We start from the raw sequence: 54,383 nt of genomic DNA, 5'->3' as shown, positions 1-54,383 counted from the left end.
CCGCCGGCATCTGGCACAACTGGACCACCGGCGCCAAGATCAAACGATCTCTCATCGCCTACGACCACTGAGAACATCGGACTCACTCATCTAGCGGTAGGTGATGTCCGAGGTGGAGTACAGGCAGTTGGTGCTGTCCGGGCCGGTGCCGACCGCGGTGGTGTTGTTGTACTTCTGGCAGGGAACGACCTTGCGGCTCGAGTCGTTCAGGATGGTGATGCCGCGCAGGGTCGCCACGTCGTTGCGGTTGACGTTGATGCCGACCAGGCGGGCGGTCGAACCGGTGCCGGTCACCTCGATGTTGCTGAGGTTGACCTTGCGCGTGTACTGCGTGGAGCAGTCGCCGCAGGAGCGGTAGAGCGTCTTGAACTCGCTGACGGCGAAGTTGGAGATGTTCACCGTGCCCGGCCCGTTGTGCTGGAAGACCTTGTCCGCCGCCTTCTTGGCGCCGCCGCCGGTCACCGTGTAGGTGGACCCGCCGCGGAAGGTGGCGGCGTCCTCGCCGACGTCCTCCCACCACACGTTCTGGAGCGTGCAGTTGCCCTCGCAGTGGATGCCGTCGGCGCCGGGCGCGCCGATGATCACGTTCTTCAGCGTGGCGCCGGCCGCCAGCTTGAAGATCGGGTCCTGGCCCTCCTCCTGGCCGTCGCCGGCCAGGGCGCCGCTGCCGTAGTACCGCTTCATGCCGCCGTCGACCGTCCCGGAGACGGAGATGGTGGAGCTCACGGCCTGGCTGCTGGTGGGCGTCGGCCAGGTGGCCGCGTGCGCCGCCGGGGCCGTTCCTGTCGTGATCATGCCAAGCGTGACGCCGAGCGAGGCGGCGCCGCCCAGCAGGGCGCGTCGCCTCGTGTTCAGTGAAGTCATGTCCCGATGCCTTCTTCTGAGTGGGGGTCAGATGCGGGCGTGCGGTGGCACTGTCGACCGGCGAAGCGTGCTCCTGCTGGTCAGGTACGTGAACGACGAATGCCATGTGGAACGCCGCACGCGGACAGGGTGACCCTTTGGGGGAGTTGTGCTGCGGCTCGGTCACCCTGCTGAACGGAACGTAGGCGGTAAGCGCTTTCTGGTCAACGCTTTCGTCAAAAGAATCGAGTCGTTCCTGGTGGGAGGCAAGGGCTCTCTTCGCCAACCCTGTGGGAGCGCTTCCATGGTGAGCGTGTCCATGCCACGATGCCCTTCCCGGGCGCCCCCGGGCCGCCCCGGACCCCCGAACGCCACGACTCGTGACCAGAAGGGACAAGGACGTGCCCACCCCCACCCGCACCCCCACCGGACGGCCCGCCACCCTGTGCGCGGCGCTCCTGGCGCTACTCGCGACGCTGTTCGTCAGCGCACCCGCCGCCTCCGCCGCACCCGCCGCCTCCGCCGCCCGCGCCGACGTGGTCCCCGCCGCCACCCTCACCGAGGTGACCGGCTTCGGCGCCAACCCCAGCGGACTCCAGATGTACGTGTACGTCCCGGAGAGCCTCACCGCCGACCCCGCGGTCCTGGTAGCCGTGCACTACTGCACCGGCTCCGGCCCGGCGATGCACTCCGGAACCGAGTACGCCTCGCTCGCCGACCGGTACGGGTTCGTCGTGGTCTACCCCTCGGTCACCCGCGCGAGCAAGTGCTTCGACGTCTCCTCCCCGCAGGCCCTCACCAGGGACGGCGGCAGCGATCCGGTGGGCATCAAGTCCATGGTCGACTGGGCCGTAGCGGCCTACGGGGCCGACACCTCGCGGATCTACGCCACCGGCATCTCCTCCGGCGCCATGATGACCAACGTCCTGCTCGGGGTGTACCCGGACGTCTTCAGCGCGGGCGCCGCCTTCGCGGGCGTGCCCTTCGGCTGCTTCGCCACCAGCGACGGCTCCGAGTGGAACAGTGCCTGCGCGGGCGGCACGATCGACCGCACCCCGCAGGAGTGGGGCGACCTCGTCCGCGCCGCGTACCCCGGCTACTCCGGTCCCCGGCCCCGTATGCAGCTCTGGCACGGCACCGAGGACGACGTCCTGCGGTATCCCAACTTCGCCGAGGAGATCGAGCAGTGGACGAACGTGCTCGGCCTCGGTCAGACCCCGGCCGTCACGGACTCGCCCCGGGCGGGCTGGACCCGCACCCGCTACGGAGGCACGGGCGACCAGGCCCCCGTGGAGGCCGTCAGCCTCCAGGGCATCGGCCACAACCTCTACAGCTACGGCGTGATGGGCCCGCTCGCCATCACCTACTTCGGTCTCGACGCCGACGGACCCGCGCCCCAGCCCCCGGCCGGCCCCTGCAAGGTCGGCGTCACCGTCAACGCCTGGAACACCGGCCTGACCGCCTCGCTGACGATCACCAACACGGGTACCACCACGGTCAACGGATGGCAGCTGGGCTTCACCCTGCCCGCGGGCCAGACCCTCACCAACGGCTGGAACGCCACCTACGGGCCGTCCTCCGGAGCGGTCACGGCGGTCAACGCCTCCTACAACGGCACGATCGCCCCGAACGCGAGCGTCGGCATCGGCTACCAGGCCACCCACACCGGCAACGGAGCGGCGCCCGGAGCCTTCACCCTCAACGGGAGCGCCTGCACCCTCGGATGAGCCGCGCGGCCGTCGGGGGTGCAGGCGCTCCCGACGGCCGTGACGCCTCCGGCTAGACCGCGTCCTCGCGGACCGGGGATGCCTCCGCGGAGACGGGAGCCTCCTTCGCGACGGGTGCCTCCTCGGGGAGGGGAGTGCCCTCGGGGGCCTCGGGGGCCTCGGGGGCTTCAGGGCTGGAAGTCCCCTTCGAGGGAAGGTGGTTGAAGATCAGGTTCAGGACGATGGCGGTGAGGCAGCCGGCGCTGATCCCGCTGTGCATCACGGTCTGGAACCAGTCCGGGAACTCGTCGTAGAGCGTCGGGACGCCGATCGGCAGCACGCCCATGGCGACCGAGACCGCCACCACCGTCAGATTGTTGTTGCCCTTGAAGTCGACCTGCGCGAGGGTCCGCAGGCCGCTCGCCGCCACCGTGCCGAACATCACCAGACCCGCGCCGCCCAGCACCGGCGCCGGTATCGCGGCGACCACCGCGCCCAGCTTGGGCAGCAGCCCCAGCAGGACGAGGATGCCGCCGGCCGCCGCGACCACCCAGCGGCTGCGCACCCGGGTCATGCCCACGAGGCCGACGTTCTGCGCGTACGCCGTGTACGGGAAGGTGTTGAACACGCCGCCGAGCACGGTCGACAGGCCGTCGGCGCGCAGTCCGTCGGACAGGGAGCGCGAGTCGACCTTGCGGTCCGTCATCTCGCCGACCGCGATGAAGTCGCCCGTGGTCTCGGTCATCGTCACCAGGGCCACCACCAGCATGGCGATGATGGCCGACGCCTCGAAGGTGGGCGCGCCGAAGTGGAACGGCGTGCTGATGCCCACCCAGTCCGCGTCCGCGACCCCGTCGAAGTCCGTGAACCCGAACGGCACGGCGACGGCGAGGCCCACGACGATGCCGACCAGGACCGCGATCCGGCTCAGGAAGACCGGGGCGAAGCGCTGCACGCCGACCACCACCGCCAGCACGAACGCGGCGAGCGCGAGGTTCTTGGGCGCGCCGAAGTCCTCCGAACCGGCGCCTCCCGCGACCCAGTTGCCCGCCACCGGCAGCAGGGAGATGCCGATGATGAGGATCACCGTGCCGGTGACGAGCGGCGGGAAGAAGCGCAGCAGCCTGCCGAAGACCGGGGCCAGCAGCACGATGGCGAGGCCCGCGACGATCACCGAGCCGTAGATGGCGGGCAGCCCGCCGCCCTCAGTGCCGATGATCACCATCGGGGAGACGGCGGCGAAGGTGCAGCCCTGCATGATCGGCAGCCGGACGCCGAAGCGCCAGAAGCCGACGCACTGGATGAGGGTCGCGATACCGCACACCAGGAGGTCCGCGGTGATGAGGTAGGCCAGGTCCGCGGGCGACAGTTTCATCGCGCCGCCGACGATCAGGGGGACGGCCACGGCGCCCGCGTACATCGCGAGGACGTGCTGGAGGCCGAAGGCGGCCAGTTGGCGTACGGGTGGGACTTCGTCCACGGGGTGCGTCGTCATGGTGCGAGACCGTAGGCGCCTTGAACAGTTTGTTGATTTCGGCGCTGTTTCCGGTGGGTGTCCCGCCCACGGAGTTCCCCGCGAGGGCGCTTGCGGTCCTAAACGGCCCTCCCGCGCGCGGCGTCGAGCAGGGACTGCCAGTCCGCCAGCTTCACCACGCGCCGGCCCAGCGAGGCGCCGAGTTCCGCCTCCGCGCGCTCGATGGAGCGCCAGCCCTCCCACGGCACCGGTTCGAGGCCCCCGGCCCGCAGCGCGTCCAGCGGGTCGGCGGGCACGGACCGGCCCGCGAGGGCGGGGGCGTCCTCGATCAGGGAGGTCACCGTCTCCTTGGCGCAGGGTCTGTTGGTGCCGATGACCCCGGTCGGGCCCCGCTTGATCCAGCCGGCCACGTACTCGCCGGGGGAGACGGCGCCGTCGCGCAGGACCCGGCCCGCCGAGTGGGGCACCGTCGCGGTCGCCGGGTCGAACGGGAGTCCCTCCAGCGGCACTCCGCGATAGCCGACCGAACGCAGCACCAACTGGGCCCGGATCACCTCGAACCGCCCGGTCCCCGCCACGCCGCCCCGGCCGTCCGGCGCCGTCCGCTCGAAGCGGACGGCCCCCACCCGGCCCTGCTCGGCGAGGAGTTCGACGGGACGCAGGAAGAAGCGCAGCCGGAGATGCCGGGCCGCCCCCGAGGGCGCCGCCCCGGACCAGCCGCGCAGGACCTCCACGTTGCGCCGCTGCGCGCCGGGGAGGCCGGCCGGGTCCGCCCAGGCCGGGTCCGCCGCCGCCTCGGCCGCGTCCACGGTGACGTCGGTGCCGGGCAGGGAGCCCAGTTCGCGGAGTTCCTTGGTGGTGAAGCGGGCCTGCGAGGGGCCGCGCCGGCCGACCATCGCGATGTCGGTGACCCGGCTCGCGGCGAGCGCCGCCAGCGCCCGCTGGGGCATGTCCGTCGGACTCAGTTCCGCCGAGCCCCGGGCCAGCATGCGGGCGACGTCCACGGCGACGTTGCCCACCCCGATCACCACCGCCGACCGGGCCCCGCTGACGAATCCGTCGTCGGCCGCGTCCGGATGGGCGCTGTACCAGGAGACGAACTCGGTCGCCGACCAGCTGCCCGGCAGCTCCTCGCCCGGGATACCGAGGTGCCGGTCGGTCGCCGCGCCCACGCAGTACACGACCGCGTGGTACAGCTCCAGGAGTCGCGCGGCCGGGACCCCGTCGGGGCCGATCTGCACCCCGCCGAGGAACCGGACGCGCTCGTGCTCCAGCACCGCGCGCAGGTTGTTCTGAAGGGACTTGATCTTCTCGTGGTCGGGCGCCACGCCGTACCGGACCAGGCCGTACGGGCAGGGCAGGCGGTCCAGGACGTCCACCCGGACGGCGGGATCCAGCTGGACGAGACTCTGCGCGGTGTAGCACCCGCTCGGCCCCGAGCCGATGACGGCGACATGCAGCACGGCGGAACTCCTCACCCGTGGGATCTCAGGAGAGCGCTGGTGCTTCCAGCATCGCACCCGGCGGGCTGCGCTGACAGAGTGCCGACAGTGAGTGGCCGTGCGTGTTCGTTTGTATGGAATGTGATCATGCGGTTACGTTCCGTGTGTGCTAGAAGCATCCTTTCTTAATCTTTCTGATCGTTGTCCGACGGATGGCCAGGTGTCCGTGTGGCCCGCGTGGGAAGTGCGGGAGGGCGCGGGTGCGACCTCGTGGTTCCAGGTCCGCCTCGCGTTCGCGGACGGTGCCCGGGTCGAGGCGCTCGCCGTGGTGTCCGCCGGCGGGTGCGTCTCCATCGAGGACGTACGGGCGCAGCCGGCGCTGTCCCTGCACGACCTGTCGGTGCTCGCCGACTGGATCGAGGAGCCGCTGTTCGAGGCCTGCGGGCTGCCGGACGAGCCCTGCGAGGGGGCGGACGGCGTCGAACTCGGCCACGAGGCGGCCGGTACGGGGCGCCGGGCACGGCCCGCGTGGCCGCGCGGCGCGGAGGGTCGGTGGCTGCTCGCGCAGGAGTACCGGGCCGCTCAGGAGGAGGGTTTTGACCCCGTGCTGGCGGTGATGTGCGCGACCGGGCACAGCCGCCGCAAGTCGCTCAGGCTGATCGCCCAGGCCCGGGACGCGGGGCTTCTGACCCCTCGGCACGCCCGGCGCTGAGGTCGCGGCCGGGCGCCGGTGGCTCGTCGCCGGTCGCGAAGAACCGTGACAGGTCGGAGCCGCCGCACGGGCCGGGCGGGGCGTCGGGGTCCGGCGGGAGGCCCGTCTCCCGGTCGAGCCCGTAGCGTTTGAACAGCTCGGCGCGCAGCACGCGCAAGGGCATCGGCACCCCGGGGACCACGGCCGCGTAGACCGCGCCCATGAGCAGCGCGCGCAGCATCGGGTAGTCGGCGTCGACGTCGGGGGAGCCGTACCGGACGCAGGTGTCGCGGAGCAGTTCGGCGAGGCGGCGCTGTTCGGGGCACTGGACGAAGCCCTCGGCCTGGAGCAGGCCCGCCATGTGCTGGCGCATCAGCACGGGGTGGTCGCGGGCCAGCCCCAGGATCGCGTCGACCGCCCGCGCCATCCGCTCCCGGCCGTCCTCGGTACGCGGCTCCCGCTCCAGGGCCTCCTCCAGCGTGCGGTGCATCAGCCGGTGCACCGCGGACTGGACGAGCTGGCGCTTTCCCGGGAAGTAGTACGAGACCAGACCGCGCGCCGAACCGGCCCGGTCCGCGATGTCGCCCAGCGTGGTGGCCTCGTAGCCCCGCTCGCCGACCAGTTCGAGCGCCGCCTGAAGAAGCCGCTCCCGAGAACGTCGCCGCAGTTCTTCATTGACCGAGGCGCTGCGCGGGGACATGCTGTACTCCTGCGTTGACTGGCTGCCAGCCAACTATAATCGGCGCAGCCGGTCGGCCGCTGGGCCGTCCGGGTTTCGGGTTGCCGCCTGCCTTGGGCGACACGGGGGATCGCCCAAGGGGGCGTGCGACTTCCCCCGATGGTGGCCCGGGGCGACCGGTCAGGCGCCGATGCCCGAGTCCGCGCGCCGGTCGGCCCACAGGCGCTCCACCAGCTCCGGAACCGGCCGCAGCCCGTCGGGCCGTTCGGACACCGGCAGGTGGTCGACGAAGTGCACCGCGCACCCCAGTGCCGCGGCCCCGCCGTCGGCCCGGCGGTCGTCCCCGACCATCAGGACCTCGCCCGGATCGGCGCCCAGTTCGGCGCAGGCGGCCCGGAACAGCCTGGGGTCCGGCTTCTGCACCCCGTGCTCGAAGGACAGGACGTAGGCGTCCACGTACCGGTCGAGGCCGTGCTCGCGGAAGACCGGGCGCAGGTCCCAGCCGATGTTGCTGACCACGCCGACGCCGATCCCGCGCTCGCGCAGGGTGCGCAGCACGTCGGCCGCGTCCGGGTAGGGCTGCCAGGACTCGGGCGCCATGTGGCGGTCGTAGAGGAGGTCGTGCAGGCCCGTGTCGGGCAGCGGCACGTGCCGGGACAGGCCGGTGTACGCGGCCCGGTGCAACTCCCTGCTCTTGTCCCGTACGCCCCAGACGCTCGCGACGTCCTCCGGCAGCCAGGACGGGTTCGCCCCGCCCGGCAGCGCCCCCATCCGCTCCAGTGCCTGGGCGGTGGCCGCCAACTCCGCTTCGGGCAGGTCCACTTCCCGCTCGGTGAGCGCCCCGCGCAGCCAGGACTCGGTGGACTGGATCCGGAAGAGGGTGCCGGAGAAGTCGAACAGGACGGCCGTCATGTCCGCAGCCTACGGTGAGCGGATCCGCCGCGAGGGGGATTCAGTCCGCCGCGCCTTCCGGACGTCCGGACGCCCACCTGCGGTGCGCGAGCACCGCCAGGGCCACCAGCGCGGCGCCCAGCAGCCAGCCGCCGACCACGTCGGAGGCCCAGTGGACGCCCAGCCACACCCGGGTCAGTCCGACCCCGAGCACGGACACCACCGCCACCGCCACCGCCGTGCGCCACACCGTGCGGCCCACGCCGTGGCGGTGCAGCAGATACAGGAGCAGGCCGCAGACCACCGTGCAGGTCATGGCGTGTCCGGACGGGTAGGCGGAGTAGTGCGCGGAGTCGACCGGGTCGGGCCAGACGGGGCGGGCGCGGTCGACGGCGGCCTTCAGGCCCTGCTGGAGGGCGGTGCCGAGCGCGGTGGCCAGCACGAGCCAGAGCGCCGTCCGGCGCGCCGCGTGCCGCCACAGCAGCCACACGACCGCGGCCGCGCACAGGAGGCGCATCGTCCAGGGGTCCCAGACCCAGTCCGTCAGGATCCGGAATGTCTGCGTCAGCCCGGGTTCGTCGACCGCCCAGCGGTGCGTGGTCTCCGCGATGTCCCCGTCGAGGGCCATCAGGGGGTGCCACCTGGCGGCGACCAGGACGAGCAGCAGCGCGGAGCACAGGGTGAGCCAGGCCGCCCAGCGGGCGGGAGCGGGGACCGGCGGCCGGGGCGGGGAGTCGACGGACTGGGTGCGCATACTGCGATACTCGCCGACCAGGGATGCGCGAGGCCAACCCCGGGGAGCCCGTGCCGCGCTATCCGAGCGCCCGCAGCCCCGGCCCGAAGGCCACCAGCACCGGAATCACGGGCACCAGCGCACCCGCCGCCGTCAGCCGCAGCCGGCGGGCCGGGGTGAGCCGGCGCGGGGGAGTCAGCAGCCGGGTCACCCGCTGGGGCACGTGTGCCTGCGTACTGGGGCAGGGGCCGAACACGCCCCGGTCCTCGTTGAGTTCGACCAGCGCCAGCGCGGTGGTGAGACGGCCGTGGCGGCGCGAGGCCGTGTCGTCGGCGGCGAGTTCGACCAGGCGGTGCATCTCGTCGCGGAACCCGGCGAACACCGGAACCTGCGGCAACGCCGTGGCCAGCGCCGCCGAGGAATGCAGCAGCCAGTCGTGCCGGGCCCGGGCGTGACCCTGCTCGTGGGCGAGTACGGCGTCCAGTTGCCGTCCCTTGAGGCGGCGCAGCGCGGCGGTGGTGACGACGAGCCGCGGCACCGCGCCGGGCAGCCACCAGGCGTCCGGCCGCTCGCTCTCCAGGACCACCAGCCGTCCGTCCGGCCCGGACTCCTCGCCGGGCAACAGCGGTGCGCGGTCGCGGAGTTCCGCCTCCTGCCGGCCGCGCCGGGCCCGGGCCCGCGCGATCTCACGGACCAGCGTCACCGCGCTCCACACCCCGGCGCAGGCCAGCGCCACCGCGGTCACCGCGGCCCAGGGCCCGGACACCCCGAAGGCGTACGCCTCGACCACGGTCGGCGGTGCCGGCGCGAACACATGACCGCGGACCGCCTGCCATGCGGCGGCCGCGCTGAGGGTCATCGACAGGGCGCAGCACAGCAGGACCGCCGCCACCACGCACTGCCACACCCAGAGCGCCACCACCGGCTCACGGTCGGGGAAATCGGCCCGGGCGAGCACGCGGGGAGCCAGCACGGCGGTCAGGGCGCCGAGCAGCAGCAGTGCCGCGGGGACCATCATGGGAGCAGCCTATGAGCGGCGTACCGCCGAGGGGTACGGGCGGCCGCGGCAAAGTGACACAGACCACGGGGCTCACACGGTCAGCAGCATCGCGACCATGGCGATGCCCATCGACAGCCGGCAGGCCCGCGCCAACTCCGGCCGGTCGCCCAGCCGTACGGCCCCGGCGCCCGGCGCGACCGGGACCAGCCGGACGCCGGCCACCAGTACGTACCCGGTGAAGTAGAGCAGGAGCGTGCCGGTCAGGACGGGTACGCCGGCCGAGCCGTGGCCGGGGGAGGCGGCCATCGTGACCGCCATGTAGACCATCGCGCAGGCGCCGACCAGGTGGTGCAGATGGTGGGCGCCCGCCCGCGCCGCCCACAGGGCGTGCAGCGCCGCCGCGCCGAACAGCGCCGCGTACCCGGGCCAGGCCCAGGACGGCGGAGTGAACACCGCGGCCGGTACGGCCATCGCCGCCATGCCGAAGCCCATCACCGCCTCGCCGCCCGCCGCCCGGCGCTGTTCCTCGACGTCGCTGCGCAGGCGCAGCAGACAGTAGGCCCCGGTCGCCGCGCACAGCGCGACCAGCAGCCAGCCGGACGAAGCCGGTAGATGCACACGTCCTCCCCGCTCGACGGCGCCGGGCACGTGCCCCCGGACGGTCGGAGACTGCCCGGGACGGGCGGCGCGCACGCGAGCGCAGGGGGGTACGCGGGGAGCGTTCACCGGAGCGCGCGGGACCGCGGATAAATATTTCACGAGTAAAACACCTGCTAAACTTATTCGCCATGAGCAGTGCGACCCCCTCCCGACGTCTCCCGCTGGCCGGTGCGCTGCGCCTCGGCCGCCCCTCGGAGATCTGGTTCAAGCCCGCCCTGAGCGTGATCGTCGCGGTCGCCCCGCCCAACCTGACCCTCCTCGCCCTCGGCCGCCTCGACCTCGCGATGTACACCATGGCCGGGTCGCTGTGCGCCCTCTACGCCCACAACCGCCCCTACGCCGCACGGGCCCGCACGCTCGCCGGGGTCGTCGCCGGGATGCTCGGCGGACTCGCCGTGGCCCTGGTCGCCGCCTCGCTCACCGGCAGCGCGGTCGTCCTGGTCGCCGTCGGGGCCCTGCTCGCCGCGGCCCAGAAGGCGCTGTGCGACGCCACCCGCATCGGCCCGCCCGGCAACGTGGTCCTCACCTTCATCACCTCCGCCGCCCTCTTCGCACCGCAGACCCTCGCCCAGGTCCCCGGCCACCTGACCCTGGCCGCCGCGGCCGGCGCCTGGGCGTGGACCGTCGGCATGGCCCCCGGACTGCTCCGCCCGCACGGCCCGGAACGCCGGGCGACCGCCGCGGCCCTCAACGCCGCGGCCGCCTACGCGACCGCCCACCGCGCCGAGGGCGGCGGCACCCCCGACCACACGCCCGCCCGAGCCCACGCCGCCGCGGCGATCCACACCGCCTGGCAGACCCTGCTCCGCGCCGGACGGCGCTCGGCCACCCGGCGCGCCCTGGAACGCCTCGTCGTCCGCGCCGAGGTCGCCCTCGCCGCCCCCGCCGACACCGACCCCGAGCGGCTGCGCGGCTGGGCCCGGGACCTGCGCGGCACCGGCGCGATCCCGCGCACCGGGCACGGGGACGCCGACGAACTCCTCGGTGCAGCCGCGGAAGCCGAGGAGGCGGCCCGGGAACGCCGGCCGCTGTGGCCCCGCCTCCGCCTCCTGGCCCCCCTCGCCGTCCGCACCGCCCTCGGCTGCGCCCTCGCCGGATACGCCTCCCTCGCCCTCGGCATCGGCCGCCCCTACTGGGCCCTGGTCACCGCCGCCGCCCTCTACCAGGCCAACCTCACCCTGACCTGGAGCCGCAGCGTCCAGCGCGTCGTCGGAAACCTCGCCGGCGTGCTCTTCTTCGCCGCCCTCGCGCCCCTGGTTCACCTCGGCCCGGCCGCCCTCGTCCTGTGCTGCCTGGCCCTGAACTTCGGAGCCGAGGCCCTGATCGGCCGCAACTACTGGCTCGGCAGCGTCTGCGTGACCCCGATGGCCCTCCTGATCACGGAGTTCACCGGCTTCCAGGAACCCGGCACCCTGATCACCGAACGCGTCGTCGACACCCTGGTCGGCGCCCTCGTCGGCTTCGCCGCGGCCCTCGTCGTCACCGACCGGCGCACCGGTGACCACGTGGAGGAAGCACTGGCGGCCCTCGAACGCGCCCGGGAGCGTGCCGTCCGGCTGCTCGCCGAGCCGTGCCCGGCTCCCACCGCGGTGGACGCCGCCCACCGCTCCCTGGCCGCGGCACTGGTCGAACTGCGCTCCGTCGTCGACGCCGCTTCCGGCGCCTGGGGGCGACTCGACCTGCCCCAGGAGCGGGTGGTGCTCGCCGAGCGCGCCGGACACCGTACGCTCGCGGCGACCACCCGGCACCGGGCCGCACGCCCGGACCACCGCACCACGGAGGGCGTACGACCATGACGGCATCCCCGGCGGGAGCAGGGCCGAGCGGGCGGGACGACACGGTCGCGGCGGTCGTCCGGCAATGGCGGGCCGTCCACCCCGACCTGGACACCGGGCCCATGGAGATCATCGGCCGGGTCAACCGCTGCGCGGCCCTCCTCCAGCAGGCCGAGGACGCCCCGCTGCGCCGGGCCGGACTCAGCCGCCCCGAGTTCGACCTGCTCGGCGCGCTGCGCCGCACCGGGCACGAACTGACCCCCGGCGAGCTGGCCCGCGAGACCTTCTCCTCGGGCGCCGCCGTCACCAAACGTCTCAAACAGCTCACCGAGCGCGGCCTGGTGGAGCGCCGGGGCGACGACCGCGACCGCCGCGTCACCCACGTCCGCCTCACCGACACGGGACGCGCCCTGGTCGACGGCATCCTGCCCGAGCAACTCGCCTACGAGACGACCGTGCTCGCCGATCTCGACACCGCCGGCCAGGGCCAACTGGCAGCCCTGCTGGGGGAGTTGCTGGTGCGGCTGGAGGGACGGCTGGGTGCCCTGCGGGTCTGAGGGGTGCCGGGCGGATCAGTCCGGGTAGTCCTCGGCGCGGTAGACGCCGAACACCGCGCCCTGCGGATCCCGCAGGACCGCGATCCGCGGGCCCGAGGGGACGGAGGTCGGCTCCATCAGGACGGCGCCCTCCGCCTCCGTCGCGGTGGCTGCCGCCGCGTCGACGTCCGCCACGGCGAAGTACGGCAGCCAGTGCGCGGGCACCTCGGGCGGGAACTTGTCGTCCATCGTCACCATGCCGCCGAAGTCGGCGCCGTCCAGGCCCCACTGGGTGTAGTGCTCGGAGGCGTTGACGCTCCAGCCGAAAAGGGCCCGGTAGAAGACCACGGCCCGTTCCGGGGCGCGGGTCATCAGCTCCACCCAGCCCAGGGCGCCGGGCGCGTTGAACAGGCCGGCGCCGGGGAACGCGCGGGCCTGCCACAGCTGGAAGGCCGCCCCGGCCGGGTCGAGGAGCACCGCGAACCGGCCCATGTCGAACACGTCCATCGGGCCGACCAGCACCGTCGCGCCCGTCGCCTCGGCCTGTCCGGCGGTGGCGTCGGCGTCGGCGACCAGGAAGGACACGTTCCAGGCGACCGGCTGCGACTCCTGGTAGAGCGGGCTGAGCGCCGCCACGGCCGCGTCGCCGAGGTGGGCGACCGTGTAGCCGCCCGCCTCCTGACGGGGGTCCGTCTCGGTCCGCCAGCCGAAGAGACGGCCGTAGAACCGCCCGGCGCCCGCCACATCGCTGGTTCCCAGCTCGGTCCAGCAGGGCCCGCCGGTCACCGGCCTGTCGAGCTTCATGGCGTTCCTTCCCGCGGGACGGCCCCCCCAGCACGCTAAGGCCCCCGCCCGGCCGGGGCCATCGGAGCCGCGCCGGGACCCCCGGCACGGCTCCGGCCCGGAGGCCCGGCCTAGATGCCGGGGCGATACCGCAGCGGATGGTCCTCCGGTGTCTCCACGAGGGCGATCCGGGTGCCGTCCGGATCCGCGATCCACATCTCGATCAGCCCCCACGGCTCCCGCACCGGCGGCCGGACGATCTCGACGCCCCTGGCTCGCAGCTCCTCGTGCGCCGCCGCCGCGTCCGCCACCTGGAGCCAGAGCTGGAGGGCGGGGGAGGGCGGTGCCGCCGACCGGCCGGAGACCTCCAGGAAGCCTCCGCCGAGGAAGTACACGGTGCCGCGCTCGGGGCCGGTGCCGAACTCGCGCTGGATCGCCAGGCCCAGCTGATCGCCGTAGAAGGCGCGGGAGCGGTCGGGGTCGACGGGATGGAGCAGGATTCTGCTGCTCAGTACATGCACCATGATCCCGGAGCGTAGCGGCCGGGGGTTACGCTCGTCCCTGCCCGTGCCGTGCGGGAGACGCGAGAAACAGGAGATGCGACCCATGGAGACCGCTGCCGCCGTGACCTTCCGCGACGCCACCGAGGCCGATGTCGACGCGCTGGTCGCGCTGGTCGAATCGGCCTACCGCGGCGACTCCAGCCGGGAGGGCTGGACCACCGAGGCGGACATCCTCCAGGGGCAGCGGACCGATCCGCAGGGCGTGCTGGAGGTCATCGGGGCCGCCGACAGCCGGGTGCTCGCGGTGGAGCGGGGCGGCCGCGTCGTGGCCTGCTGCCACATCGAACACCGGGGCACCCACGCCTACTTCGGGCTGTTCGCGGTCAGTCCCGCCCTCCAGGGCGCGGGCCTCGGCAAGGTCGTGCTCGCCGAGGCCGAGCGCGCCGCCCGAGCCGACTGGGGTGCCACCGAGATGCACATGACGGTGATCGACGCGCGCGCGGACCTCATCGCCTGGTACGAGCGCCGCGGCTACCGCCGTACGGGACGGATGACCCCGTTCCCGTACGGCGACGAGCGCTTCGGCATCCCGCAGCGCGACGACCTCCGGTTCGAGCTGCTGATCAAGGAACTCGGCTGACCGTCAGGCGGTGAAGCGCCCGGTGCGCTTGATGTCGGGGTGGTCGGTGGTCGCCCCGTCCAGTTCCAGGGCGCGTACCAGCCGCAGGTGCTCCTGGGTGTTCACCACCCAGCCGATGATCCTCAGGTCGGCGGCGCGGGCCGCCTCGACCACCTCCAGGGTGATCCGGCGGATGTTCAGACAGACCGTTCCCGCGCCCACCGCGACGGCCCGGTCGACGATGTCGGTGCCGTAGCGGCTGCCGATCAGCGCGGTCCGCACACCGGGCACCAGCCGGGCGATCTCGGCGACCGCCTCGTCGTGGAACGAGGACACCTCCACCCGGGAGACCAGGTCCCGCCGGAGCATCACGTCGGCGAGCGCCCGGGCCGCGGCCACGTCCTTGATCTCCGCCTGCAACGGCGCCGTCACGGCGTCCAGGACCTCCTCGAAGACCGGCACGCGCTCGCCCCTGCCCGCGTCCAGGGCGCGCAGCTCGGCGAGGGTCTTCTCGGCGATCGGGCCGTTGCCGTCGGTCGTGCGGTCCACGTCGGTGTCGTGCATGACGACGAGGTGGCCGTCCTTGCTCAGGTGCAGATCGAGTTCGATGAGGTCGAGGCCGGCCTGCTGGGCGGCGACGAAGGAACGGAGGGTGTTCTCGGGTTCGACACCCATGACTCCGCGGTGACCGATGGTGAGGAAGTTCAAGGTTCGACTCGCTTCCGTCGACGGCGGCTCGGCACGCGCCCGACCCGGAACGGCACGTTCGCGTGACAGTGCCGCAGCCTAACCGCCGGGACCGTGGATGAAACCCGTGCGTACACCGCGGATCGGCCCGGCGGACGGAGGGATCCGGTCAGGACCGGCCCGGGGCGTCCCGCACGGTGTCCGGCCGCTCTCACCCGGCCGTGGGCGCGTCGCGCGGCGCTTGACCGGCCGGGCCGTTGCACCTACCCCGGAAGAGTGCCTCTATCCCGATCGGCAGGAAAAATTTCGGTGACCATAGGGGGTGTGCAGGACGATTTCCCGAGGTACCTCTTGCTGAGGGAAAGCTCCTACGCGTACGGTGGTCTTACGCGAGGTTCTCCCGTGGAGGATGGGACATGACGGAAATTCTTGTGCAGTCGGGTGTGGGGGAGCAGGTTCCTCCTGCGGTCAGGGTGGTGGAGCACCCGGCATGGCCCGTGCTCAAGGATGCCGTGGAGCAGATCCGGCCATGGCAGTCCAAGGACGGGTCGATCGACTTCGAGGCCGAGGGAGCGCCCGCGCGGGCGGACGCCGAGGCCGCCGTACGGCGTGTCACCGAGGCCGTCGAGGAGCTCTCCCCGCTGCTGCCGCACGACGCCGACTACCACAAGGCCCTCGTGCAGGACCTCGGCCGCTGGGCCGAGGGCGGCTTCGAGGTGCCGGACTTCCTGGACTCGCTGCTGGCCTTCCAGCCCGCCGCGCACCGCGCCGACGGCCTCCAGCACCTGGTCGTCTTCCCGATGTACACCCAGAACGGCAACCCCGACCGCAACCTCGAAGCGGTCGTGCTGCGCATGGTCTGGCCGGACTGGCTGGCCGAACTGGAGCGCACCCGCTACGACAACCCGCTGTTCTGCGGCATCAAGTTCGAGGACTTCACGGCCGGGTACGACACCAACTCCGCCGTGCTCTTCCCCGAGACGATCGCCGTGCGCGAGGCGCCGGAACGATTCACCTGGGGTGGCATCTTCTGCGACCGGGAGGCCGCCCGCTTCCGCCGGGTCACCGAGGCGTCCGTCGAGATACTCGGCCTGGAGCTGCCTGAGGACATCGCCGCGATGGTCCACGACCAGAAGCGCTGCGAGGAGGCGTTCGTCCTGTGGGACATGGTCCACGACCGCACCCACAGCCACGGCGACCTGCCCTTCGACCCCTTCATGATCAAGCAGCGCCAGCCGTTCTGGATGTACGGCCTGGAGGAGCTGCGCTGCGACCTCACCGCCTTCAAGGAGGCCGTGAAGCTGGAGGCCGACGGCGTCCCGCAGGCCCGCGACGTGCAGTACGCCGTGCTCTTCGACCGGATGTTCCGCTTCCCGGTCACCGGCGACCGCAACCGCAACTACGACGGCCTCGGCGGGCAGCTGCTCTTCGCCTACCTGCACAAGCACGACGTCGTCCGCTGGACCGACAACAAGCTGTTCATCGACTGGCAGCGCGCCCCTCAGGTCACCAACCAGCTCTGCGCCGACATCGAGAAGCTGTACCGCGACGGCATCGACCGCCCCAAGCTCGTCCACTGGTTCGCCGGGTACGAGCTGGTCTCCGGCTTCCTCTCCCCGCACCCCGGCTCCAAGTGGGCCAAGGGCCCGGACGCCCTGGACCTGACCCAGCCGCCGCGCAAGCTCGTCGATGACGTGCTTCCCGACGAGTTTCCGCTGAGCATGTTCTATGAGGCCCTGTCCAAGAAGCTCAAGAACGTGATCGCCTCGACCAAGGGCATCACGGCGGACAGCGCCGAGCGGGTCGCCGCGTGAGCGACCGTGCCGAGAACCTGGCTCAGGAGGGCAAGATGGGAAACGGGAACGGGACGCTCAACGGTGCGGTGATCGCGGTCGCGGGCGCGGGCGGCCCCGCCGGCCGGGCGGCCCTGCTGCGGCTGGCCGAGGCGGGCGCGACCGTGGTGGGCTCCGACAACGACCCGGAGCGCCTGGCCGCGGCCGTGGACGCGGCCAGCTACGCGCACGGCGGTGCCACCGTCGTCGGTGACACGGTCGACCTGCTGGATCTGGACTCCACCCGTGACTGGGCCACCCGGATCGAGAAGGACTTCGGCCGCGTCGACGGCCTCGTCCACCTCGTCGGCGGCTGGCGCGGCAGCGAGACCTTCACCAAGACCAGCCTCGACGACTGGGACTTCCTGGAACTGCTGCTGATCCGCACCGTCCAGCACACCACCCTCGCCTTCCACGAGGCGCTCCAGCGCAGCGACCGCGGCCGGTACGTCCTGATCAGCGCCGCGGGCGCGAGCAACCCGACCGCGGGCAACGCCGCGTACGCCGCCGGCAAGGCCGCGGCCGAGGCGTGGACGCTCGCCATGGCCGACTACTTCAAGAAGGCCGGGGGCGAGCAGGGGCCGACGTCGGCGGCTGCGATCCTGGTGGTGAAGGCGTTGGTGCACCAGGCGATGCGCGATGAGCGCCCCAACGCGAAGTTCGCGGGCTTCACCGACGTCGACGACCTCGCCGAGGCCATCGTCGGCGTCTGGGACAAGCCCGCCGCGGAAGTGAACGGACAGCGTCTGTGGCTCACCGAGAAGCCGTGAACCCCCCGAAGACCGATGCGCGTCGCCATCACGACCCGGAGCTCCGCGGTTTCGCCAGCGACAACTACGCCGGCGTCCACCCGGAGATCCTCGCCGCACTGGCCCTCGCCAACGGCGGCCACCAGGTCGCCTACGGCGAGGACGACTACACGGAGAACCTCCAGGGGATCGTCCGCAGTCACTTCGGGCCCACGGCGGAGGCGTTCCCGGTCTTCAACGGCACCGGTGCCAATGTCGTCGCGCTCCAGGCGGTCACCGACCGCTGGGGCGCGGTGATCTGCGCCGAGAGCGCGCACATCAACGTCGACGAGGGCGGCGCACCCGAGCGGATGGGCGGCCTGAAGCTGCTCACCGTGCCCACGCCGGACGGCAAGCTCACCCCCGAGCTGATCGACCGGCAGGCATGGGGCTGGGAGGACGAGCACCGGGCGATGCCGCAGGTCGTCTCGATCACCCAGAGCACCGAGCTGGGCACGCTGTACACGCCCGAGGAGATCCGCGCGATCTGCGACCACGCCCACGCGCGCGGTATGAAGGTGCACCTCGACGGCTCCCGGATAGCCAACGCCGCGGCCTCGCTGAACGTCCCCATGCGGACCTTCACCAACGCCGTCGGCGTCGACGTCCTCTCGCTGGGCGGCACCAAGAACGGCGCCCTGTTCGGTGAGGCGGTCGTGGTGATCAACCCGGACGCGGTCAGCCACATGAAGCACCTGCGCAAGCTGTCCATGCAGCTCGCCTCCAAGATGCGCTTCGTGTCGGTGCAGTTGGAGGCGCTGCTCGCCAAGGACCTGTGGCTGCGGAACGCCCGGCACGCCAACGAGATGGCGCAGCGGCTCGCCGAGGGCGTCCGCGCCGTCCACGGCGTCGAGATCCTCTACCCCGTGCAGGCCAACGGTGTCTTCGCCAAGCTCCCGAACGAGGTGAGCGAGCGTCTGCAGAAGCGCTTCCGCTTCTACTTCTGGGACGAGAACGAGGGTGTCGTGCGCTGGATGTGCTCCTTCGACACCACCGAGGACGACGTGGACGCCTTCCTGGCGGCGCTGAAGGAGGAGATGGCGCACTAGCCATTCCTGCATAGGTATGCGGTCACCCGAAAAAACATTGAATCTCGGGTGATCGCTTTCCTATGCTCGGCGGCCATGGAGCTGAAGCAGGAAACCCCCGACCTCTCCGCGTACTTGGCTGCTGACGAGGCTGTCGACCATGAGCACCCGGTGGTGCGCCGGATCGCCGCCCGCCTCGCCGAACAGGCCGAGGACTCGTATGCCTATGCGCGGTTGGCCTTCGAGTTCGTACGTGACGAGATTCCGCACTCGCAGGATTCCGGGGACCCGCGCGTGACCTGGCGAGCCTCGGACGTGCTGGAGCAGCGCACCGGCATCTGTTACGCCAAGTCCCATGCGCTGGCGGCCCTGTTGCGGGCCGAGGACATCCCCACGGCCCTGTGCTACCAGAGGTTCGATGTCGTGCACGGGCTGGTGGCCGTCCGTTTCCGCGGGGCCTGGCACCGGCAGGACCCCCGGGGCAACAAGCCCGGGGTGGACGCCCGGTTCTCCCTCGACGGTGAACGACTGGCCTTCCCGGTCGACCCCGAGTCCAATGAGCTGGACTATCCGGTGCTGTACGCTAAACCGCACCCGGCAGCCCTCGCCGCCCTCCGGAGCGCGACCGACCTGCCGCACCTGTGGCAGATCCTTCCGACCGCACTCTGAGGCAAGGCGGACCATGACCCTCACACTGACCGTGTCCGACGAGGTGCGGGCCCTCGCGCCGGGCTTCTCGTACCTCACCGTCGAAGCCCAGGGGCTCGTCAACGGGCCCAGTACCGAGGGCAGTTCCGCGCTCCTCGACGACGCGGCCCGCCGCCTGGCCGAGCGCCTGGACGGACGCGCCCCGCACGAGGATCCGCACATGGCGGCGTGGCGTGAGGTCTACACGGCCTTCGGGTCCAAGCCCTCGCGCACCCGCAACTCCGCCGAGGCGCTGGCCAGGCGGGCCCTGTCGGGTGCCGGCCTGCCCCGGATCAATGTGCTCGTCGACCTCTACAACGCGATCAGCGTGGCGCATCTGATCCCCGTCGGCGGTGAGGACACCGACCGGATCCAGGGCGGTATGCGGCTGATCAGGGCCACCGGCGAGGAGCCCTTCGTCACGGTCGCCGACGGTGCCGAAGCGGTCGAGCACCCGGACGCCGGCGAGGTCGTGTGGTGCGACGGCGCGGGCGTCACCTGCCGCCGCTGGAACTGGCGTCAGGGCCCGCGCACCCGTCTCACCGAGGAGACGGTCTCGGCGCTCTTCCTGCTGGAGAGCCTCGCACCCGAGCCGCTCGCCGAGGTGGAGCGAGCGGCGGACGAACTCGCCGCCCTGCTGGAGAAGTTCAGCCCCGGGGCGAGGGTGACGGTCGGCCGGTCCTAGGGCGTGTTTTGAAAGTCCCGTCGTCCGCCCGAAGGGCGCGGGGCAGGCGGGACTTTCAAAACACGCCCTAGCCGTCAGCGGGCCTCGGCCTCGCGGACCTGCTCCGGCGTGGGCGCCGTACCGCCGAGGTGCGCGGGCATCCACCAGGTGTCGCTCGCGTCCTTGGGGCGCACCGGGTACGCGCGCTGGGCGGCCTCCAGAAGCTCCTGCACGCGCTCGCGCACCTGACGGGTGAGGGCGCCCGCGTACTTGTCCTTGGACGCCTCGATCGCCTCGCCGACCCGGATGGTCACGGGGATGTGGCTGCGCTTGAAGTTGCGCGGGTGGCCCTTGGTCCACAGGCGCTGGGTGCCCCAGACCGCCATCGGGATCAGCGGGACGCCGGCCTCCTGGGCGAGCCGGGCCGCACCCGACTTGAAGCTCTTCAGGGTGAACGACTGCGAGATCGTGGCCTCCGGGAAGACGCCCACGATCTCGCCGGAGCGCAGCGACTCCAGCGCGTGCTGGTAGGCGGCCTCGCCCTGCTTGCGGTCGACCGGGATGTGCTTCATCCCGCGCATCAGCGGGCCGGAGATCCTGTGCCGGAAGACGGACTCCTTCGCCATGAAGCGCACCAGGCGCTTCTGGGGGAGTGCGGCCAGTCCGTTGAAGACGAAGTCCAGGTAGCTGATGTGATTGCTCACCAGCACGGCACCGCCCGAGCGTGGGATGTTCTCCGACCCCTTGCAGTCGATCTTGAGGTCCCATGCCTTGAACAGGGTGACGGCGAGACCGACGACGGGGCGGTAGACAAGCTCTGCCATGGACGGGGTGGACCCTTCCTTCTCTGCCTGGGAAGGTTGCTCCCGGCGCGAAAGCTACGCAGCCGTAGGTTTACGGCATGTCGCAGATCGTGCCCGAAGAACGAGCGGGGAGCCAGCCCTGGTGCCGGTGAACGGCGAGATCCTCGTCACGTCACCCCTTGATCCACCTCGGGTTTTATCGTTTTCTTACTCCGCGCGAACCGTCACCCGCCGGATCAGCGGGCACATCTCGCACCCGAGACGGGAGCCGAACGCGGCGTTCGGGAAAGCGGGAATCTTCGCGGTCTCGTGAACGCTGGAGCGGGTGGTGACCGGACTGGTCATGTCGCGTGGCGGTGCTCGCGGCAGCGAGCGTCCACGGGGTGCTTCAACGGCGGCGGAGCGGGAGGGCGCGGGTGCGCGGGCGGGACGAGGGCAAGCGGCTGGGGCCGGACGAACTGGGCGGGCCGCTGGGCGAACGGGCCACCCTGGTGCAGTTCTCCAGCGCCTTCTGCGCGCCCTGCCGGGCCACCCGGCGGGTGCTCGGGGAAGTGGCCGCGATGGTCCCCGGTGTCGCGCACGTCGAGATCGACGCCGAGGACCGGCTGGAGCTGGTGCGGGAGCTGGACATCCTCAAGACGCCCACGGTCCTGGTGCTGGACGCTCGGGGGCGCGTGGTGCGGCGGGCCACCGGGCAGCCGCGCAGGGCGGACGTCATCGCGGCCCTCGGCGAGGCGGTGTGAGGGATGCCGTGCCGACGAGGGATGCCGTGCCGACAGTGAGTCATCTCCCACATCCCCGTACGTACTTGACTGTACGAACCATCTATCGTCAGTCTGACGGGATGTCCCCCGCGTACCCCCTCCCCAGGTGACCATGACCGCCACGCCCGACGTCGACGCCCGGATCGCCTCGCCCGAACTGCTGCGCTCCGTCTTCCGCCGGCACGCCGCCGGTGTCGCGGTGATCACAGCCCGCGGGGAGCACGGTCCCGTCGGCTTCACCGCGACCTCCCTCGCCTCGGTCTCCGCGGAACCCCCGATGCTCTCCTTCGGCATCGGCGCCGGTTCCTCCTGTTGGCCCACCGTCGCGCGGTCCGCCCATGTCGGCGTGCACCTGCTCGGCGAGCACCAGCGCGAACTCGCGGCCACCTTCGCCCGCAGCGGCGCCGACCGCTTCGCCGCGCCCACCGCCTGGCGCGAGGGTCCCGAGGGCGTCCCGGTCCTCGACGGCGTGCGCGCCTGGCTGGTCTGCCGGGTCGCGGCGCGGGTCCCGGCCGGTGATCATCGGATCGTCCTGGCGGAGCTGCTGTTCGGGCAATCCACCGGCCCCGGGCGGCCGTTGGTGTACCACCAGGGCGGGTTCACCGGTCTGCGCGACTGACCGGGTATCGGACAGTTCTGCGAAATGGTCCGGTTCCGATTACGCTGCGTTGCGAAGGTCACAGTTCAAAGCGCTTGCTTAGCGGGAACGAACTGGGTGTACTGACGAGTAATATTTCGTTCGGAGCGCAGGTCGCCCCGGACGGGAACGGCCGCTTCAGGCGCCTATGCTGCCTGCAAGCAGGCAGCAGAGAAATGTCGACGCAGTAGGAGAGCCGGCGTGAGCTTGAGGATCGTTGTCACTGTGAAGTACGTGCCCGACGCCACTGGCGACCGGCACTTCGCCGATGACCTGACCGTCGACCGGGACGACGTGGACGGTCTGCTCTCCGAGCTCGACGAGTACGCCGTCGAGCAGGCGCTGCAGATCTCCGAGAACTCGGACGACGACGTCGAGGTCACCGTGCTGACCGTGGGCCCGGAGGACGCCAAGGACGCGCTCCGCAAGGCCCTGTCCATGGGTGCCGACAAGGCGATCCACGTCGAGGACGACGACCTGCACGGCACCGACGCCATCGGCACCTCGCTGGTGCTGGCGAAGGCGATCGAGAAGGCCGGCTACGACCTGGTCATCTCCGGCATGGCCTCCACCGACGGCACCATGGGCGTCGTCCCCGCGCTGCTCGCCGAGCGCCTGGGCGTCCCGCAGGTCACCCTGCTCTCCGAGGTCTCCGTCGAGGACGGCACCGTCAAGGGCCGTCGCGACGGCGACGCCGCCTCCGAGCAGCTGGAGGCATCCCTGCCGGCCGTCGTGTCCGTCACCGACCAGTCGGGCGAGGCGCGTTACCCGTCCTTCAAGGGCATCATGGCGGCCAAGAAGAAGCCGGTTCAGTCCTGGGACCTGGAGGAGCTGGAGATCGAGGCCGAGGAGATCGGCCTGGAGGGCTCCTGGACCGCGGTCGACTCCGCGGCCGAGCGTCCGGCCCGTACCGCCGGCACGATCGTCAAGGACGAGGGCGAGGGCGGCAAGCAGCTCGCTGAGTTCCTCGCGGGCCAGAAGTTCATCTAAGGCCCAACCCCCTTACCGCCCCTCAGACTTCGCATTCCGCAGGAGAGCAATCCCATGGCTGAAGTTCTCGTCTACGTCGACCACGTGGACGGCGCCGTCCGCAAGCCCACCCTGGAGCTGCTGACGCTGGCCCGCCGCGTCGGCGAGCCCGTCGCCGTCGCTCTGGGTGCCGGCGCCGCCGACACCGCCGCCGCCCTCGCCGAGCACGGCGCGGTGAAGGTCCTCACTCACGACGCCTCCGAGTACGCCGACTACCTGGTCGTCCCGAAGGTCGACGCCCTCCAGGCCGCTTACGAGGCCGTCTCCCCGGCCGCCGTGCTGGTCCCGTCCTCCGCCGAGGGCAAGGAGATCGCCGCCCGTCTGGCGCTGCGCATCGGCTCCGGCATCATCACCGACGCCATCGACCTGGAGGCCGGCGACGAGGGCCCGGTCGCCACCCAGTCGGTGTTCGCCGCCGCCTTCACCACCAAGTCCCGTGTCTCCAAGGGCACCCCGGTCATCACGGTCAAGCCGAACTCGGCCGCCGTGGAGGCCGCCCCGGCCGCCGGCGCGGTCGAGGCCCTCGCGGTCACCTTCTCCGCGCAGGCCACCGGCACCAAGGTCACCGCGCGCACGCCGCGCGAGTCGACCGGCCGCCCCGAGCTGACCGAGGCCGCGATCGTGGTCTCCGGCGGCCGTGGTGTGAACGGCTCGGAGAACTTCGCGATCATCGAGGCGCTCGCCGACTCCCTCGGCGCGGCCGTCGGTGCCTCGCGTGCCGCCGTCGACGCCGGCTGGTACCCGCACACCAACCAGGTCGGCCAGACCGGCAAGTCGGTCTCGCCGCAGCTCTACATCGCCAACGGCATCTCGGGCGCGATCCAGCACCGCGCCGGTATGCAGACCTCGAAGACGATCGTCGCCGTCAACAAGGACGCCGAGGCCCCGATCTTCGACCTGGTCGACTACGGCGTGGTCGGCGACCTCTTCGACGTCGTCCCGCAGCTCACCGAGGAGATCAAGACCCGCAAGGGCTGATCACCACCGGGCTCGACGAGGCCCCCGGGACCGCGGCGCCGGTCCCGGGGGCCTCGGCGCGTTCAGCCCAGGCTCAGGGACGCCTGCACGGGCAGGTGGTCGCTCGGGAACCGTCCGTCCACGGCGAAGGTGTTGACGGCCGCCCGGTGCGTCGTCACGCCCGGCGTGACCAGGATCCAGTCGATGCGGTCGCCGTCCGGCACCAGCGGGCGGTAGCCGTGGAAGGTCCCGCACAGGGGCCCGCGTTCCGCGGCGGTGTCCCAGGTGTCGAGCAGACCGGCGCCGAGCAGGGCGTCGTACACGGCGTTCCCGTGGGCGGCGACGTTGAAGTCACCCGTCACCACGACCGGCAGCGCCGGGTCGAAGCCGGCGATCCGCTCGGCCATCAGCGCGGCGGAGCGCTCCCGCGCGGACTGGCCGCGGTGGTCGAAGTGGGTGTTCATCAGGCAGAACTCCCGGTCACCGGCCTGCCGGTCGCGGAAGCGGACCCAGGTGACCATGCGGGGGAAGGCCGCGCCCCAGGTGTTCGACCCGATCGTGTAAGGGGTGTCGGAGAGCCAGAAGTGGTCGTACTCGACCGGGGTGAGGCGGCGGGTGTCGTAGAAGACCGCCATGGATTCGTCGGCGCTGCCGCGCAGGCGGCCGGTGCCGATCCGGTCGTAGTGCCGGCCGAGGTCGTCGCCGATGTCCAGCAGCTGCGGGAAGAGTCCCTCCTGGGTGCCGATGACGTGCGGGCGCTCCCGGCGCAGCAGCGCGCGCGTCACCGGTCTGCGCACGTCCCAGCTGTGGGGTTCCGTGGCGCTCGCGAAGCGCAGGTTGAACGACATGACCTCCAGACGGGTGCGGGGACGTTCCCCCGCCGCGGCGGACTGCGAGGTCAGTGCTGTACTGGACAGGGGCGTGGTCACCGCGGCGGCCAGCGCGGTCTTCAGGCCCAGACGGCGCGTGACTCGGCTGTGGTTCGGCACTCGGGCTCCTTCGCTGGGAACTGCCGGACGAGTCGTGCGGACGTGCCCCCTGAGTGTCATAGCGCGCCATGAGGCGGACGTGAACACGGCGGGATGACCGAGTGGCTCCACATGGACATGGTGTTGACCATCCGGAAGGTCCCCGGATAACTTCGTTCTACGGATTGTTGATTCCGTACAGCGGAAAACTGGAGGGTGTGGGATGGGTCAGGGCCAGCAGGAGCAGGTGGCGACGAGTCTCGCGGGCGCCGTCAGCGAGGAGATCAGCGCCTCCCTCGCCCCGGTCGACGCCGAACTGGAGCGCCGCTACCCCGGCGACCCCGGCACCCGCCAGCCCGTCCACACCGTGTACGTCCCCGGCGACGTCTTCGACGCCCGGACGATCCGCTCCTGGGGCGACCGGGCCCTCGCCGCGCTCGACGAGCACGCCCCCGACGCAGCCTCCTTCGCCGCCGTCCTCGGCCTGGGCGAGGAACTCGCCGAGCCCGTCTACGGCAGGGTGCGGGCCAAGCTGGAGCGGGAGCCCGTGGAAGACCTGCGGGTCGACTTCGAGGACGGCTACGGCCCCCGCCCCGACGCCGAGGAGGACGAGGCGGCCGCCCGCGCGGCCCGGGTGATCGCCGAGGCGTACCGCGACGGCACGGCGGCGCCGTACATGGGCATCCGGATGAAGTGCATGGAGGCCGCCGTCCGCGACCGCGGCATCCGCACCCTGGACATCTTCCTCACCGGCCTGATGGCGGCGGGCGGACTCCCCGACGGCCTGGTGCTCACCCTGCCCAAGGTCACCTATCCCGAGCAGGTGGCCGCCATGGTCCGCCTCCTGGAGGCCTTCGAGAAGGCCCGCGGTCTGGAGCCCGGCCGGCTCGGCTTCGAGATCCAGATCGAGACCAGCCAGTCCATCCTCGCCACCGACGGCACCGCCGCCGTCGCCCGGATGATCCAGGCCGCCGAGGGCCGCGCCACGGGCCTGCACTACGGCACCTTCGACTACAGCGCCTGCCTCGGCGTCTCCGCCGCCTACCAGGCCAGCGACCATCCCGCCGCCGACCACGCCAAGGCGGTCATGCAGGTCGCCGCCGCGGGCACCGGCGTACGCGTCTCCGACGGCTCCACCAACGTCCTCCCGGTCGGTACGACCGAGAAGGTCCACGACGCCTGGCGGCTGCACTACGGCCTGACCCGCCGCGCCCTGGCCCGCGCCTACTACCAGGGCTGGGACATGCACCCCGGCCACATCCCGACCCGGTACGCCGCCGTGTTCGCCTTCTACCGCGAGGGGTTCGAGCAGGCGGCCGCCCGGCTCGCCCGCTACGCCAACCGCGCGGGCGGCGACGTCATGGACGAGCCCGCCACCGCCAAGGCCCTCAGCGGCTACCTGCTCCGCGGCCTGGACTGCGGCGCCCTGGACACCGCGGAGGTCGCCCGCCTCACCGGCCTGACGAGGGCCGACCTGGAGGGCTTCGCCTCCCCGCGGCGCGGCGACCTGACGATCTCCGGGAGCTAGTGCCGCGTCAGGCAACGTTTGCCCGTCAAGGAGCGGCGTCCGGTGCGTGCTCTCGGCGTGCCGGGTGCAAGCCCTCGTACTGGATGTACTTGGGCTTGTGCCCGGTGCGGCGAGAGTGCGTGCCGGACGCCGCGACGGGGCGAACGTTGCCTGACGCGGCACTAGCCGTACCGGACCCCGCGAAGGGCCTCAACCGCTGCCTCTAGGCTGTACGCCACACAGGGCGGGACCACAGGAACGGGGCAGCGGTGTCTTCGGGGGAGTACGGACAGAGGGACGGGGCGGGCCGGCTGCTGGCCGGGCGGTACCGCGTCCTGGCCCAGCTCGGCCGAGGCGGCATGGGCGTGGTCTGGAGGGCCCGTGACGAGGTCCTCGGCCGCGAGGTCGCGGTCAAGGAACTGCGCACCTACATCGACGCCGACGGCCCCGAACTCGACGCCCTGCGGCTCCGCATGCAGCGCGAGGCCCGCGCGGCGGCCCGGGTGCGCCACTCCGCGGTCGTGGCCGTCCACGACGTCACCGAGGTCGACGGGCGCCCCCTGATCGTCATGGAACTGGTCGACGGGCCGTCCCTGGACGACGTGATACGCGAACGGGGCACCGTCGACCCGTACGAGGCGGCCGCGATCGGCGCCGAGGTCATGGACGCGCTGGCCGCCGCCCACCGCGCCGGCGTCCTGCACCGCGACGTCAAGCCCGGCAACATCCTCCTCGACCGGTCGGGCCGGGTCGTGCTGACCGACTTCGGCATAGCCACCATGGAGGACCCGGGCGACGGCTCGGCCACCCACCTCACCCGCAGCGGTGAACTGGTCGGCTCCCTCGACTACTTGGCGCCCGAGCGGGCCCGGGGCGCCGACCCCGGCCCCGCCTCCGACGTGTGGGCGCTCGGCGCCACGCTGTACGCCGCCGTCGAGGGCACGGCACCCTTCCGGCGCACCTCGGCCTTCGCCACCCTCACCGCGATCGTCTCCGACCCGCTGCCCGACCAGCACCGCACCGGGCCGCTCGGCCCCGTCCTCCGGCGCCTGATGGAGAAGGGTCCCGAGGCCCGCCCGGGAGCCGAGGAGGCCCGCGAACTCCTGCGCAGGGTCGCCGAGTCGGGCGGCGGCGACAGACCCACGACCACCGTGCGCGGCCCCGCCGCCACGGCCTCGCCGGACCGCACGGCTACCGAGAGCGCGGCCGCGGCCGTACCGCGCGAGCCCGAGCCGCCGGCCCCGCCGCTGCGCGACCTCGCCCACCCGGCGGACCGTGAGGGCGCCGTCGGCCCCCCGGGCGGGCCGGGCGCCGCGCGTCGCAGGGGCCGCGTGCTGCTCGCCAGTGCCGCCGTGGCGGCCCTGCTGACCTCCGCCGCGGTCACCGCCGTCCTGCTGGACAACGCGGACGGCACGGGGACGTCCGCCGCACCGCCCACCTCGTCCTCCCCGCGCACCACGAAGAACTCGGGCGCGGCCGGCGACGAGCCCACCGGCAAGGACGACGACGGGACCCCGTCGCCGAAGTCGACTCCCACTCCGACTCCCACTCCGACGCCCACGCCGACTTCGGTCCCCGGCACCGACGTCTCCGCCTGCCACCCCATCGGCGGCGGCAAGTACAACTGCGAGGTCTCGCGCACCGCGAAGTCCTACACGGCCGACGGCGCCGAGGTCGGCATCCTGCGGGCCGGCACCAACTACTTCTACTGCCAGGCGAACCTCGGCCGCCGCGAGACCTACCGCGAGTGGACCAACGTCTGGTGGGCCAGGACCGACGACGACAGCGGCAACTCGGACGTCTACGTCAGCGACGTCTACGTCCGGGGCGGCGACAACGACGAGCCCGTACCCGGACTCCCGGTCTGCTGAGGGACGTAGCGCTCCAGGCCGTGCGAGGTCACCAGGCCCTCCCGCGCGAACAGCCGGGTGCCCCGCTCGCACAGCAGCCGGTCGGCGCGGGCCCGCGCGCAGAACTCCTCCGGCGTCGACCCGAACAGCTCCCTCAACAGGGGCGAGCCCAGGAGGAGTTCGGTGAGCAGTTCCCGCTGGCCGGGATGCGTGCGCGGCACCCCCGAGCCGTCGTGCAGCACGCCCCGCCGGTTCACATAGGAGTACGCGCCCGGCAGCGTGGTGCCGTCCGCCAGGTCGATCCGCACCACCTCGGACGGCAGCCAGGCGCGCCGGAAGTTCCCGTCGGGCAGTGGCACGCCCTCGCTGGCGTCGACGACCGCGAGCTGCTCGGCGTCGAGCCAGAGGACGAACAACTCCCGTGCCGCGCCGGGCGCGTGGACCGGCGCGGCCGACACGTAGCCCAGTCGGCTGACATGCGCGGAGACTCCGATCCTCAGCCCCGTGACCCGGGCCCTGACCATCGGGACCGGCGAGTCGATGCCGAACTCGTCCAGCTTGTGGCGCAGTTGGCCCGGACAGGCGTTGGAGCCGATGGCGAGCACGGGGGTGCGGTCCGGGTGGGTCAGGTGGTCCAGGGGCAGCAGCCGGTCGCCGTCCAGCAGCCCGGAGTCCGCGGGCCAGCGGCCGGGGTAGAGCAGCGGATGGTCCCGGGGTGCCTCGGCCAGCCCCAGTGCCGCGAGGGTACGGTCCGCCATCGGCCGCTCAGTCCGCCGGGGGCAGTTCACCCGAGCCGCGGGTGATCAGCCGGGTGGGCAGCTCGATACGCTCGGGACTGACGAGCGAACCGTCGAGCTGCCGGAAGAGACGCTCGGCGGCCGTCCGGCCGAGGGCCGCCGCATCCTGCGCGACGACGGTGACGCCCGGCTGGAGCAGGTCGGCGAGTTCCAGGTCGTCGAAGCCGATCAGCGCCACCCGGCGGGCCTGCTCGGCCAGGACCCGGATCACCGTGACCGTCACCCGGTTGTTGCCCGTGAAGATCGCGGTGACCGGTTGCGGGGCGGAGAGCATCTCCTCGGCGGCCCTGCGGACCCGCTCGGGGCCGGTGACACCCAGGGACATCCAGGAGTCCTCCACGGCTATGCCCGCGTCCTCCATGGCCGCCCGGTAGCCGCGCAGTCGCTCGGCGGCGGTGTGGATGCGGGGCATGTCACCGATGAAGCCGATCCTGCGGTGACCGTGGGCGATCAGATGGGCCACTCCGTCCCGGGCGCCGCCGTAGTTGTCCGACAGGACGACATCGGCGTCGATCTGCCCGGCCGGACGGTCCACGAACACGGTCGCCACGCCCGCCCTGATCTCGGGCTCCAGATAGCGGTGGTCGTCACCGGCGGGGATCACCACCAGCCCGTCCACCCGCCGCGCGCACAGGGCCAGGGCCAGCTCCTGCTCGCGCTCGGGGTCCTCGGCGCTGGAACCGTTGATCAGCAGGGCGCCGTGCGCCCGCGCCACCTCCTCCACGGCGCGGCTGAGCGGGCCGTAGAAGGGGTCGGCGAGATCCTCCAGGACCAGCCCGATGCTCGCCGTACGGCCCTTGCGCAGCACCCGGGCGCTGTCGTTGCGGCGGAAACCGAGCGCGTCGATGGCCTCTTGGACCCGGCGCTCGGTCTCGGGCGTGACCCCCGGCTCGCCGTTGACGACCCGCGAGACCGTCTTCAGTCCGACTCCCGCACGAGCGGCCACGTCCTTCATCGTCGGGCGGTTGCCGTAACGGTTTCCGGGCGTGCGGTCGGATCGGCGGATGGTCTCGGGCACGATGCGGATCCTGTCCTGTCGTCCACGGGGATGCGGTGGCCCATGGTTTGTATGAGGATGTGGCGTCGAGCATAGAGCCTGGACAACGTTGTCAGAGTCGGGAGACACTGTCCACCGCACGTACCGGCCTGTGTCCCCACCGCCAGACCGGCCTGACCCCTTTCCTATGGTTGACCGGGAGAACTGACTCTGATGCACCCCGACCTCGTCGCCGCGCTCGACATCGGTGGAACCAAGATCGCCGGAGCTCTCGTGGACGGCCGCGGCCGGATCCTGGCGCGCGCCCAGCGCCCGACCCCGGCCGGGGAGAGCGGTGACACGGTGATGGGCGCGGTCGAGGCGGTGCTCGGCGAGCTGACGGCGTCCCCGCTGTGGGCGGGGGTGAGCGCCCTCGGGATCGGCAGCGCGGGACCCGTGGACGCCTCCGCGGGCACGGTGAGTCCGGTGAACGTTCCGGGCTGGCGTGGCTTCCCCCTGGTGCGCCGGGTCCGCGAAGCGGTGGGCGGGCTCCCCGTCGAGCTGATCGGCGACGGCGTCGCCATCACCGCGGCCGAGCACTGGCAGGGCGCCGCCCGGGGCCACGACAACGCGCTGTGCATGGTGGTCTCCACGGGCGTCGGTGGCGGACTCGTTCTCAACGGGCGGCTGCACCCCGGTCCCACCGGCAACGCCGGTCACATCGGGCACATCAGCGTCGACCTCGACGGCGACCCCTGCCCGTGCGGCGCGCGCGGGTGCGTGGAGCGCATCGCGAGCGGTCCCAACATCGCCCGGCGCGCCCTGGACAACGGCTGGAGTCCGGGCCCTGACGGCGACACCTCCGCCGCCGCGGTGGCCGAGGCCGCCCGCGCCGGTGATCCGGTCGCCGTGGCCTCCTTCGAGCGGGCCGCGCGGGCCCTGGCCGCCGGGATCGCGGCCACCGCGACGCTGGTCGAGATCGACATCGCGGTCATCGGCGGCGGCGTCGGCAAGGCGGGTGACATCCTGCTCGCGCCGCTGCGCAAGGCCCTCGGTGACTACGCCACCCTCTCCTTCGTCCAGCGACTGACGATCACACCGGCCCAGATGGGCACGGACGCCGGCCTGGTCGGCGCGGCGGCCGCGGCACTGACGCGGAGCGCGGACGCGGCGCGGGTCTGATCGGCAGGCCCGGCACGAGCCCCGCAGGAACGTTCAGGCGCGGGCGGGCGGTGGCGGGCCCGCGCGGTTCCGGCCGATTGGTTCCCCTCCGCCGGGCGGTACCGGGGCGGTTCCCGCGCCGCCTCGGGGTGTCGGCACGGTACGGGGAGAGCGGGCCCGCCGACCCCGTACGTCCCTCCGGTGGCCCCTGCCTCACGCCGCTCCCGTGACCTTCGCACGGCTGCGCAGTTGAAACCGTCATGAAGAAGCGCAGCATGCTCGCCATCGCCTCCCTGGCCACCGGTTTCGTCGTCGCGGCGATCACGCCCTCCCACTCCCTGGGCAGCGACCTGACCGACATCGACGTGGACAAGACCCTCTCCACCCTCGACAGCACCATCGCCAGCGACAGCCTGGCCGTCGACGAGAACGCCCTCGGCCAGGGCGACTGAGCCCACCTCCTGCCTCCGGGCCCGGCGCCGGCGTCCCCGCTCCAGGGGGCACCGGCGCCGCCTTGTGCGCGCCCTCAACGGGAACTGGTTTCCGTGGCAGGGTGGAGCGGGCAAGCCACAGGGGGCCAACAGAAGAGGGGGAGTCTGTGATCGTCTGGATCAACGGGCCTTTCGGTGCGGGGAAGACCACCACCGCACGGGAACTGATCGAACTGATCCCGAACAGCACGCTCTTCGACCCCGAGGTCATCGGCGGAGCGCTTCCGCACCTGCTCCCGCCCAAACACCTCGCCGAGGTCGGCGACTTCCAGGACCTGCCGATCTGGCGCCGCCTCGTGATCGACACGGCGGCCGGCCTGCTCGCCGAACTCGGCGGCACCCTGGTGGTCCCGATGACCCTGCTGCGCCAGGAGTACCGCGACGAGATCTTCGGCGGCCTGGCCGCGCGCCGGATCGCCGTACGGCATGTTCTCCTGGCCCCGGCGGAAACGATCCTGCGGGACCGTATCGCGCAACAAGAGGTCCCCGACGTCCCGGACGGCGAACTGCGCACCCGGCAGTGGTCGTACGACCACATCGAGACCTACCGCACCGCGCTCGCCGACTGGCTCGGCGCCGACGCCCACCCCGTCGACAACGGCCGGCTCACCCCGCGGCAGACGGCCGCCCGGATCGCCGAGACCCTCGCCGCGGGGACCGTGCCCGCGTGCGACATCGTGCAGACCCCCGAGCCGACGGCCGAGACGGTCGCCGCGGGCGTCCTCCTCTTCGACGAGGAGGACCGCGTCCTGCTCGTCGATCCCACCTACAAGCCCGGCTGGGAGTTCCCCGGCGGAGTCGTCGAACCCGGTGAGGCGCCCGCGCGCGCGGGCGTCCGCGAGGTCGCCGAGGAGACCGGGATCCACCTCACCGAGGTGCCCCGGCTCCTCGTCGTCGACTGGGAACCGCCCGCGCCGCCCGGCTACGGCGGTCTGCGCCTGCTCTTCGACGGCGGCCGGCTCGACGCCGAGCGGGCCGGCCGGCTGCTGCTGCCCGGCCCCGAACTACGGGCCTGGCGCTTCGTGACCGAGCAGGAGGCCGCCGACCTGCTGCCGCCGGTCCGCTACGAACGCCTGCGCTGGGCCCTGCGCGCCCGCGAACGCGGGGCCGCGCTCTACCTGGAGGCGGGAAATCCGATGCCTTGAAGGGAGACGGGAGCAGACCGGGGTCCGATGCCTTGAAGGGAGACGGGAGCAGACCGGGGTCCGATGCTTTGACAGGGGCGGGAGCAGACCGGGGCACGTGAGGGGCCGGGCCGCTGCCCCGGAACCGAGTGACCGGTTCCGGGTCCCCGAGTGGTGGGGGCGCTCAGCTTCCCGCGTAGTTGCGCAGGAACAGCGCCTCCGCCACCGAGAGCCGCTCCAGCTCCTCCGGCGACACGCTCTCGTTCACCGCGTGGATCTGCGCCTCCGGCTCACTGAGGCCGATCAGCAGGATCTCGGCGTCCGGGTACAGCGCCGCGAGGGTGTTGCACAGCGGGATGGAGCCGCCCTGACCCGCGTACTGCATCTCCTGGCCCGGGTACGCCTCCGCCATCGCCCGCGCCATCGCCTCGTACGCCGGGCTCGTCGTGTCGGCGCTGAAGGGCTGTCCCTGGCCGACCTGCTCGGTCCGCACCCGCGCGCCCCACGGCGTGTGCGCCTCGACGTGGGCCTGGAGCAGCTTGGTCGCCTCGGCCGCGTCCACGCCCGGCGGCACCCGCAGGCTGATCAGCGCGCGGGCGCTGGACTGCACGGACGGCGTGGCGCCGACCACCGGCGGGCAGTCGATCCCGAGCACCGTCACCGCCGGACGCGCCCAGATCCGGTCCGCGACCGAGCCCGAGCCGATCAGCTCCACCCCGTCCAGCACCTTGGCATCCGCACGGAACTGCGCCTCGTCGTAGGGGAGTCCGTCCCACGCGGACTCCGGCGTCAGCCCGTCCACCGTCGTCGAGCCGTCCTCCGCGCGCAGCGAGTCCAGTACGCGGATGAGGGCGCCCAGCGCGTCCGGGGCGGCGCCGCCGAACTGGCCGGAGTGCAGATTGCCCTCCAGCGTGTCGACCTGCACCCGGAGCATGGTCATCCCGCGCAGCGTCGTGGTGACCGTCGGCAGCCCGACCCGGAAGTTGCCCGCGTCGCCGATGACGATCGTGTCGGCCTCCAGCACCTCGGGGTGCGCCTCGGCGTAGCGCTCCAGACCGCCGGTGCCCATCTCCTCGGAACCTTCTGCGATCACCTTCACCCGGACCGGCACCCCGCCCGTCGCCCTGAGCGCGCGCAGCGCCAGCAGGTGCATGACCAGGCCGCCCTTGCAGTCGGCGGTGCCCCGGCCGTACCAGCGGCCGTCCCGCTCGGTCAGCTCGAACGGCGGGGTCAGCCACCCGGACTCGTCGAGCGGCGGCTGTACGTCGTAGTGGGCGTACAGCAGCACCGTCCTGGCGCCCTCCGGTCCGGGCAGGCAGCCGTACACCGACTGGGTGCCGTCGGGCGTGTCCAGCAGGGCCACGTCCTCGAACCCCTCCGCGCGCAGGGCGTCCGCGACCCAGCGGGCGGCACCCTCGCTCTCGCTCCTGGGGAACTGCTCGAAGTCCGCCACCGACTTGAACGCCACCAGTTCGGTGAGTTCCTCCTTCGCCCTCGGCATCAGCGAGGCGACGGTTTCGGCGACCGAATTCGACGACATGGGCACGCTCCTTGTAGGTGCGACGTTGTACGTGTGCGTACTTCTGTGTACGGCTGATCGTGTGAGCGTAGGCTCCGCCGGGTGCGGTGGGCGCCTACGTCGCCGATCCTCCCACAACGACCTGCGGTGACCGCCGCCGTAGGATGCGGGGGACAGCAGCGGCAGGCGGCTTGATCGGGAGCAGTAGACCATCGTGAGCAGCGAGAACTCTTCGGCGGACGACGTGCAGCAGGTGTGGGACGTCGTCGTGGTCGGCGCGGGACCGGCGGGGGCTTCGGCCGCGTACGCGGCGGCGGTCGCGGGACGACGGGTGCTCTTGCTGGAGAAAGCCGAACTGCCCCGCTACAAGACCTGCGGCGGCGGCATCATCGGGCCCTCGCGCGACTGCCTGCCACCCGGCTTCGAACTGCCTCTGCGGGACCGGGTGCAGGCGGTGACGTTCTCCCACAACGGACGCTTCGCCCGCACCCGCCGCTCCAAGCAGATGCTGTTCGGCCTCATCAACCGGCCCGAGTTCGACCAGCAGCTGGTCGAGCACGCGGAGAAGGCGGGCGCCGAACTCCGTACCGGCGTCACCGTCCAGCGCGTCGAACAGCACGGCTCGGCCGTGCCCGACCGGCGCACGGTGGCCGTCGTCCTCCAGGGCGGCGAGACGCTGCTCGCGCGGGCGGTCGTCGGCGCGGACGGCAGCGCCAGCCGGATAGGAGCCCATGTCGGGGTCAAGCTCGACCAGGTGGACCTCGGCCTGGAGGCGGAGATCCCGGTGCCGGGGACCGTCGCCGAGGACTGGCAGGGGCGGGTGCTCATCGACTGGGGCCCGATGCCCGGCAGTTACGGCTGGGTCTTCCCCAAGGGGGACACCCTGACCGTCGGCGTGATCTCGGCCCGCGGCGAGGGTGCCGCCACCAAGCGTTACCTGGAGGACTTCATCGGGCGGCTCGGGCTCGCCGGGTTCGAACCGAGCATCTCCTCCGGTCATCTGACGCGCTGCCGTGCCGACGACTCGCCGCTCTCCCGGGGCCGGGTCCTGGTGTGCGGGGACGCGGCGGGGCTGCTGGAGCCCTGGACGCGCGAGGGCATCTCGTTCGCGCTGCGGTCGGGGAGGCTCGCGGGGGAGTGGGCGGTCCGGATCGCCGAGGCGCACGACGCCGTGGACGCCCGTCGCCAGGCACTGAACTACGCCTTCGCGGTCAAGGCCGGGCTGGGTGTGGAGATGAGCGTCGGCAAGCGGCTGCTGAAGGCGTTCGAGCGGCGGCCCGGGGTGTTCCACGCCGCGCTCACCGGTTTCCGGCCCGCCTGGCGGGCGTTCATGGACATCACCCGGGGCGCCACGACGCTGGGTGAGCTGATGCGCAGCCATCCGGTGGCTCAGCGGGCCCTGTTCGCCCTTGACCGGCGGCCGGCGGCGGGCGCGGAGGCCTCGGCGGCATCGGCGGCATCGGCGGCTTCCGGTTCCGGGGACGCCTCCGGTTCGGCGGATGCTTCTGGTTCCAAGGACGGGGGCGGGGCCGCCGGGGCCTGATGCCCCGGGGTGTTCCCGGTCCTCGTCGGCGACCTCGGTTCTTGAAGGTGACCTCGGTTCGTGAAGGTGACCTTGGTTCTTGAAGGTGACCTCAGTTCGTTAAGGCGACCTCAGTTCGTGAAGATGACCTCGAAGACCGGGTGGTCCGGGGCGATGCGGCGCAGGTCGGTGTCGGGGGAGTCGGGGCCGACCCCGTTGAAGAAGACGCCGACCTCGGCCTTCCAGCGCTTGAGGTAGGCGCGCAGGAGGGGGACCTTGTCGTCGTCGGACACCTCCTGCGCGGTGAAGGGGTCCGCCTTCTTGCCCAGGTGCAGTTCGCCGCCCCCGGCGGCCCGCATGTTGTGGGTCCACTGGACGTGGCCGCGCGGTGCGACCAGGTAATGCCGGCCGTCGACGGTCAGCAGGTTCACGGGCGTGGTCCGCCACTCGCCGCTCTTACGGCCGCGGACGGCGAGGACGCGGGAGCCCCACACGCTGAGGCCGCGGCGGGTCAGCCAGGCGACGGTGCGGTTGAGGACGTTGACGGTGAACCAGCCGGGCTTCTTGACGTGTGCGGTCATCGGGTTCCCCCTGAGTTGGTGGAGCGCTGCTCTCTTTGGTGAGCGGCGCTCCTTCTTTCGAGCGGCGCTCTTGGCGCAGGCGTGAGCACCGCTCTCTTTCGTGAGCGCCGCTCTCGCTTGCTGCTCCCTCAGTGTGGACGACACCGGCACCCCAATGCAAGAGCACTGCTCTCGTTTCCGACAGGTGCTCTCGTTTCAGTGCGACGCTTCTGTATCGGAGCGTCGATCCTCAATCGGGGCGCCGATCCTTAATCAGAGCACCGCTCCCGATTGTGTGCACTGCTCTCGAATCCATGGAACAATGCCCGGCATGACGACCGCAGACGGCACGACCGGACCCGGCACGACCGGACACGGCAGCGCCCCGCAGGGCGCCAGGGCCAGGGCCAGGATCGAGGTCACCGCGGCCATCAAGGGCGAGGCGCGCAGACAGCTCGCCGACGACGGCGCCGCCAAGCTGTCATTGCGCGCCGTGGCCCGTGAACTCGGCATGGTGTCCTCCGCGCTCTACCGCTACTTCCCCAGCCGCGACGACCTGCTGACCGCCCTGATCATCGACGCCTACAACGCGGTCGGTGAGTGCGCCGAGGCCGCCCGTGACGACTTCGCCGACGCCGGCCCCGCGCGCCGCTGGGTCGCGGTCTGTGAGGGTGTGCGGCGGTGGGCGCTCGCGCATCCGCACGAGTACGCGCTGATCTACGGGTCCCCCGTCCCCGGCTACCGCGCTCCCGAGACCACGGTCCCGGCCGCCGCGCGGGTCGGGGAGGTCTTCATCGGCATCCTGCGCGACGCGCACCAGGGCCTTGGGCTCGCCAAGCCGCCCCTGCCCGCGGACCTGCGTCCCGAGGGCCGGCGCATGGCCGCCGACCTGGCCCCGGACCTTCCCCCGGAGACCGCGGTGGCTCTCGTCGCGGCCTGGTCGCAGCTGTTCGGGCTGGTCGGGTTCGAGGTGTTCGGGCAGTTCCACCGGGTGGTCGAGGACCGTGAGCGCTTCTTCCGGCACGCGGCGTCCCAACTCGCCCAGGGAGTCGGCCTGGTGTACCCGCAGACGGGTCCGGCCGACGGGGCTCGATGATGGCCGCGCGCCGAGCCCACCGGTAGGTTCTGCTCGGCGCGCGGGCGTACTTCCCCGGGAGTACGTGTGATCACCACGCGAGGGTGACGCGGCACGGCGCAGGCCGCGTCTAGCGTGGCGGGCATGGAGGAACAGCGCGCGCCCGAGGCCGGTCCGCCGCACTGGTGGCGCGGCGGGCCCCCGTGGTGGCGGAGCGGGCCCCCGTGGTGGCGGCAGGGGGCGCCACGGCGATGGCCCTGGCGCTCCACCCTGCTGGTCACGGTCCTCGTGCTCGCCGGTACGCACTTCGCCGCCGAGGAACAGACCGGGGAGCGCGTGGGCCTCGACGCCTTCGCGCGCGTGCTGCTCGTGGTGGCGGGGCTGCTGCTCCTGTGGCGACGTCGGCATCCGGTCGCCGTCGTCTTCGGTACGGCGGCCGCGGCCCTGGTCTATCTCGGCGCGGGATATCCGTACGGGCCGGTCTTCCTCATCGTCGCGATCGCCTGCTTCGGTGCGATCGTCGCCGGTCATCGCCGAGCCGCGTGGGCTGCCATGGGCGCCCTGTGGGCCGGGCACGTACTGGTCGCGCACTGGCTGTACCAGTGGCTGCCGCCGGACGGGGACTCCGCCGCCCCCTGGGGGCAGGAGGGCGTGGTCGCGGCCTGGGCGCTCGCCGTCGCTGCGGTGTCGGAACTCGCCCGTGCCCGTCGGGAGCAGTGGGAGCGGGAGCGGGCCGAGCGGGCGCAGGCCGCGCGGCGGCGGGCCGACGAGGAACGCCTGCGGATCGCCCGGGAACTCCATGACGTGCTGGCGCACAGCATCTCCGTCATCAATGTCCAGGCGGGGGTGGGACTCGCGCTGCTCGACTCCGACCCCGAGCAGGCCCGCACGGCGCTGACCACCATCAAGGCCCAGAGCAAGGAGGCACTCGGCGAGGTCCGGCAGGTGCTCGACACGCTGCGGGCGCCGGGTGACGCGCCGCGCGTGCCCGCGCCCGGACTGGACCGGCTGGCCGAGCTGGTCGACCAGGCGGCCCGGACCGGGCTGACGGTGGAGGTGCGCGGCACACCGCCACCCCTGCCGCCCGGCACCGACCTCGCTGCCTTCCGGATCGTCCAGGAGGCGCTCACCAACGTCGTGCGGCACTCAGGATCGCGGCACGCGCGGGTGCGCCTGGAGCACGATGGCGGGGCGTTCCGGATCCGGGTCGACGACGACGGTCCCGCAACCGGCGCCGACGCGGGTGGCAGCGGCAACGGCCTCGCCGGGATGCGGTAGCGGGCCGCGGCTCTCGGTGGCACCATCGAGGCGGGCGCGCGGGCCGACGGGGGCTTCCGGGTGCTCGCCGTGCTGCCGCTCACCGTGAAGGAGGACGACCGGTGATCCGCGTACTGCTCGCCGACGACCAGTCACTGGTGCGGGCCGGCTTCCGGGCGCTGCTCGACGCGCAGCCGGACATCGAGGTGGCCGGTGAGGCCGTTGACGGGGCTCAGGCGCTGCGCGCGGTGGGTGAACTGGTCCCCGACGTCGTCCTGATGGACATCCGGATGCCCGTGCTGGACGGTCTGGCCGCGACCCGGCGGATCACCGAGGACGAACGGCTCGCCGGGGTGAGGGTGGTGATGCTCACGACCTTCGAACTGGACGAGTACGTCTTCGAGGCCATCCGGTCCGGGGCGTCCGGATTCCTGGTCAAGGACACCGAGCCGGACGAACTCCTGCGCGCCGTAAGGGCCGTGGTCGACGGGGACGCGCTGCTCTCACCCGGGGTCACCCGGCGGCTGATCTCCGAGTTCGCCGCCCGTTCCAAGGAGCCCGCGGGGGCCGACGCGCTCGTCGAGCTCACCGAGCGGGAGCGGGAGGTGATGGCCCTGGTGGGCATGGGGCTGTCGAACGACGAGATCGCCCGGCGGCTCGTGGTCAGCCCGCTTACCGCCAAGACGCACGTCAGCCGCGCGATGGTGAAGCTGGGCGCCCGTGACCGGGCCCAACTCGTCGTACTCGCCTACGAGTCGGGGTTGGTGCGGCCGGGCTGGCTGGGCTGAGCCGACGGGCCGAAGCGGACCATGACGCTGATCACCCGGCCGACGAAGAGCAGCGCCGCGAACACCTTGCCGCTCAGCATCAGAGCCCCTGCCACCCGCTCCGGCAGAGTGAAGAGGAGCGCGGATCCGGCAACCGCCCCGAAGACCACCGCGGCGGCGAACAGGGCGCTGCACAGCGCGTATCCCAACTCGACCACGAACGCGTCCTGTGCGGCCTTGTCGCGTCGTCCCCCGTGCACGCTCATCCGTCCAGTCGAACAGGCGGGTGCCCGGCCGGGCAAGCGACCCCGGCCGGGCACCCTCGACGGAGGCGGCCCCGTCAGTCGCGGACCGGAACCCGGTCCGGCTCCGCCTCCAGCACGGTGGACTGGGCGACCACGACGGACCGGCGCGGGCGCCTGCCGCGCAGGCCGGTCAGGGTGATCAGCAGTCCGGCGACGGCGACGCCCGCCACCACCACGAAGCCGGGGCGGTAGCTGTCGAGGATCGCCTGCGGGGTGGGGTCGTCCGGCGCGCCGGCGGTCACCACCGCGGTCACCACGGCGAGGAAGATCGCGCCGCCGACCTGCACCGAGGTGTTGAGCAGGCCCGAGACCATGCCCTGCTCGTGGTCGTCGACGCCGTTGGTGGCCTGGATGTTGAGCGAGGGGAAGACCAGGGCGCAGGCCGCGCCGATGAGCAGCATCGACGGCAGGACGGTCGCCGCGTACACCGGGTCGAGGTCGATGCGGAGGAAGAGCGCGTACCCGACGACCATGAGGGCGAAGCCCGCCGCGATCAGGCGCTGGGTGCCGAAGCGGTCGACGATCGAGCCGACCTTCGTCGAGGAGAGCGCCACCAGCGCGCCCGCCGGGAGGAAGGCGAGTGCCGTGTGCAGCGCGGACCAGCCGAGCAGGGACTGCATGTAGAGGGTGGTCAGGAACTGGAATCCGACGTACGAGCCGAAGAAGGCGAGGGCGCCGAGCTGGGCGCGGATCTGGTTGCCCGAACGGAGCACGCCGAGCCTGATCAGGGGGCCGGGGGAGCGGCGTTCGACCAGGACGAACGCGGTCAGCAGGACGGCGACGGCGAGGAAGGACAGCAGCGTGCGGGCGGTGACCCAGCCGGTCTCGGGTGCCTGGACGACGGTGAACACCAGCAGGAGCATCGAGGCGGTGCCGAGGACGGCGCCGGGGATGTCGTACCCGTTGTGGTCCTTCTCGCGGGCGCTGCGCGGCAGCAGTTTCAGGCCCGCCACCAGCGCGATCAGGGCGATCGGCGCGGGCAGCAGCATGGTCAGCCGCCAACTGGCCTCGGTGAGCAGTCCGGACAGGACCAGGCCCATGGAGAAGCCGGTGGCGGCGCAGGTGGTGTAGATGGCCAGGGCCCGGTTGCGCAGCGGGCCCTCGGCGAAGGTCGTGGTGATGATGGACAGGCCGGCGGGGGCGGTGAAGGCCGCGCTCAGGCCCTTGATGAAGCGGCTGGCGATCAGCAGCGGGCCGGAGTCCACCAGCCCGCCGAGCAGGGAGGCGAGCGCGAAGACGCCGAGGGCGACCAGGAAGACCTGGCGTCGGCCCAGCAGGTCGGCGGCGCGTCCGCCGAGGAGCAGCAGTCCGCCGTAGCCGAGGATGTAGCCGCTGACGATCCATTGCAGGGTCGAGGTGGAGAGGCCCAGGTCCTCGCCGATGGACGGCAGGGCGACGCCGACCATCGAGACGTCCAGGGCGTCGAGGAACATCGCGGCGCAGAGCACCAGGAGGGTGCCCCACAGTCGGGGCGTCCAACGTCCTTCTGACGTCGGAGCGGTGAGCGGAGAGGTCATGGCGCAGACACTACATGCGCATGCATAGAATGCAAATGCATTTAATTCCGATGCAACAAACTCGGTTCTCTGCTACGGTGCGGCCATGGCGGCGAAGAAGGCCGAGCAGGCGCTCGTGGACCAGTGGCGGGACATCCTCAGCCTGCACGCGCGCACCCAGTGCGAGCTCGACCGCGCCCTCGGTCAACACGGCTTGTGCGGAAGCGACTTCGAGGTCCTCGACGTGCTCGCGGGCGGTGACTGCGCACAGCGCGTGCAGGAGATCGCCGAGCATGTCCACCTGAGCCAGAGCGCGCTCTCGCGGCTGATCGCCCGGCTGGAGAAGGACGGTCTCGTCGACCGCCACATGTGCCCCGAGGACCGGCGCGGAGTGAAGGTCGCGCTCACGGCGAAGGGGCGCGCGCTGCACGGAGCGGCGTTGCCGGTGCAGCGGGCGGTGCTGACGAGGATGCTCGCGGGCTGAACTCCAGGGTTCAGTCACGGCGGAACTCCAGGGTTCGGCACTCCAGGGTTCGGACACGGCGGAACTCCAGGGTTCGGCACTCCAGGGTTCGGACACGGCTGAACTCCAGGGTTGGGCCACGGGCGATCCGCATGCGGTGTCACCTGACGTGCGTGGCCGCCCCTGCCCGTACCGGCGGCCATGCGCGTCGTCGTCCGGCCTCAGACGATGCCGGACTTCTCCCGCCACAGCTCCGCCACCGAGGCGTCCCCGGTCACCTCCAGGAACGGCACCCGGTTCCACAGGGCCGGGTACAACTGCGCGACCGGCCCCGCCACCTCGCAGTCCGCCTCCCCGCCGTGCCCCCGCACCGCGGCTGGCGGTTCCTCCGACAGCCGTACGGTCCACACCGCGTCGTCCGCGTCCGTGGCCCGTACCCGCAGGACCCGGGGTTCGGTGCTGCGGACGCGGCTCTTGGCGCGGGCGTGGAAGGCGAGGAGGAGTTCGTCGATGCCGTCGGCGGCGACGGCGGGGTCGATCGCGGTGGGCGTGCCGCCGTGCGCCGACTCCGCGTCGAGACGGTGGATCGTGGTCTCGTGCGTCTGGCGCCGGGCCCAGAACGCGAGCGGCGACGGCGCGGGCAGAAAGTGCCAGCACTGGAGGTCGGGCCCGGCCGCGGTGAGCGTGTCCACCAAGGTGCGGTGTCCCGCGCGGAACCAGGCGATCAACTCGGCGCCGTCCAGCGCGGGGTGGTCCTCGAAGGGCTGGTACGCGGTGTGGGGCGTCGCCACGAACGCGGTGGCCCAGCGGTGCACGGCCCCCGTGTGCTGGAGCAGGTCCCGTACCTGCCACTGAGGGCAGGTGGGCACCTTGGCGCCGGTGCCCGCCCGTTCGGCGGCCGAGGCGAGCAACTCGCCCTCGCGGTACAGGATGTCGATGAAATCGGCGGTCTTCATGCGGCCGAGTCTGCCTGACGGAATGCCGACGTAAGAGTTTCGTCATCGGATCGGTGCTGCGGCAGGGGCGGGTGATCCGTTGGAATGGGGGCGAACGGAACTCTCGGGAATCGGGGACGGATCATGGGGCGCGTGCGGAAGTCGTGGATCGTCGGAGTGCTGGTGGTGGCGCTCGCGGGTGTCGGATTCGGGTTGTACTGGTTCCAGCCGTGGAAGCTGTGGCAGGACGAGACGGTGGACGAGGCCCTGCCCGTCGCGGTCGGCAGCGCGGCGCCCCCGACCGGTACGTCCGAGACGGGTACGTCCGAGACGGGTACGTCCGAGACGGGTACGTCCGAGACCGGCGCGCCCGCGACCGGAACGCCTGACGCGGGTCCACTGACCCTCGCGCAGGGCGACCTGATCAGCCACGAGCACGACACCTCGGGCAGCGTGAAGCTCGTCCGGTTGGCTGACGGCTCCCATGTCGTCCGCCTGGAGGACCTCGACACCAGCAACGGCCCCGACCTGCGGGTCCTGCTCACCGACGCGCCGGTGAAGGAGGGCACGGCCGGCTGGCGGGTCTTCGACGACGGGCGCCACATCAGCCTCGGCAAGCTCAAGGGCAACAAGGGAAGCCAGAACTACACCGTCCCGGCCGACCTCGATCTGACGCGGTACAGCAGCGTCAGCATCTGGTGCGACCGCTTCGACGTGTCCTTCGGCGCGGCGGAGCTGGCGCGGGCCTGAGCACCTCCCGGCGGGGCGAGGGGAAGGCGCGGGCCGACGCGCGGGCACCGGTGGGCCCGGCACCCGGTCCGTAATCCTCAGGCCGTCGACACCCGCCGAGTCGAGAAGCCGATCGCCGCCGCGACGGCGGCCAGGAGCGCGACGCTGGTCAGTGCCGTGGGCAGGGAGAACCACTCGGCCATGAAGCCGATCGCGGGCGGGCCGAGGAGCATGCCGCCGTAGCCCAGCGTGGAGGCGGTGGCGACCCCGCTCGGACCGGCGAGCGCTCCGGCGCGCTCGATGGCTACCGGGAAGAGGTTGGCGAGTCCGAGGCCCGTGACGGCGAATCCGACGAGGGTGGTCCACACGAACGGGCTGAGCGCCCCGAACAGCATCCCGACGGCCGCGGTCCCGCCGCCGAGGACGACGGTACGGGTCCGGCCGAACCGCTCCAGCAGGACCGACCCCGACAGCCGCCCGAGCGTCATGGCGAGCGCGAAACACGAGTAACCCACCGCCGCGAGCCCCGGCGACGCGTCCAGGTCCTGTTCCAGATGGAGCGCGCCCCAGTCGGCCATGGCGCCCTCGCCGTACGCCGTGCACAGGGCGATCAGGCCGAAGACGGCGACCAGGCCCCGGGTCCGCCGGTCGAGCCGCCCGGTGCCCCGCTCCGTAGGGGCCTGGACCGCCGGGGGCCGGGGAGGTTCGGTGCGCAGCAGGACACGCCCCGCGAAGAGGGTCACCAGCAGACCGATCACGGTGAGCCCGAGCAGATGCCGGGTGGGGGAGACGCTGCCCGCGACCAGTCCGCCGAGCCCCGCGCCGACCATCCCGCCCAGGCTGAACGCGGCATGGAAGCTGGGCATGATCGGCCGGCCCAGCGCGGTGACGAGGTCGACGGCGGCGCTGTTGAAGGCGACGTTGATCCCGCCGTAAGCGGCGCCGAAGAGCAGCAGCACCGCGGTGAGGGCCGGCACGGAGTGGGTGAGCGGGGGCAGTGCGACGCTCAGCGAGAGCAGAACCGCGCAGACGACGGTGACCGGGTGGCTGCCGTAGCGGCGGCACAGGCGACCGGTGAGCGTCATGGTGACGACCGCGCCCGCCGAGACGCCGAGCAGGGCGAGTCCCAGGGTGCCGGCCGAGGCGTCGACCTGCTCCTTGATCGCGGGGATGCGGACCACCCAGCCGGCGAAGACGAAGCCGTCGAGCGCGAAGAAGACGGTGAGGGCGATCCGGAGGCGGCTGAGGTCGGTGGCGGTGCCCGGCACAACGCTGTGCGAGCTGGGTTTGTTTATTTGCGGCACAAACTCAGGTTAAGGAGGGGGCGGGGTGAGGGCAAGGGCGGTCCGGGAGACGAGGCTCACGGTCCGGCGAGGGCGGGACGGAGGCTCACGGTCCGGCGAGGGCGGGGCGCACGTCGTGGGGAGCGCTCGTACGTGAGTGTCATGGCGTACCCCTGCGTACCTGCGGGCAGGAACATGCTCGGTGCCTCGGCACCGAGCAGGGAAAGGGGGCCTCGAACATGGCCACGCCACTCAATGCCGGCCCGCTGGTCGCCGCACTGCGCGCGGAGGGCTGCGCCGTCCGCGAGGTCAGCGGCTGGCGCACCAACAACCGTAACCATGTGGGCCCTTGGGGGCCCGTGCACGGTGTGATGGTCCACCACACCGTCACCGGCCCCGGGGACGACGTGGTCGGGCTGATCTTCCACGGGCACAGCGCCCTGCCGGGCCCGCTGGCCACCGGCTGCATCACCAAGGACGGCACCGTCCACCTCACCGGCAACGGCCGCGCCAACCACGCCGGGGGCGGTGACCCCGATGTACTCGCCGCCGTGATCAACGAGTCCTACGGCGCCCACCCGCCGCCCACGAACGAGCACGAGGGCAGCGCCGGCGCGGTCGACGGCAACGCCCGGTTCTACGGCTGGGAGTGCGAGAACGAGGGCGACGGGAACGACCCGTGGCCCCGCGTCCAGTACGTCGCCATGGTGAAGGCGACCGCGGGGATCTGCCGTGCGCACGGCTGGAGCGCGAAGAGTGCCATCGGCCACCTGGAGTGGTCGGACTGGAAGCCGGACCCGCGAGGCTTCGACATGAAGGACTTCCGCAGCGACCTCGCCGCATGCCTGCGCCTTCCGGCCGGGGTGTGGGAAGGAGACGAGCCCATGCCCCAGTACGTGAACCTCGGTATCGCCGACCCCTACGAACTCGCGCCCGGCGTCTGGGACTCGATCGAGCTCACCGCCGAGTGGACGGACGAGACCGGCGACCACGCTACGGGCGGCAGTGTGTTCGCCCGTGGCCCCGCCCGCTTCACGGGCTCGATCAGCCTGCGGATCGACGGCCTGCCCGCCGACGGGGTCGTCCAGGTCCGCATGTCCGAGTTCGAGGGCGCCGAGCACCGCGCGGACCATCCGATCCACGAGATCTCCGCCACGAACGGGGACACCTTCGCGATCCTGCCCCTCACCAAGCGGCTGCGCTCGGGCCGCAGCATGCGGGTACGGCTGCTGAACCAGGCCGATGTGCCGGTCACGGTGGCGAGCGTGGTGCTCACCGTGCTGGTGTGGAAGGAGAGTTGACCTGGACGGTCCCGGTCCGGATCGATCCTGCGGCGCCCGCTGCCGAGCGGGCGCCGGCGGTCACACCTCCGGCGCCGGCCGCAACTCCTCGTACCCGCCCGCGCGCAGGCGCTCCTTCGCGGCCGCCACGCGGGAGCCGTACTCCGGCATGAAGAGGTCCGGCAGCGTGGTGTCCAGCGTGCCCGAGATCGTGTGGATCGGGGACCAGACGGCGGGGTCGGGCACGATCCCGGCCAAGTCGTCGGACTGGAAGACGACTTCGTAGAGCCAGTCCGACAGTACGAGGGCCTGGTCCCTGCTCAGTCTGATCGTGATCGCGTCGTCGTCCATGGTCTCCGTCCCTGAGGCGTGCCGCCGTGCGTGCCGCGGGCGGGAGTTCGCATGGTAGACGGCGCCGAGGCCGGGGCCGTGTCCATTGACGGGCCCGCGCGTCGAGCGTTGACGGGCCCGCGCGTCGAGCGTTAACGGGCCCGCGCGTCGACCGTCCAGCCGGCGGCGACGAAGCGGACCTCGGGGCCGTGCACGAAGGGTTCGAAGGCGGCGCGGACCGTCTCGACTAGCCGGGGCCGGACCTCCTCGGGCACGTCCGGCATGAACTGGCCCAGCGGACCGAGCCGGGTGAAGTAGCGGACGAGATCCGCCGTGGGCAGGGAACAGGGCGCGTCGAACGGCACGATGTCGGCCTCGGCCCACCCGCTCCGCGTGAGCACGTTCCGGACCCTGTCCGGGTCCGCGAAGGCGAACTGGCCCGGTCCGTCCGGGCTGCGGGCGGGCAGGTCGGGAAGGAGCGGTGCCGCGGCGCGCTCGGCCGTGGTCATGAAGGGGTTGTCCTCGGCGCCGCGCCACACCACGCACCGGAGCCGGGCGCCGTCCTCGGCCGCGCGCCGCAGATTGGCGAAGGCGCGGACGGGGTCGTCGAAGAACATCACGCCGAACCGGGAGACGATCGTGTCGAAGGTGCCGGGCTCGAAGGCGTGCGCCTGGGCGTCGGCCCGCAGGAAGGACGCCGGCACGCCCTCCCGCTCGGCACGCTCCCGCGCGGCGGCGATCATCGGCTCCGAGATGTCCACGCCGAGGCAGCGGCCCTCCGTGCCGAGGCGCTGGGCCACCGCCACCGTGGTGCCGCCGGTGCCGCAGCCGACATCGAGGACCCGGCCCCCGTGTCCGGCGGGCACCGCCGCCAGGACCGGCTCCTCCATGGGCCCGAGCAGCCGGTCGAGCAGGGTCTGCTCCTCGACCCAGACGTTCCCGGCCCGTCCGTTCCAGCGGGCCGACTGCTCGTTCTCGGTTCCGTGCGTCATGCTCACCATCGTCTCCCGTTCTTGCCGTCGCCGTGCGGGGATGACAGCGTGCTACTTCAAGCCGACTTGAAGTCAACCCGATCCCGGTACGGCCGATCCCGGTACGGCCGATCCCAGTACGGCCGATGTCAGTGCGCCCGATCCCGGGACGCCCGGTCCGAGGGCAACGAGACGCGAGGTCACCCCATGACGGATCTGGACATCTCCGAGGTGGCCCGCCGTGCCGGGCTGCCCGCCTCCACCCTGCGGTACTACGAGGAGAGGGGGCTGATCGCCCCCACCGGCAGGCGCGGCCTGCGCCGCCAGTACGACCCCGGGGTGCTCCAGCGGCTGGCGCTGATCGCCCTCGGCCGCACCGCCGGGTTCTCGCTCGACGAGATCGCCCGCATGTTCGCCCCGGACGGGCGGCCGGACCTCGACCGCGGAATGCTCACCGCGAAGGCGGACGAACTGGAGGCGAGGATCAGGGAACTGGGCGTCCTGCGCGACTCCCTGCGGCACGCCGCCGCCTGTCCGGCACCCAGCCACCTGGAGTGCCCCACCTTCCGCCGCCTCCTCCGGGCGGCCGGGGCGGGCGCGTCCCGCGGGAGGACCGGCACCTAGGGCTGCCCCAGGGCGTGTTTCGAAAGTCCCGCCTGCCCCGCGACGCCTGGCACGCACTCCCCCAGAGGGGGACCCCCAGCCGCGTTGCCGAAACGCCCGAATAGCTCCGCTATGAGGGCGCTCCGGCGCCTTGCGATCGCACGCTCCCCCGGTCTCGGCTGCGCTCGACCGGGAGGTACCCCCACGACGCCGCGGGGCCCGCCCTCCGGGCGGACGACGGGACTTTCGAAACACGCCCTGGTCCCGCGAGCGCCGCCGCGTTCCCCTATCAGGTCATGTGTCCCGGACTCTTGACTCGGAATCAGCCAGTCGTCATCCTCGACCCACAGATTGGGCTGGTCATGACAATTTCGTCATGCCGTTCCAGGAGGGTGGCCCATGGCTCGACTCCCGTACCGCAGGCGCAAGGACGTCACCGTCGCGTCGCTGCTCCTCCTGGTGCTGGCCCTGCTGCTCGGCCCCGCGCCGAGCTCCGCGGCCGGCACCGACTGGTGGCTGCCGACCGCGCGGCCCGCGCCCGACTCCCAGATCAACGTCACCGGCGAGCCGTTCACCGGCACCAACGCCCAGGGCGAGGTGCGCGGCTTCGCCGACCTGCACAACCACCTCTTCTCCAACGAGGCGTTCGGCGGCCGGCTGATCTGCGGCAAGACCTTCTCCGAAGCCGGTGTCGCGGACGCCCTGAAGGACTGTCCCGAGCACTACCCGGACGGCTCGCTCGCGATCTTCGACTTCATCACCAACGGCGGTGACGGCAAGCACGATCCGGCCGGCTGGCCCACCTTCAAGGACTGGCCCGCCCACGACTCGCTGACGCACCAGCAGAACTACTACGCCTGGATCGAGCGCGCCTGGCGCGGCGGCCAGCGCGTCATGGTCAACGACCTCGTCACCAACGGCGTGATCTGCTCGGTCTACTTCTTCAAGGACCGCTCCTGCGACGAGATGACCTCCATCCGCCTCCAGGCGAAGCTGAGTTACGACCTCCAGGCGTACATCGACAAGATGTACGGCGGCACCGGAAAGGGCTGGTTCCGGATCGTCACCGACAGTGCGCAGGCCCGTCAGGTGATCGAGCAGGGCAAACTGGCGGTCATCTTGGGCGTGGAGACCTCCGAGCCCTTCGGGTGCAAGCAGGTCCTCGACATCGCGCAGTGCGACAAGGAGGACATCGACAAGGGGCTCGACGAACTCCACGCGCTGGGCGTGCGCAGCATGTTCCTGTGCCACAAGTTCGACAACGCGCTCTGCGGGGTCCGCTTCGACTCCGGGACGCTCGGCACCGCCATCAACGTCGGCCAGTTCCTGTCCACCGGCACGTTCTGGAAGACGGAACAGTGCACCGGACCGCAGGCCGACAACCCGATCGGCAACGCCACGGCCGCCGAGGCGGAGTCGGAGCTCCCGGCCGGCGTCGACGTCCCCTCGTACAGCGCCGGCGCGCAGTGCAACGTGCGGGGGCTCACCGAACTCGGTGAGTACGCCGTGCGCGGCATGATGAAACGCAAGATGATGCTGGAGATCGACCACATGAGCGTCAAGGCCACCGGCCGGGCGCTCGACATCTTCGAGGCCGAGTCCTACCCGGGCGTGCTCTCCTCGCACAGCTGGATGGACATGGACTGGACCGAGCGGGTCTACGGTCTGGGCGGCTTCATCGCCCAGTACATGCACGGCTCCGAGGGCTTCGTCGCCGAGGCCGCCCGCACCGAGTCGCTGCGCGACAAGTACGACCGGGGCTACGCCTACGGCACCGACATGAACGGTGTCGGAGGCTGGCCGGGACCGCGCGGAGCGGACGCGCCGAACAAGGTCACGTACCCCTTCACCAGTGTCGACGGCGGTTCCGTCATCGACCGGCAGACCACCGGACAGCGCACCTGGGACCTCAACACCGACGGCGCCGCGCACTACGGTCTGGTGCCGGACTGGATCGAGGACATGCGCAAGGTCGGCGGGCAGTCCGTCGTCGACGACCTCTTCCGCGGCGCCGAGTCCTACCTGGACACCTGGGGTGCCTCGGAGCGGCACCAGTCCTCGGTGAACCTCGCCAAGAGCGCTCCGGCGACGGCGAGTTCGTCGGAGTGGTCGCTGTTCACCAGCTACGCGCCCGGCCGGGCCGTGGACGGTGACACCGGCACCCGGTGGGCCAGCGACTGGAGCGACGACCAGTGGCTGCGGATCGACCTGGGCGCCACCCACCGCGTCGGCAGGGTCACCCTCGACTGGGAGCGCGCCTACGCCAAGTCGTACCGGATCGAACTCTCCACCGACGGCGTGAGCTGGCGGACCGCCTGGTCCACCGCCGCCGGGGACGGCGGGCTCGACACGGCACGGTTCGACGGCACTCCGGCACGCTATGTTCGCGTCCTCGGGCTGGAACGCGGTACCCCATGGGGGTACTCGCTGCACGAGGTGAGCGTCCACAGCAACTGAGGCCCGGTACACGAGCACGAGGGACACGCACATGGCACGCAGGCCGTCGGCGGAACGGCGTCAGCAGCTGACGGAAGCGGCGATCAGGGCGATGGCCCGGGACGGCGTCGCCAGGACGACGACCCGGTCCATCGCCGCCGAGGCCGGCGTGTCCCTCAGCGTGTTCCACTACTGCTTCGACTCCAAGCAGGCCCTGGTCGAGTCCGTCATCACCACCATCACCGACCACTACGTCACCCTGGTGAAGGACGCCCTGCGCCCCAGGGCCACACTCCAGGAGACCGTACGGGCCGGTCTCCAGGCGTACTGGGACCATGTGCGCGCCCACCCGGACGAGCACATGCTCACCTACGAACTCACCCAGTACGCCCTGCGTCAGCCCGGGTTCGAGCATCTGGCCCGACGCCAGCACGAGTTGTACCGCGACACCTACGCCGAGCTGATCGAGGGGCTGAGCCCCACCATGGAACTCCGACTCCGGGTGCCCGTACCGGTGTTGGCGCGCTATCTGGCGGCGATGACGGACGGGCTGACCCTCAACTACCTGGTGCTGGGCGACGAGGACGCCTGGGCGGGGGTCCTGGACACGGTCACCGCCCACATGGCGAGCCTGGTGGCCCCGCCGGACTCATGACGGGTCGCGGTCCGCGACCCACCGCAGCATGAGAGCCTCGCGCTCCTCGCGCCCGGGGTTGGCGTCACCGTCGCGGTCGCGGCGCCAGGTGAGCAGCTCACCGAGGTCGGAGCGGCCGTCGACGAGCCGGTTCAGCAGGGTGCGGGACAGCTCGTACTCCACCGGACCGTAGATCCCCCCGGCGATCGCCGTGTGCGCGCTCACCTCGACCGGGCCGTCCGCGGTGGTGATCCGTACGGTGAACGCGGGCGGCTGGTCTCCGAAGCCGGTCAGCGCGGTGGCCACCGCGTCGAAGGTCTGCGAGGCCCAACGGCGGACCGGAGGGCGGACGGCCACGTCGGCGACCTCGATCCGCTCCACCTCCTCCCAGCCCCAGCGGGTGCCGTGCCCGGCCCCCAGGGCTTCCACCCCGTCCTTGGACAGGCGCACCCCGGATGCCGTCCCCGCCGGCTCGGCACCCACGTACACCGAGTCCTCGGTGATCCAGAACAGGCCGACCATGGCCATGCGTTCCTCCTCGCGTTCGTCTCGGTCACTGAGACGGTGAGCGGGCGCGGCCGGTTGCCCGGACCGGCGCCGGGGCTACGCCGCGAGCCGCTCGGCGAGGTTCTGGCCCTTGGTGCCGGCGGCCTGGAGCGCCTGCTCCCGGGAGGACTCGAAGAGCGGGATCAGGGAGGCCATGGCCGGGTTGTGCGGGGCCATGGTCAGCTCCGGGACGATGAAGTCGAGGTCGAGCGCCAGCATGTCGGCCAGGGTCGCCCGCAGATAGGTCTGCACGTACTCGTACTCCTCCTTCGGGGTGCCCGGGGCGTAGGAGCCGCCGCGGCTGGCCACGACGGTGACCGGGGTGCCCTTGGCGGACGGGGTCTCGCCGGCCGTGCGCCCGAAGAGGATCACGTTGTCCAGCCACGCCTTGAGGGTGGACGGGATCGTCAGGTTGTACATCGGCGCGCCGATCAGGACGGCGTCGGCCCGCTCCAGTTCCTCGATCAGCCGCAGCCGCTCGGCGAAGGCGGCCGTCTGCTCCGGGGTGTGCGTGGCCGGATCGGCGAATCCGGCGGTGTGGGCGTCCGCACCGAGGTGCGGCACGGGCTCCGCGGAGAGGTCCCGGTAGAGCACGGTGCCCTGCGGGTGCCGCTCCTGCCAGGCGGCCCGGAACGCCGCGGTCACGGCGCGCGAGGAGGAGGCGGCACCGGGGAAGAGCGAGGAGTCGATGTGCAGAAGGGTGGCCATGAAGGTACTCCAAAGAGTGAGCTGCTTGAACTTCGTACTCAACTATAGATAGCACATGGACTTACTTTTTTTCACCCGCTAGGGGCGGCGCAGTACTCTGGGGGCATGGCGGTCGAGGAGATGCACGAAGCGTCGGCATGCAAGCAGGTGGACGCCGGGATCACCCGCGTCTTCCAGCTGCTCGGGAAGCGGTGGACCGGCCAGATCGTGGCCGTGCTGGTGGGGCAGCCCGCCCACTTCACCGAGCTGCGCCGGGCGATCCCGGGCATCAGCGAGCGCATGCTCTCGGACCGGCTGACCGAGCTGGGGGCCGCCGGGCTCGTGGTGCGCGAGGTCGACGAGGGGCCGCCGCTGAGGGTCTCGTACCGGCTCACCGAGGCCGGGGCCGCGCTGGAGCCCGCGCTGAACGAACTCGCCCAGTGGGCCGAGCGGCACCTGCCGGAGCCCTGCGCGGAGAAGTTCTCGTGCTGACACGGCACACTGGAGAACGGAAGGTCCTCTACCCGAACCCCCGGCCGGACGGGCCGGTCGCCCCGAACATGCCGTTCCTTTACGACCGCCGGTCTTGACAGTCTGCGTGCGGTTTCGCCACGTTTGATCCTTGTCGGACTGCTCCGATCCCGGTCGTGCAGCCGGCACCACAGGTGGCTGACGCGGACCGCGCGTCGCCGGGGGAACTGGGGGGAGCGGTCACTCATGCGATCCACGGCGGGCACCGACACAGGCATCACCGTCCACAGACCCGGCGAGCTGAGCGCCTCGCTGCGCGCGGCCTGGCACCGGGCCATGGACGAGTCGCCCGAGTACGCCAACCCGTTCCTCGCGCCGGAGTTCGCCGTCGGCGTCGGACGGCACCGGAGCGGAGTGCAGATCGGCGTCCTGCACGAACGCGGCGAGCCGGTGGGCTTCCTGCCCTACGAACGCAACCTGCTCGGTGTCGGCCGGGCCATCGGGCTCGGCCTCTCCGACCGCCAGGCCCTGGTGCACCGGCCGGGAGTCATCTGGGACACCGAGGAACTGCTGCGCGGCTGCGGACTGGCCAGCTTCGAGTTCGACCATCTCGTCGAGGAGCAGAAGCCCTTCGGCCGCTACGTCACCGGGATGTTCGCCTCCCCGGTCATCGACCTGGAGCCGGGCGACGGCGACTACCCGGGCTGGCTGCGCGCCACCTACCCCGGCCAGGCCAAGACCACGCTGAAGAAGGAACGCCGGCTGGCGCGCGACATCGGCGAGGTGCGGTTCGTCTTCGACGAGCGGGACCCCCGGCTCCTGCACCGGCTGATGCGGTGGAAGTCCGCCCAGTACCGCAGGACCGGCCGCATGGACCGGTTCGCCCGGCCCTGGATCGTCGATCTGGTGGACCATCTGTTCCAACTGCGCGAGGAGCACTTCACCGGGGTGCTCTCCGTGCTCTACGCCGGTGACCGTCCCGTCGCGGCCCACTTCGGGCCGCGGTCGAACACCGTCCTCGCCGCCTGGTTCACCGCCTACGACCCCGAGTTCCACTACTACTCGCCCGGCCTGATGATGCATCTGCGCACCGCGGAGGCGGCGGCCCGGCACGGGGTGCGGCTGATCGACCTCGGACGGGGCGACAAGGAGTACAAGGACTGGCTGAAGACGCGCGAGCTGCGGGTGGGGGAGGGGTTCGCGACCCGGCCGCATCCCGTCGCGGCCGCACACCGCATATGGCGCCGGCCCGTGCGGGGCCTGCGCAACACCGTCCTCGCCCACCCCCGGCTGCGGGAACCGGCCGACCGGCTGCTGCGGACCGTCGGCTCCCTGCGCTCCGGGCACCGGGCCGAGCCCGGCGGCGACCGGCAGCGCGCGCACTGAGGCACCGCCGCCCGTCCCGGCGGACCGGGACGGGCGGCCGTCC

General features: G+C 72.1%; 54 protein-coding genes and 2 pseudogenes. 31 read left to right on the top strand and 25 right to left on the bottom strand.

Features of this window, described 5'->3' with window-relative positions:
• Positions 1 to 90: 90 nt before the first annotated feature.
• Positions 91 to 864: a pectate lyase gene (locus AB0E07_RS36025; RefSeq protein WP_362261512.1), complete on the bottom strand. Its 774-nt coding sequence runs from the start codon at positions 862 to 864 to the stop codon at positions 91 to 93.
• A 380-nt stretch (positions 865 to 1,244) separates the two neighbouring features.
• Between AB0E07_RS36025 and AB0E07_RS36020 the strand changes: the two genes are divergently transcribed.
• A complete protein-coding gene (locus AB0E07_RS36020; protein WP_362261510.1) occupies positions 1,245 to 2,570 on the top strand; it encodes a PHB depolymerase family esterase in 1,326 nt (441 codons plus the stop codon).
• A 52-nt stretch (positions 2,571 to 2,622) separates the two neighbouring features.
• Here AB0E07_RS36020 and AB0E07_RS36015 read toward each other — a convergent pair whose 3' ends face one another.
• Positions 2,623 to 4,044 carry a nucleobase:cation symporter-2 family protein gene (locus AB0E07_RS36015; RefSeq protein ID WP_362261508.1) on the bottom strand — a complete coding sequence of 474 codons (1,422 nt, stop codon included), beginning with the start codon at positions 4,042 to 4,044 and terminating at the stop codon, positions 2,623 to 2,625.
• 98 nt (positions 4,045 to 4,142) lie between these two features.
• Positions 4,143 to 5,486 (bottom strand): FAD-dependent oxidoreductase, encoded by a 1,344-nt coding sequence (locus tag AB0E07_RS36010; RefSeq protein WP_362261506.1) that lies wholly within the window; start codon positions 5,484 to 5,486, stop codon positions 4,143 to 4,145.
• Between the two features lie 199 nt (positions 5,487 to 5,685).
• On the opposite strand from AB0E07_RS36010, the gene AB0E07_RS36005 reads away from it, so the two are divergent.
• On the top strand, positions 5,686 to 6,177 hold the full coding sequence (locus tag AB0E07_RS36005; protein ID WP_362261504.1) for a DUF6214 family protein: 492 nt from the start codon (positions 5,686 to 5,688) through the stop codon (positions 6,175 to 6,177).
• On the opposite strand, the gene AB0E07_RS36000 is transcribed toward AB0E07_RS36005, so the two are convergent.
• From AB0E07_RS36000 to AB0E07_RS35980, 5 genes are all read right to left on the bottom strand, one after another.
• Positions 6,116 to 6,856: a helix-turn-helix domain-containing protein gene (locus AB0E07_RS36000; protein ID WP_362261502.1), complete on the bottom strand. Its 741-nt coding sequence runs from the start codon at positions 6,854 to 6,856 to the stop codon at positions 6,116 to 6,118. The genes AB0E07_RS36005 and AB0E07_RS36000 overlap by 62 nt on opposite strands.
• A 159-nt stretch (positions 6,857 to 7,015) precedes the next feature.
• Positions 7,016 to 7,747, bottom strand: a complete 732-nt coding sequence (locus AB0E07_RS35995) for an HAD-IA family hydrolase (RefSeq protein ID WP_362261500.1) — start codon at positions 7,745 to 7,747, stop codon at positions 7,016 to 7,018.
• A gap of 40 nt (positions 7,748 to 7,787) precedes the next feature.
• Positions 7,788 to 8,480 (bottom strand): phosphatase PAP2 family protein, encoded by a 693-nt coding sequence (locus AB0E07_RS35990; protein ID WP_362261498.1) that lies wholly within the window; start codon positions 8,478 to 8,480, stop codon positions 7,788 to 7,790.
• A 58-nt stretch (positions 8,481 to 8,538) separates the two neighbouring features.
• Positions 8,539 to 9,477 (bottom strand): M56 family metallopeptidase, encoded by a 939-nt coding sequence (locus AB0E07_RS35985; RefSeq protein WP_362261496.1) that lies wholly within the window; start codon positions 9,475 to 9,477, stop codon positions 8,539 to 8,541.
• Positions 9,478 to 9,549: 72 nt separating this feature from the next.
• A complete protein-coding gene (locus AB0E07_RS35980) occupies positions 9,550 to 10,077 on the bottom strand; it encodes a DUF5134 domain-containing protein (protein WP_362261494.1) in 528 nt (175 codons plus the stop codon).
• A gap of 170 nt (positions 10,078 to 10,247) precedes the next feature.
• Between AB0E07_RS35980 and AB0E07_RS35975 the strand changes: the two genes are divergently transcribed.
• Positions 10,248 to 11,915, top strand: coding sequence for an FUSC family protein (locus AB0E07_RS35975; protein WP_362261492.1), 1,668 nt, complete (start codon positions 10,248 to 10,250; stop codon positions 11,913 to 11,915).
• A complete protein-coding gene (locus tag AB0E07_RS35970; RefSeq protein WP_362261490.1) occupies positions 11,912 to 12,451 on the top strand; it encodes a MarR family transcriptional regulator in 540 nt (179 codons plus the stop codon). The genes AB0E07_RS35975 and AB0E07_RS35970 overlap by 4 nt, the downstream gene beginning before the upstream one ends.
• A 15-nt stretch (positions 12,452 to 12,466) precedes the next feature.
• On the opposite strand, the gene AB0E07_RS35965 is transcribed toward AB0E07_RS35970, so the two are convergent.
• Positions 12,467 to 13,234: a VOC family protein gene (locus tag AB0E07_RS35965; protein ID WP_362261488.1), complete on the bottom strand. Its 768-nt coding sequence runs from the start codon at positions 13,232 to 13,234 to the stop codon at positions 12,467 to 12,469.
• A 110-nt stretch (positions 13,235 to 13,344) separates the two neighbouring features.
• Positions 13,345 to 13,737, bottom strand: coding sequence for a VOC family protein (locus AB0E07_RS35960; RefSeq protein WP_362261486.1), 393 nt, complete (start codon positions 13,735 to 13,737; stop codon positions 13,345 to 13,347).
• A gap of 82 nt (positions 13,738 to 13,819) precedes the next feature.
• Between AB0E07_RS35960 and AB0E07_RS35955 the strand changes: the two genes are divergently transcribed.
• Complete coding sequence (locus tag AB0E07_RS35955) at positions 13,820 to 14,356, top strand: GNAT family N-acetyltransferase (RefSeq protein ID WP_362261484.1); 537 nt, start codon at positions 13,820 to 13,822, stop codon at positions 14,354 to 14,356.
• 3 nt (positions 14,357 to 14,359) lie between these two features.
• Here AB0E07_RS35955 and AB0E07_RS35950 read toward each other — a convergent pair whose 3' ends face one another.
• Positions 14,360 to 15,043, bottom strand: a complete 684-nt coding sequence (locus AB0E07_RS35950; RefSeq protein ID WP_362261482.1) for a glycerophosphodiester phosphodiesterase family protein — start codon at positions 15,041 to 15,043, stop codon at positions 14,360 to 14,362.
• A 395-nt stretch (positions 15,044 to 15,438) separates the two neighbouring features.
• Between AB0E07_RS35950 and AB0E07_RS35945 the strand changes: the two genes are divergently transcribed.
• The 5 genes from AB0E07_RS35945 (at position 15,439) to AB0E07_RS35925 (ending at position 20,042) form a co-directional block, all read left to right on the top strand.
• On the top strand, positions 15,439 to 16,836 hold the full coding sequence (locus tag AB0E07_RS35945; protein WP_362261480.1) for a DUF6421 family protein: 1,398 nt from the start codon (positions 15,439 to 15,441) through the stop codon (positions 16,834 to 16,836).
• 35 nt (positions 16,837 to 16,871) lie between these two features.
• Positions 16,872 to 17,624 (top strand): SDR family NAD(P)-dependent oxidoreductase, encoded by a 753-nt coding sequence (locus tag AB0E07_RS35940; protein WP_362261478.1) that lies wholly within the window; start codon positions 16,872 to 16,874, stop codon positions 17,622 to 17,624.
• Positions 17,621 to 18,691 (top strand): low specificity L-threonine aldolase, encoded by a 1,071-nt coding sequence (locus AB0E07_RS35935; protein ID WP_362261476.1) that lies wholly within the window; start codon positions 17,621 to 17,623, stop codon positions 18,689 to 18,691. Before AB0E07_RS35940 ends, AB0E07_RS35935 begins: the two co-directional genes overlap by 4 nt.
• A 75-nt stretch (positions 18,692 to 18,766) precedes the next feature.
• Positions 18,767 to 19,339 carry a transglutaminase family protein gene (locus AB0E07_RS35930; protein ID WP_362261474.1) on the top strand — a complete coding sequence of 191 codons (573 nt, stop codon included), beginning with the start codon at positions 18,767 to 18,769 and terminating at the stop codon, positions 19,337 to 19,339.
• Between the two features lie 13 nt (positions 19,340 to 19,352).
• The gene (locus AB0E07_RS35925) at positions 19,353 to 20,042 is read left to right on the top strand and encodes a phenylalanine--tRNA ligase beta subunit-related protein (RefSeq protein ID WP_362261472.1); all 690 of its coding nucleotides are present in this window, start codon (positions 19,353 to 19,355) and stop codon (positions 20,040 to 20,042) included.
• A gap of 74 nt (positions 20,043 to 20,116) precedes the next feature.
• On the opposite strand, the gene AB0E07_RS35920 is transcribed toward AB0E07_RS35925, so the two are convergent.
• Positions 20,117 to 20,845 (bottom strand): lysophospholipid acyltransferase family protein, encoded by a 729-nt coding sequence (locus AB0E07_RS35920; RefSeq protein WP_362261469.1) that lies wholly within the window; start codon positions 20,843 to 20,845, stop codon positions 20,117 to 20,119.
• Between the two features lie 307 nt (positions 20,846 to 21,152).
• On the opposite strand from AB0E07_RS35920, the pseudogene AB0E07_RS35915 reads away from it, so the two are divergent.
• The 4 genes and pseudogenes from AB0E07_RS35915 (at position 21,153) to AB0E07_RS35900 (ending at position 24,232) form a co-directional block, all read left to right on the top strand.
• Positions 21,153 to 21,567 (top strand): annotated as a pseudogene (locus AB0E07_RS35915) (thioredoxin family protein).
• A 133-nt stretch (positions 21,568 to 21,700) separates the two neighbouring features.
• Positions 21,701 to 22,207: a flavin reductase family protein gene (locus AB0E07_RS35910; RefSeq protein ID WP_362261467.1), complete on the top strand. Its 507-nt coding sequence runs from the start codon at positions 21,701 to 21,703 to the stop codon at positions 22,205 to 22,207.
• Between the two features lie 219 nt (positions 22,208 to 22,426).
• Positions 22,427 to 23,215 (top strand): electron transfer flavoprotein subunit beta/FixA family protein, encoded by a 789-nt coding sequence (locus AB0E07_RS35905; RefSeq protein ID WP_362261465.1) that lies wholly within the window; start codon positions 22,427 to 22,429, stop codon positions 23,213 to 23,215.
• A gap of 54 nt (positions 23,216 to 23,269) precedes the next feature.
• A complete protein-coding gene (locus AB0E07_RS35900) occupies positions 23,270 to 24,232 on the top strand; it encodes an electron transfer flavoprotein subunit alpha/FixB family protein (RefSeq protein ID WP_362261463.1) in 963 nt (320 codons plus the stop codon).
• Positions 24,233 to 24,294: 62 nt separating this feature from the next.
• Here the strand turns inward: AB0E07_RS35900 and AB0E07_RS35895 are convergent, their stop codons facing one another.
• On the bottom strand, positions 24,295 to 25,200 hold the full coding sequence (locus AB0E07_RS35895; protein ID WP_362261461.1) for an endonuclease/exonuclease/phosphatase family protein: 906 nt from the start codon (positions 25,198 to 25,200) through the stop codon (positions 24,295 to 24,297).
• A gap of 202 nt (positions 25,201 to 25,402) precedes the next feature.
• Between AB0E07_RS35895 and AB0E07_RS35890 the strand changes: the two genes are divergently transcribed.
• Both AB0E07_RS35890 and AB0E07_RS35885 read left to right on the top strand, forming a co-directional pair.
• The gene (locus AB0E07_RS35890) at positions 25,403 to 26,707 is read left to right on the top strand and encodes an aldolase/citrate lyase family protein (protein WP_362261459.1); all 1,305 of its coding nucleotides are present in this window, start codon (positions 25,403 to 25,405) and stop codon (positions 26,705 to 26,707) included.
• A 248-nt stretch (positions 26,708 to 26,955) separates the two neighbouring features.
• Positions 26,956 to 28,557 (top strand): serine/threonine-protein kinase, encoded by a 1,602-nt coding sequence (locus AB0E07_RS35885; RefSeq protein WP_362261457.1) that lies wholly within the window; start codon positions 26,956 to 26,958, stop codon positions 28,555 to 28,557.
• On the opposite strand, the gene AB0E07_RS35880 is transcribed toward AB0E07_RS35885, so the two are convergent.
• The gene (locus AB0E07_RS35880; protein ID WP_362261455.1) at positions 28,503 to 29,294 is read right to left on the bottom strand and encodes a hypothetical protein; all 792 of its coding nucleotides are present in this window, start codon (positions 29,292 to 29,294) and stop codon (positions 28,503 to 28,505) included. The genes AB0E07_RS35885 and AB0E07_RS35880 overlap by 55 nt on opposite strands.
• Positions 29,295 to 29,301: 7 nt before the next feature.
• A complete protein-coding gene (locus AB0E07_RS35875; RefSeq protein ID WP_362261453.1) occupies positions 29,302 to 30,351 on the bottom strand; it encodes a LacI family DNA-binding transcriptional regulator in 1,050 nt (349 codons plus the stop codon).
• Between the two features lie 192 nt (positions 30,352 to 30,543).
• On the opposite strand from AB0E07_RS35875, the gene AB0E07_RS35870 reads away from it, so the two are divergent.
• The 3 genes from AB0E07_RS35870 (at position 30,544) to AB0E07_RS35860 (ending at position 33,106) form a co-directional block, all read left to right on the top strand.
• On the top strand, positions 30,544 to 31,491 hold the full coding sequence (locus AB0E07_RS35870) for an ROK family protein (protein ID WP_362261451.1): 948 nt from the start codon (positions 30,544 to 30,546) through the stop codon (positions 31,489 to 31,491).
• Between the two features lie 239 nt (positions 31,492 to 31,730).
• Positions 31,731 to 31,922 carry a hypothetical protein gene (locus AB0E07_RS35865; RefSeq protein WP_362261449.1) on the top strand — a complete coding sequence of 64 codons (192 nt, stop codon included), beginning with the start codon at positions 31,731 to 31,733 and terminating at the stop codon, positions 31,920 to 31,922.
• 146 nt (positions 31,923 to 32,068) lie between these two features.
• Positions 32,069 to 33,106: an NUDIX domain-containing protein gene (locus tag AB0E07_RS35860; RefSeq protein ID WP_362261447.1), complete on the top strand. Its 1,038-nt coding sequence runs from the start codon at positions 32,069 to 32,071 to the stop codon at positions 33,104 to 33,106.
• A 163-nt stretch (positions 33,107 to 33,269) separates the two neighbouring features.
• Here AB0E07_RS35860 and AB0E07_RS35855 read toward each other — a convergent pair whose 3' ends face one another.
• On the bottom strand, positions 33,270 to 34,625 hold the full coding sequence (locus AB0E07_RS35855; protein WP_362261445.1) for a dipeptidase: 1,356 nt from the start codon (positions 34,623 to 34,625) through the stop codon (positions 33,270 to 33,272).
• 193 nt (positions 34,626 to 34,818) lie between these two features.
• Here AB0E07_RS35855 and AB0E07_RS35850 point away from each other — a divergent pair, with 193 nt between their 5' ends.
• Complete coding sequence (locus tag AB0E07_RS35850) at positions 34,819 to 36,147, top strand: geranylgeranyl reductase family protein (protein ID WP_362261443.1); 1,329 nt, start codon at positions 34,819 to 34,821, stop codon at positions 36,145 to 36,147.
• Positions 36,148 to 36,257: 110 nt separating this feature from the next.
• Here the strand turns inward: AB0E07_RS35850 and AB0E07_RS35845 are convergent, their stop codons facing one another.
• Positions 36,258 to 36,707, bottom strand: a complete 450-nt coding sequence (locus AB0E07_RS35845; RefSeq protein WP_362261441.1) for a nitroreductase family deazaflavin-dependent oxidoreductase — start codon at positions 36,705 to 36,707, stop codon at positions 36,258 to 36,260.
• Between the two features lie 310 nt (positions 36,708 to 37,017).
• Here AB0E07_RS35845 and AB0E07_RS35840 point away from each other — a divergent pair, with 310 nt between their 5' ends.
• The 3 genes and pseudogenes from AB0E07_RS35840 (at position 37,018) to AB0E07_RS35830 (ending at position 39,806) form a co-directional block, all read left to right on the top strand.
• Positions 37,018 to 37,782, top strand: coding sequence for a TetR/AcrR family transcriptional regulator (locus AB0E07_RS35840; protein ID WP_362261439.1), 765 nt, complete (start codon positions 37,018 to 37,020; stop codon positions 37,780 to 37,782).
• A 123-nt stretch (positions 37,783 to 37,905) separates the two neighbouring features.
• A pseudogene (locus AB0E07_RS35835) lies at positions 37,906 to 39,144 on the top strand (sensor histidine kinase).
• On the top strand, positions 39,141 to 39,806 hold the full coding sequence (locus tag AB0E07_RS35830) for a response regulator transcription factor (protein ID WP_362261437.1): 666 nt from the start codon (positions 39,141 to 39,143) through the stop codon (positions 39,804 to 39,806). Before AB0E07_RS35835 ends, AB0E07_RS35830 begins: the two are co-directional and overlap by 4 nt.
• Here AB0E07_RS35830 and AB0E07_RS35825 read toward each other — a convergent pair.
• Together AB0E07_RS35825 and AB0E07_RS35820 are read right to left on the bottom strand one after the other, a co-directional pair.
• On the bottom strand, positions 39,767 to 40,051 hold the full coding sequence (locus tag AB0E07_RS35825) for a DUF6332 family protein (protein ID WP_362261435.1): 285 nt from the start codon (positions 40,049 to 40,051) through the stop codon (positions 39,767 to 39,769). The genes AB0E07_RS35830 and AB0E07_RS35825 overlap by 40 nt on opposite strands.
• A 74-nt stretch (positions 40,052 to 40,125) precedes the next feature.
• Positions 40,126 to 41,607 (bottom strand): MFS transporter, encoded by a 1,482-nt coding sequence (locus tag AB0E07_RS35820; RefSeq protein WP_362261433.1) that lies wholly within the window; start codon positions 41,605 to 41,607, stop codon positions 40,126 to 40,128.
• 85 nt (positions 41,608 to 41,692) lie between these two features.
• Between AB0E07_RS35820 and AB0E07_RS35815 the strand changes: the two genes are divergently transcribed.
• On the top strand, positions 41,693 to 42,070 hold the full coding sequence (locus AB0E07_RS35815; protein ID WP_362261431.1) for a MarR family transcriptional regulator: 378 nt from the start codon (positions 41,693 to 41,695) through the stop codon (positions 42,068 to 42,070).
• A 200-nt stretch (positions 42,071 to 42,270) separates the two neighbouring features.
• Here the strand turns inward: AB0E07_RS35815 and AB0E07_RS35810 are convergent, their stop codons facing one another.
• Positions 42,271 to 43,005, bottom strand: a complete 735-nt coding sequence (locus AB0E07_RS35810) for a maleylpyruvate isomerase family mycothiol-dependent enzyme (protein WP_362261429.1) — start codon at positions 43,003 to 43,005, stop codon at positions 42,271 to 42,273.
• 123 nt (positions 43,006 to 43,128) lie between these two features.
• Here AB0E07_RS35810 and AB0E07_RS35805 point away from each other — a divergent pair, with 123 nt between their 5' ends.
• Positions 43,129 to 43,734, top strand: coding sequence for a DM13 domain-containing protein (locus AB0E07_RS35805; protein ID WP_362261427.1), 606 nt, complete (start codon positions 43,129 to 43,131; stop codon positions 43,732 to 43,734).
• Between the two features lie 77 nt (positions 43,735 to 43,811).
• On the opposite strand, the gene AB0E07_RS35800 is transcribed toward AB0E07_RS35805, so the two are convergent.
• On the bottom strand, positions 43,812 to 44,981 hold the full coding sequence (locus tag AB0E07_RS35800; RefSeq protein WP_362261514.1) for an MFS transporter: 1,170 nt from the start codon (positions 44,979 to 44,981) through the stop codon (positions 43,812 to 43,814).
• Between the two features lie 254 nt (positions 44,982 to 45,235).
• Here AB0E07_RS35800 and AB0E07_RS35795 point away from each other — a divergent pair, with 254 nt between their 5' ends.
• Positions 45,236 to 46,297 (top strand): N-acetylmuramoyl-L-alanine amidase, encoded by a 1,062-nt coding sequence (locus AB0E07_RS35795; protein ID WP_362261425.1) that lies wholly within the window; start codon positions 45,236 to 45,238, stop codon positions 46,295 to 46,297.
• Between the two features lie 60 nt (positions 46,298 to 46,357).
• Here the strand turns inward: AB0E07_RS35795 and AB0E07_RS35790 are convergent, their stop codons facing one another.
• Together AB0E07_RS35790 and AB0E07_RS35785 are read right to left on the bottom strand one after the other, a co-directional pair.
• Positions 46,358 to 46,627, bottom strand: coding sequence for a hypothetical protein (locus tag AB0E07_RS35790; RefSeq protein WP_362261423.1), 270 nt, complete (start codon positions 46,625 to 46,627; stop codon positions 46,358 to 46,360).
• 131 nt (positions 46,628 to 46,758) lie between these two features.
• Positions 46,759 to 47,598 (bottom strand): class I SAM-dependent methyltransferase, encoded by an 840-nt coding sequence (locus tag AB0E07_RS35785; RefSeq protein WP_362261421.1) that lies wholly within the window; start codon positions 47,596 to 47,598, stop codon positions 46,759 to 46,761.
• A 186-nt stretch (positions 47,599 to 47,784) separates the two neighbouring features.
• Between AB0E07_RS35785 and AB0E07_RS35780 the strand changes: the two genes are divergently transcribed.
• The 3 genes from AB0E07_RS35780 to AB0E07_RS35770 all read left to right on the top strand — a co-directional run bounded on the left by AB0E07_RS35780 (position 47,785) and on the right by AB0E07_RS35770 (position 51,271).
• Complete coding sequence (locus tag AB0E07_RS35780) at positions 47,785 to 48,201, top strand: helix-turn-helix domain-containing protein (RefSeq protein ID WP_362261419.1); 417 nt, start codon at positions 47,785 to 47,787, stop codon at positions 48,199 to 48,201.
• Positions 48,202 to 48,579: 378 nt separating this feature from the next.
• Complete coding sequence (locus tag AB0E07_RS35775) at positions 48,580 to 50,637, top strand: discoidin domain-containing protein (protein ID WP_362261417.1); 2,058 nt, start codon at positions 48,580 to 48,582, stop codon at positions 50,635 to 50,637.
• A gap of 31 nt (positions 50,638 to 50,668) precedes the next feature.
• Positions 50,669 to 51,271, top strand: coding sequence for a TetR/AcrR family transcriptional regulator (locus tag AB0E07_RS35770; protein ID WP_362261415.1), 603 nt, complete (start codon positions 50,669 to 50,671; stop codon positions 51,269 to 51,271).
• Here the strand turns inward: AB0E07_RS35770 and AB0E07_RS35765 are convergent.
• Complete coding sequence (locus AB0E07_RS35765) at positions 51,266 to 51,778, bottom strand: hypothetical protein (RefSeq protein WP_362261413.1); 513 nt, start codon at positions 51,776 to 51,778, stop codon at positions 51,266 to 51,268. The two genes, AB0E07_RS35770 and AB0E07_RS35765, sit on opposite strands and share 6 nt — an antisense overlap.
• Before the next feature lie 75 nt (positions 51,779 to 51,853).
• Complete coding sequence (locus AB0E07_RS35760) at positions 51,854 to 52,504, bottom strand: NAD(P)H-dependent oxidoreductase (protein WP_362261411.1); 651 nt, start codon at positions 52,502 to 52,504, stop codon at positions 51,854 to 51,856.
• Between the two features lie 105 nt (positions 52,505 to 52,609).
• Between AB0E07_RS35760 and AB0E07_RS35755 the strand changes: the two genes are divergently transcribed.
• Both AB0E07_RS35755 and AB0E07_RS35750 read left to right on the top strand, forming a co-directional pair.
• Positions 52,610 to 52,975, top strand: a complete 366-nt coding sequence (locus tag AB0E07_RS35755; RefSeq protein ID WP_362261409.1) for a helix-turn-helix domain-containing protein — start codon at positions 52,610 to 52,612, stop codon at positions 52,973 to 52,975.
• A gap of 225 nt (positions 52,976 to 53,200) precedes the next feature.
• On the top strand, positions 53,201 to 54,340 hold the full coding sequence (locus AB0E07_RS35750; protein ID WP_362261407.1) for a GNAT family N-acetyltransferase: 1,140 nt from the start codon (positions 53,201 to 53,203) through the stop codon (positions 54,338 to 54,340).
• Positions 54,341 to 54,383: the final 43 nt, after the last annotated feature.

The organism is Streptomyces sp. NPDC048002, from assembly GCF_040653275.1.
Lineage (GTDB): Bacteria > Actinomycetota > Actinomycetes > Streptomycetales > Streptomycetaceae > Streptomyces.
The sequence above is the reverse complement of the archived record's forward strand: the minus strand, read 5'-3'. Positions and strand labels throughout refer to the sequence as shown.

Coding starts and splice junctions, on each gene's coding strand:
- AB0E07_RS35790 (WP_362261423.1), bottom strand. CDS start 46,627: ATGGACGACGACGCGATCACGATCAGACTGAGCAGGGACCAGGCCCTC.
- AB0E07_RS35965 (WP_362261488.1), bottom strand. CDS start 13,234: ATGAAGCTCGACAGGCCGGTGACCGGCGGGCCCTGCTGGACCGAGCTG.
- AB0E07_RS35870 (WP_362261451.1), top strand. CDS start 30,544: ATGCACCCCGACCTCGTCGCCGCGCTCGACATCGGTGGAACCAAGATC.
- AB0E07_RS35770 (WP_362261415.1), top strand. CDS start 50,669: ATGGCACGCAGGCCGTCGGCGGAACGGCGTCAGCAGCTGACGGAAGCG.
- AB0E07_RS35925 (WP_362261472.1), top strand. CDS start 19,353: ATGACCCTCACACTGACCGTGTCCGACGAGGTGCGGGCCCTCGCGCCG.
- AB0E07_RS35820 (WP_362261433.1), bottom strand. CDS start 41,607: ATGACCTCTCCGCTCACCGCTCCGACGTCAGAAGGACGTTGGACGCCC.
- AB0E07_RS36000 (WP_362261502.1), bottom strand. CDS start 6,856: ATGTCCCCGCGCAGCGCCTCGGTCAATGAAGAACTGCGGCGACGTTCT.
- AB0E07_RS36025 (WP_362261512.1), bottom strand. CDS start 864: ATGACTTCACTGAACACGAGGCGACGCGCCCTGCTGGGCGGCGCCGCC.
- AB0E07_RS35920 (WP_362261469.1), bottom strand. CDS start 20,845: ATGGCAGAGCTTGTCTACCGCCCCGTCGTCGGTCTCGCCGTCACCCTG.
- AB0E07_RS35810 (WP_362261429.1), bottom strand. CDS start 43,005: ATGAAGACCGCCGATTTCATCGACATCCTGTACCGCGAGGGCGAGTTG.
- AB0E07_RS35955 (WP_362261484.1), top strand. CDS start 13,820: ATGGAGACCGCTGCCGCCGTGACCTTCCGCGACGCCACCGAGGCCGAT.
- AB0E07_RS35755 (WP_362261409.1), top strand. CDS start 52,610: ATGGCGGTCGAGGAGATGCACGAAGCGTCGGCATGCAAGCAGGTGGAC.
- AB0E07_RS35845 (WP_362261441.1), bottom strand. CDS start 36,707: ATGACCGCACACGTCAAGAAGCCCGGCTGGTTCACCGTCAACGTCCTC.
- AB0E07_RS35855 (WP_362261445.1), bottom strand. CDS start 34,625: ATGTCGTCGAATTCGGTCGCCGAAACCGTCGCCTCGCTGATGCCGAGG.
- AB0E07_RS35765 (WP_362261413.1), bottom strand. CDS start 51,778: ATGGCCATGGTCGGCCTGTTCTGGATCACCGAGGACTCGGTGTACGTG.
- AB0E07_RS35795 (WP_362261425.1), top strand. CDS start 45,236: ATGGCCACGCCACTCAATGCCGGCCCGCTGGTCGCCGCACTGCGCGCG.
- AB0E07_RS35890 (WP_362261459.1), top strand. CDS start 25,403: ATGGGTCAGGGCCAGCAGGAGCAGGTGGCGACGAGTCTCGCGGGCGCC.
- AB0E07_RS35750 (WP_362261407.1), top strand. CDS start 53,201: ATGCGATCCACGGCGGGCACCGACACAGGCATCACCGTCCACAGACCC.
- AB0E07_RS35840 (WP_362261439.1), top strand. CDS start 37,018: ATGACGACCGCAGACGGCACGACCGGACCCGGCACGACCGGACACGGC.
- AB0E07_RS35825 (WP_362261435.1), bottom strand. CDS start 40,051: ATGAGCGTGCACGGGGGACGACGCGACAAGGCCGCACAGGACGCGTTC.
- AB0E07_RS35910 (WP_362261467.1), top strand. CDS start 21,701: ATGACCGCCACGCCCGACGTCGACGCCCGGATCGCCTCGCCCGAACTG.
- AB0E07_RS35970 (WP_362261490.1), top strand. CDS start 11,912: ATGACGGCATCCCCGGCGGGAGCAGGGCCGAGCGGGCGGGACGACACG.
- AB0E07_RS35945 (WP_362261480.1), top strand. CDS start 15,439: ATGACGGAAATTCTTGTGCAGTCGGGTGTGGGGGAGCAGGTTCCTCCT.
- AB0E07_RS35930 (WP_362261474.1), top strand. CDS start 18,767: ATGGAGCTGAAGCAGGAAACCCCCGACCTCTCCGCGTACTTGGCTGCT.
- AB0E07_RS35760 (WP_362261411.1), bottom strand. CDS start 52,504: ATGGCCACCCTTCTGCACATCGACTCCTCGCTCTTCCCCGGTGCCGCC.
- AB0E07_RS35975 (WP_362261492.1), top strand. CDS start 10,248: ATGAGCAGTGCGACCCCCTCCCGACGTCTCCCGCTGGCCGGTGCGCTG.
- AB0E07_RS35960 (WP_362261486.1), bottom strand. CDS start 13,737: ATGGTGCATGTACTGAGCAGCAGAATCCTGCTCCATCCCGTCGACCCC.
- AB0E07_RS35995 (WP_362261500.1), bottom strand. CDS start 7,747: ATGACGGCCGTCCTGTTCGACTTCTCCGGCACCCTCTTCCGGATCCAG.
- AB0E07_RS35785 (WP_362261421.1), bottom strand. CDS start 47,598: ATGACGCACGGAACCGAGAACGAGCAGTCGGCCCGCTGGAACGGACGG.
- AB0E07_RS35815 (WP_362261431.1), top strand. CDS start 41,693: ATGGCGGCGAAGAAGGCCGAGCAGGCGCTCGTGGACCAGTGGCGGGAC.
- AB0E07_RS35985 (WP_362261496.1), bottom strand. CDS start 9,477: ATGATGGTCCCCGCGGCACTGCTGCTGCTCGGCGCCCTGACCGCCGTG.
- AB0E07_RS35865 (WP_362261449.1), top strand. CDS start 31,731: ATGAAGAAGCGCAGCATGCTCGCCATCGCCTCCCTGGCCACCGGTTTC.
- AB0E07_RS35940 (WP_362261478.1), top strand. CDS start 16,872: ATGGGAAACGGGAACGGGACGCTCAACGGTGCGGTGATCGCGGTCGCG.
- AB0E07_RS35775 (WP_362261417.1), top strand. CDS start 48,580: ATGGCTCGACTCCCGTACCGCAGGCGCAAGGACGTCACCGTCGCGTCG.
- AB0E07_RS36015 (WP_362261508.1), bottom strand. CDS start 4,044: ATGACGACGCACCCCGTGGACGAAGTCCCACCCGTACGCCAACTGGCC.
- AB0E07_RS35805 (WP_362261427.1), top strand. CDS start 43,129: ATGGGGCGCGTGCGGAAGTCGTGGATCGTCGGAGTGCTGGTGGTGGCG.
- AB0E07_RS35900 (WP_362261463.1), top strand. CDS start 23,270: ATGGCTGAAGTTCTCGTCTACGTCGACCACGTGGACGGCGCCGTCCGC.
- AB0E07_RS35990 (WP_362261498.1), bottom strand. CDS start 8,480: ATGCGCACCCAGTCCGTCGACTCCCCGCCCCGGCCGCCGGTCCCCGCT.
- AB0E07_RS35880 (WP_362261455.1), bottom strand. CDS start 29,294: ATGGCGGACCGTACCCTCGCGGCACTGGGGCTGGCCGAGGCACCCCGG.
- AB0E07_RS35780 (WP_362261419.1), top strand. CDS start 47,785: ATGACGGATCTGGACATCTCCGAGGTGGCCCGCCGTGCCGGGCTGCCC.